General features: G+C 64.9%; 52 protein-coding genes, 2 tRNA genes, 1 pseudogene and 1 riboswitch (1 of these 56 cut by a window edge). Of the genes and pseudogenes, 25 read left to right on the forward strand and 30 right to left on the reverse strand.

The features are described 5' to 3' along the window. The 5 genes from EO99_RS0115035 to EO99_RS0115055 all read right to left on the reverse strand — a co-directional run. The coding region (locus tag EO99_RS0115035) for a dihydrodipicolinate synthase family protein (RefSeq protein ID WP_029619450.1) at positions 1–394 on the reverse strand (394 nt) is incomplete at its 3' end. After that, on the reverse strand, positions 391–1,095 hold the full coding sequence (locus EO99_RS0115040) for a ribonuclease activity regulator RraA (RefSeq protein WP_029619451.1): 705 nt from the start codon (positions 1,093–1,095) through the stop codon (positions 391–393). The genes EO99_RS0115035 and EO99_RS0115040, both read right to left, overlap by 4 nt. 130 nt (positions 1,096–1,225) lie before the next feature. Then, positions 1,226–1,417 carry a hypothetical protein gene (locus tag EO99_RS0115045; RefSeq protein ID WP_029619452.1) on the reverse strand — a complete coding sequence of 64 codons (192 nt, stop codon included), beginning with the start codon at positions 1,415–1,417 and terminating at the stop codon, positions 1,226–1,228. Between the two features lie 124 nt (positions 1,418–1,541). Further along, a tRNA-Gly gene (locus tag EO99_RS0115050) sits at positions 1,542–1,615 on the reverse strand. Between the two features lie 75 nt (positions 1,616–1,690). Next, positions 1,691–2,785 (reverse strand): 2'-deoxycytidine 5'-triphosphate deaminase, encoded by a 1,095-nt coding sequence (locus EO99_RS0115055; RefSeq protein ID WP_029619453.1) that lies wholly within the window; start codon positions 2,783–2,785, stop codon positions 1,691–1,693. Positions 2,786–2,860: 75 nt separating this feature from the next. Further along, positions 2,861–2,939, forward strand: a riboswitch (SAM riboswitch). 46 nt (positions 2,940–2,985) lie between these two features. Here EO99_RS0115055 and EO99_RS0115060 point away from each other — a divergent pair. Both EO99_RS0115060 and apaG read left to right on the forward strand, forming a co-directional pair. Beyond that, on the forward strand, positions 2,986–4,170 hold the full coding sequence (locus tag EO99_RS0115060) for an O-succinylhomoserine sulfhydrylase (protein WP_029619454.1): 1,185 nt from the start codon (positions 2,986–2,988) through the stop codon (positions 4,168–4,170). A gap of 160 nt (positions 4,171–4,330) precedes the next feature. After that, positions 4,331–4,723, forward strand: coding sequence for a Co2+/Mg2+ efflux protein ApaG (gene apaG, locus EO99_RS0115065; protein WP_029619455.1), 393 nt, complete (start codon positions 4,331–4,333; stop codon positions 4,721–4,723). Between the two features lie 31 nt (positions 4,724–4,754). On the opposite strand, the gene EO99_RS0115070 is transcribed toward apaG, so the two are convergent. The 3 genes from EO99_RS0115070 to EO99_RS0115080 form a co-directional block, all read right to left on the reverse strand. Then, on the reverse strand, positions 4,755–5,744 hold the full coding sequence (locus tag EO99_RS0115070) for an Hsp33 family molecular chaperone (protein WP_029619456.1): 990 nt from the start codon (positions 5,742–5,744) through the stop codon (positions 4,755–4,757). Positions 5,745–5,911: 167 nt separating this feature from the next. Continuing rightward, positions 5,912–6,829 carry an ornithine carbamoyltransferase gene (argF, locus tag EO99_RS0115075; RefSeq protein WP_029619457.1) on the reverse strand — a complete coding sequence of 306 codons (918 nt, stop codon included), beginning with the start codon at positions 6,827–6,829 and terminating at the stop codon, positions 5,912–5,914. Positions 6,830–6,862: 33 nt separating this feature from the next. Then, on the reverse strand, positions 6,863–8,059 hold the full coding sequence (locus EO99_RS0115080) for an aspartate aminotransferase family protein (protein ID WP_029619458.1): 1,197 nt from the start codon (positions 8,057–8,059) through the stop codon (positions 6,863–6,865). A 378-nt stretch (positions 8,060–8,437) separates the two neighbouring features. Between EO99_RS0115080 and EO99_RS0115085 the strand changes: the two genes are divergently transcribed. Further along, on the forward strand, positions 8,438–8,965 hold the full coding sequence (locus EO99_RS0115085) for a GcrA family cell cycle regulator (protein WP_029619459.1): 528 nt from the start codon (positions 8,438–8,440) through the stop codon (positions 8,963–8,965). A gap of 121 nt (positions 8,966–9,086) precedes the next feature. On the opposite strand, the gene phoR is transcribed toward EO99_RS0115085, so the two are convergent. Further along, a complete protein-coding gene (phoR, locus tag EO99_RS0115090) occupies positions 9,087–10,331 on the reverse strand; it encodes a phosphate regulon sensor histidine kinase PhoR (RefSeq protein WP_051679888.1) in 1,245 nt (414 codons plus the stop codon). Between the two features lie 142 nt (positions 10,332–10,473). Here phoR and ppk2 point away from each other — a divergent pair, with 142 nt between their 5' ends. Next, positions 10,474–11,355 (forward strand): polyphosphate kinase 2, encoded by an 882-nt coding sequence (gene ppk2, locus EO99_RS0115095; RefSeq protein ID WP_029619461.1) that lies wholly within the window; start codon positions 10,474–10,476, stop codon positions 11,353–11,355. Positions 11,356–11,362: 7 nt separating this feature from the next. On the opposite strand, the gene EO99_RS0115100 is transcribed toward ppk2, so the two are convergent. Further along, complete coding sequence (locus EO99_RS0115100; RefSeq protein ID WP_051679889.1) at positions 11,363–12,511, reverse strand: hypothetical protein; 1,149 nt, start codon at positions 12,509–12,511, stop codon at positions 11,363–11,365. Between the two features lie 246 nt (positions 12,512–12,757). On the opposite strand from EO99_RS0115100, the gene EO99_RS0115105 reads away from it, so the two are divergent. Next, a complete protein-coding gene (locus tag EO99_RS0115105; RefSeq protein WP_029619463.1) occupies positions 12,758–13,714 on the forward strand; it encodes an NAD(P)H-dependent flavin oxidoreductase in 957 nt (318 codons plus the stop codon). A gap of 117 nt (positions 13,715–13,831) precedes the next feature. Beyond that, positions 13,832–13,907: transfer RNA gene (locus EO99_RS0115110), tRNA-Thr, on the forward strand. A gap of 265 nt (positions 13,908–14,172) precedes the next feature. Here EO99_RS0115110 and EO99_RS28020 read toward each other — a convergent pair. Next, the gene (locus EO99_RS28020) at positions 14,173–14,334 is read right to left on the reverse strand and encodes a Thivi_2564 family membrane protein (RefSeq protein WP_102248574.1); all 162 of its coding nucleotides are present in this window, start codon (positions 14,332–14,334) and stop codon (positions 14,173–14,175) included. A gap of 105 nt (positions 14,335–14,439) precedes the next feature. Next, positions 14,440–16,350 (reverse strand): glycosyltransferase family 2 protein, encoded by a 1,911-nt coding sequence (locus tag EO99_RS0115120; protein ID WP_029619464.1) that lies wholly within the window; start codon positions 16,348–16,350, stop codon positions 14,440–14,442. A 49-nt stretch (positions 16,351–16,399) separates the two neighbouring features. Between EO99_RS0115120 and EO99_RS0115125 the strand changes: the two genes are divergently transcribed. Beyond that, entirely contained in the window at positions 16,400–17,278 is an 879-nt protein-coding gene (locus tag EO99_RS0115125) for a transporter substrate-binding domain-containing protein (RefSeq protein WP_029619465.1), read from the forward strand. 19 nt (positions 17,279–17,297) lie between these two features. Here EO99_RS0115125 and EO99_RS0115130 read toward each other — a convergent pair whose 3' ends face one another. The 3 genes from EO99_RS0115130 to EO99_RS0115140 all read right to left on the reverse strand — a co-directional run bounded on the left by EO99_RS0115130 (position 17,298) and on the right by EO99_RS0115140 (position 19,343). Continuing rightward, positions 17,298–17,957 (reverse strand): S24 family peptidase, encoded by a 660-nt coding sequence (locus EO99_RS0115130; protein ID WP_029619466.1) that lies wholly within the window; start codon positions 17,955–17,957, stop codon positions 17,298–17,300. Between the two features lie 205 nt (positions 17,958–18,162). Beyond that, positions 18,163–18,810: a response regulator gene (locus EO99_RS0115135; RefSeq protein WP_029619467.1), complete on the reverse strand. Its 648-nt coding sequence runs from the start codon at positions 18,808–18,810 to the stop codon at positions 18,163–18,165. Positions 18,811–18,932: 122 nt separating this feature from the next. Further along, positions 18,933–19,343, reverse strand: a complete 411-nt coding sequence (locus tag EO99_RS0115140) for a hypothetical protein (RefSeq protein ID WP_029619468.1) — start codon at positions 19,341–19,343, stop codon at positions 18,933–18,935. An 18-nt stretch (positions 19,344–19,361) separates the two neighbouring features. Here EO99_RS0115140 and EO99_RS0115145 point away from each other — a divergent pair, with 18 nt between their 5' ends. Together EO99_RS0115145 and EO99_RS0115150 are read left to right on the forward strand one after the other, a co-directional pair. Next, complete coding sequence (locus EO99_RS0115145; RefSeq protein ID WP_408002874.1) at positions 19,362–19,781, forward strand: DUF952 domain-containing protein; 420 nt, start codon at positions 19,362–19,364, stop codon at positions 19,779–19,781. Beyond that, positions 19,778–20,869, forward strand: a complete 1,092-nt coding sequence (locus tag EO99_RS0115150) for a quinone-dependent dihydroorotate dehydrogenase (RefSeq protein WP_029619470.1) — start codon at positions 19,778–19,780, stop codon at positions 20,867–20,869. Before EO99_RS0115145 ends, EO99_RS0115150 begins: the two co-directional genes overlap by 4 nt. Here EO99_RS0115150 and EO99_RS25800 read toward each other — a convergent pair. The 3 genes and pseudogenes from EO99_RS25800 to EO99_RS0115165 all read right to left on the reverse strand — a co-directional run bounded on the left by EO99_RS25800 (position 20,845) and on the right by EO99_RS0115165 (position 22,953). Continuing rightward, positions 20,845–22,196: pseudogene (locus EO99_RS25800) on the reverse strand (MATE family efflux transporter). The gene EO99_RS0115150 and the pseudogene EO99_RS25800 overlap by 25 nt on opposite strands. Next, entirely contained in the window at positions 22,196–22,684 is a 489-nt protein-coding gene (locus tag EO99_RS0115160; protein WP_029619471.1) for a CAP domain-containing protein, read from the reverse strand. The pseudogene EO99_RS25800 and the gene EO99_RS0115160 overlap by 1 nt, the downstream one beginning before the upstream one ends. Positions 22,685–22,686: 2 nt before the next feature. Continuing rightward, positions 22,687–22,953 (reverse strand): DUF6460 domain-containing protein, encoded by a 267-nt coding sequence (locus EO99_RS0115165; protein WP_029619472.1) that lies wholly within the window; start codon positions 22,951–22,953, stop codon positions 22,687–22,689. Positions 22,954–23,101: 148 nt separating this feature from the next. Here EO99_RS0115165 and EO99_RS0115170 point away from each other — a divergent pair, with 148 nt between their 5' ends. From EO99_RS0115170 to EO99_RS0115180, 3 genes are read left to right on the forward strand one after another with little or no spacing between them, the layout of a single operon-like run. Continuing rightward, positions 23,102–24,082 (forward strand): class I SAM-dependent DNA methyltransferase, encoded by a 981-nt coding sequence (locus EO99_RS0115170; RefSeq protein WP_051679890.1) that lies wholly within the window; start codon positions 23,102–23,104, stop codon positions 24,080–24,082. A 56-nt stretch (positions 24,083–24,138) separates the two neighbouring features. Next, entirely contained in the window at positions 24,139–24,789 is a 651-nt protein-coding gene (locus EO99_RS0115175) for a YitT family protein (protein WP_029619474.1), read from the forward strand. Further along, positions 24,789–25,433 carry a YitT family protein gene (locus tag EO99_RS0115180; RefSeq protein ID WP_051679891.1) on the forward strand — a complete coding sequence of 215 codons (645 nt, stop codon included), beginning with the start codon at positions 24,789–24,791 and terminating at the stop codon, positions 25,431–25,433. Before EO99_RS0115175 ends, EO99_RS0115180 begins: the two co-directional genes overlap by 1 nt. Before the next feature lie 9 nt (positions 25,434–25,442). Here EO99_RS0115180 and rpoN read toward each other — a convergent pair whose 3' ends face one another. The 4 genes from rpoN to lptC form a co-directional block, all read right to left on the reverse strand. After that, positions 25,443–26,996 carry an RNA polymerase factor sigma-54 gene (rpoN, locus tag EO99_RS0115185; protein WP_029619476.1) on the reverse strand — a complete coding sequence of 518 codons (1,554 nt, stop codon included), beginning with the start codon at positions 26,994–26,996 and terminating at the stop codon, positions 25,443–25,445. Positions 26,997–27,116: 120 nt separating this feature from the next. Then, positions 27,117–27,899 (reverse strand): LPS export ABC transporter ATP-binding protein, encoded by a 783-nt coding sequence (gene lptB / locus EO99_RS0115190; RefSeq protein ID WP_029619477.1) that lies wholly within the window; start codon positions 27,897–27,899, stop codon positions 27,117–27,119. A gap of 34 nt (positions 27,900–27,933) precedes the next feature. Continuing rightward, entirely contained in the window at positions 27,934–28,482 is a 549-nt protein-coding gene (locus EO99_RS0115195) for an LptA/OstA family protein (protein WP_029619478.1), read from the reverse strand. Between the two features lie 17 nt (positions 28,483–28,499). Continuing rightward, positions 28,500–29,168 carry an LPS export ABC transporter periplasmic protein LptC gene (gene lptC / locus EO99_RS0115200; RefSeq protein WP_029619479.1) on the reverse strand — a complete coding sequence of 223 codons (669 nt, stop codon included), beginning with the start codon at positions 29,166–29,168 and terminating at the stop codon, positions 28,500–28,502. Positions 29,169–29,364: 196 nt separating this feature from the next. Between lptC and sppA the strand changes: the two genes are divergently transcribed. The 5 genes from sppA (at position 29,365) to pdeM (ending at position 34,549) form a co-directional block, all read left to right on the forward strand. Beyond that, positions 29,365–30,318, forward strand: a complete 954-nt coding sequence (gene sppA, locus EO99_RS0115205) for a signal peptide peptidase SppA (RefSeq protein ID WP_029619480.1) — start codon at positions 29,365–29,367, stop codon at positions 30,316–30,318. Between the two features lie 26 nt (positions 30,319–30,344). Continuing rightward, positions 30,345–30,644, forward strand: coding sequence for an integration host factor subunit beta (locus tag EO99_RS0115210; RefSeq protein WP_029619481.1), 300 nt, complete (start codon positions 30,345–30,347; stop codon positions 30,642–30,644). 103 nt (positions 30,645–30,747) lie between these two features. Then, positions 30,748–31,119, forward strand: a complete 372-nt coding sequence (locus EO99_RS0115215; protein ID WP_029619482.1) for a LapA family protein — start codon at positions 30,748–30,750, stop codon at positions 31,117–31,119. A gap of 78 nt (positions 31,120–31,197) precedes the next feature. Then, positions 31,198–33,729, forward strand: coding sequence for a ligase-associated DNA damage response DEXH box helicase (locus EO99_RS0115220; RefSeq protein WP_051679892.1), 2,532 nt, complete (start codon positions 31,198–31,200; stop codon positions 33,727–33,729). Between the two features lie 88 nt (positions 33,730–33,817). Continuing rightward, positions 33,818–34,549, forward strand: coding sequence for a ligase-associated DNA damage response endonuclease PdeM (gene pdeM, locus EO99_RS0115225; protein ID WP_029619484.1), 732 nt, complete (start codon positions 33,818–33,820; stop codon positions 34,547–34,549). A gap of 3 nt (positions 34,550–34,552) precedes the next feature. On the opposite strand, the gene EO99_RS0115230 is transcribed toward pdeM, so the two are convergent. Beyond that, complete coding sequence (locus EO99_RS0115230; protein WP_029619485.1) at positions 34,553–35,284, reverse strand: anti-sigma factor; 732 nt, start codon at positions 35,282–35,284, stop codon at positions 34,553–34,555. Continuing rightward, the gene (locus EO99_RS0115235) at positions 35,281–35,826 is read right to left on the reverse strand and encodes a sigma-70 family RNA polymerase sigma factor (RefSeq protein WP_029619486.1); all 546 of its coding nucleotides are present in this window, start codon (positions 35,824–35,826) and stop codon (positions 35,281–35,283) included. The genes EO99_RS0115230 and EO99_RS0115235 overlap by 4 nt, the downstream gene beginning before the upstream one ends. Before the next feature lie 208 nt (positions 35,827–36,034). Between EO99_RS0115235 and EO99_RS0115240 the strand changes: the two genes are divergently transcribed. Further along, positions 36,035–36,823 carry a DUF4394 domain-containing protein gene (locus EO99_RS0115240; RefSeq protein WP_029619487.1) on the forward strand — a complete coding sequence of 263 codons (789 nt, stop codon included), beginning with the start codon at positions 36,035–36,037 and terminating at the stop codon, positions 36,821–36,823. Positions 36,824–36,911: 88 nt separating this feature from the next. Here EO99_RS0115240 and EO99_RS0115245 read toward each other — a convergent pair whose 3' ends face one another. The 3 genes from EO99_RS0115245 to EO99_RS0115255 all read right to left on the reverse strand — a co-directional run bounded on the left by EO99_RS0115245 (position 36,912) and on the right by EO99_RS0115255 (position 42,720). Continuing rightward, positions 36,912–37,712 carry a TIGR02186 family protein gene (locus EO99_RS0115245; RefSeq protein ID WP_029619488.1) on the reverse strand — a complete coding sequence of 267 codons (801 nt, stop codon included), beginning with the start codon at positions 37,710–37,712 and terminating at the stop codon, positions 36,912–36,914. Beyond that, on the reverse strand, positions 37,712–38,638 hold the full coding sequence (locus EO99_RS0115250) for a sulfite exporter TauE/SafE family protein (RefSeq protein WP_029619489.1): 927 nt from the start codon (positions 38,636–38,638) through the stop codon (positions 37,712–37,714). The genes EO99_RS0115245 and EO99_RS0115250 overlap by 1 nt, the downstream gene beginning before the upstream one ends. 233 nt (positions 38,639–38,871) lie before the next feature. Continuing rightward, positions 38,872–42,720, reverse strand: coding sequence for a peptidoglycan-binding protein (locus tag EO99_RS0115255; protein ID WP_029619490.1), 3,849 nt, complete (start codon positions 42,718–42,720; stop codon positions 38,872–38,874). Positions 42,721–43,104: 384 nt separating this feature from the next. On the opposite strand from EO99_RS0115255, the gene EO99_RS0115260 reads away from it, so the two are divergent. The 4 genes from EO99_RS0115260 (at position 43,105) to EO99_RS0115275 (ending at position 48,939) form a co-directional block, all read left to right on the forward strand. Beyond that, on the forward strand, positions 43,105–44,898 hold the full coding sequence (locus EO99_RS0115260; protein ID WP_029619491.1) for an acyl-CoA dehydrogenase C-terminal domain-containing protein: 1,794 nt from the start codon (positions 43,105–43,107) through the stop codon (positions 44,896–44,898). Positions 44,899–45,144: 246 nt separating this feature from the next. After that, positions 45,145–46,353 carry an acetyl-CoA C-acetyltransferase gene (locus tag EO99_RS0115265; RefSeq protein ID WP_029619492.1) on the forward strand — a complete coding sequence of 403 codons (1,209 nt, stop codon included), beginning with the start codon at positions 45,145–45,147 and terminating at the stop codon, positions 46,351–46,353. Positions 46,354–46,469: 116 nt separating this feature from the next. After that, entirely contained in the window at positions 46,470–46,688 is a 219-nt protein-coding gene (locus EO99_RS0115270) for a lysozyme inhibitor LprI family protein (protein WP_029619493.1), read from the forward strand. Positions 46,689–46,722: 34 nt separating this feature from the next. After that, positions 46,723–48,939, forward strand: coding sequence for an FAD-dependent oxidoreductase (locus tag EO99_RS0115275; protein ID WP_029619494.1), 2,217 nt, complete (start codon positions 46,723–46,725; stop codon positions 48,937–48,939). 21 nt (positions 48,940–48,960) lie between these two features. Here EO99_RS0115275 and EO99_RS0115280 read toward each other — a convergent pair whose 3' ends face one another. Together EO99_RS0115280 and EO99_RS0115285 are read right to left on the reverse strand one after the other, a co-directional pair. After that, positions 48,961–49,884, reverse strand: a complete 924-nt coding sequence (locus EO99_RS0115280) for a hypothetical protein (RefSeq protein WP_029619495.1) — start codon at positions 49,882–49,884, stop codon at positions 48,961–48,963. A 314-nt stretch (positions 49,885–50,198) separates the two neighbouring features. After that, on the reverse strand, positions 50,199–50,483 hold the full coding sequence (locus EO99_RS0115285) for a GIY-YIG nuclease family protein (RefSeq protein WP_029619496.1): 285 nt from the start codon (positions 50,481–50,483) through the stop codon (positions 50,199–50,201). Between the two features lie 951 nt (positions 50,484–51,434). Here EO99_RS0115285 and EO99_RS0115290 point away from each other — a divergent pair. Further along, a complete protein-coding gene (locus EO99_RS0115290; RefSeq protein ID WP_029619497.1) occupies positions 51,435–51,833 on the forward strand; it encodes a hypothetical protein in 399 nt (132 codons plus the stop codon). Positions 51,834–51,857: 24 nt separating this feature from the next. Here the strand turns inward: EO99_RS0115290 and EO99_RS0115295 are convergent, their stop codons facing one another. Next, entirely contained in the window at positions 51,858–52,532 is a 675-nt protein-coding gene (locus tag EO99_RS0115295; RefSeq protein ID WP_029619498.1) for a TetR/AcrR family transcriptional regulator, read from the reverse strand. 135 nt (positions 52,533–52,667) lie between these two features. On the opposite strand from EO99_RS0115295, the gene EO99_RS0115300 reads away from it, so the two are divergent. Then, positions 52,668–53,861 (forward strand): HlyD family secretion protein, encoded by a 1,194-nt coding sequence (locus EO99_RS0115300; RefSeq protein WP_029619499.1) that lies wholly within the window; start codon positions 52,668–52,670, stop codon positions 53,859–53,861. 28 nt (positions 53,862–53,889) lie between these two features. Further along, positions 53,890–55,186, forward strand: partial view of a DHA2 family efflux MFS transporter permease subunit gene (locus EO99_RS0115305; RefSeq protein ID WP_029619500.1) — the 5' portion only. 281 nt of this gene lie beyond the right edge of the window; the window shows 1,297 of its 1,578 coding nt (coding positions 1–1,297); the start codon lies at positions 53,890–53,892; its stop codon lies off the right edge, out of view.

A 55,186-nucleotide genomic window follows, 5' to 3' on the forward strand; every position in this document is an offset into this window, starting at 1 on the left:
CGTCGTCGCCGACGGCCTCGACCGCCTGGCCGAAGTAGTTGACGATCTGCTCGTCGGTCCGAAGCGACGGCGTCGGCGCGATCATCACGCCGGCGGCGCCCATGTCCATGGCGCTGCGCGCAAGCGAGCGCATCGCCGCAAGGCCCGGCGCCGAGACGCCGACGATCACCGGGATCTTCGAGCGTCCGACCACCTGCTGGATGATCGCCCGGCTCTCCTCCGGCTCGAGCTTCGGCGCTTCGCCCATGATCCCGAGGATGGTGATGCCGGTGCAGCCGCTCTCCTGATAGAAGTCCGTCAGCCGGTCGAGCGAGACCCGGTCGATCGAACCGTCCGGCAGGAAGGGCGTCGTGGCGATGGCGTAGACGCCCTTGGAGTCTGTCGTAAAGCTCATTGCGCGTCTTTCCAGGCCTGGTAGCGGGCCTTGGTCTCGGCATTCATCGGGTAGAGCCCGGGCAGCGCCACGCCACGATCGACCTCGGTCATGATCCAGGCTTCCATCCGTTCCTGCTCGGGGGCTTCCGCCAGCACCGCATCGAGCAGCTTTGCCGGGATCAGCACCGCGCCGTCCTGGTCGACCACGACGATGTCATCGGGAAAGACGGCGACGCCGCCGCAGGCGATCGGCTCCTGCCAGCCGACGAAGGTGAGACCGGCGACCGAGGGCGGCGCCGCGACGCCATTGCACCAGACGTCCATGCCGGTGCCGAGCACCCCTTCCGCGTCACGCACCACCCCGTCGGTCACCAGCGCCGCGACGCCGCGCTTGACCATGCGCGAGCAGAGGATGTCGCCGAAGATGCCGGCATCGAGCACGCCCATGGCATCGGCAACCGCCACGCAACCTTCCGGCATGGCCTCGATGGCGGCGCGGGTGGAGATCGGCGAGGCCCAGCTTTCCGGCGTCGCCAGATCCTCGCGCGCCGGCACGAAGCGCAGCGTGAAGGCAGGGCCGACGACGCGGGGCTGCCCGGGTTTCAGCGGCTTCGTGCCACGCATCCAGACGTTGCGGAGCCCCTTCTTCAGAAGCACGGTGGTCAGCGTGGCGGTGGAAACGCCCTTCAGCGTCTCGATGGTCTTCGGATCCAGCGGCATGAAATCTCCTCGCACTGCGGAAGGAGCGCTCTCCTTCACAGCCGGGATATTCTTCTGCGACCTTTCAAGCGTCAAGGAACGGAAACGGCTTTTCCGTCTCCTGCAGGGTCCGGAACCTACGGTCTCACCGTCATTCCTTGCTGGTGTCGTCCGCCGTCCGGTCGGTGTCGCCGTTCTGGAACATCCGCCGGTCGTCATCCGCCTCGCCGAGATCGAAGTTCTCGACCGGCTGGACGGGCGGATTGCCCGAAACGGCCGCCTCGTCCTCGGGGACGGGCTTTTTGCTGTCGCTGCTCGGTTTGCTGTGGGGCTGGTCGTTCATGGCATTCTCCCGATCGTGTCAAAGGACAACGATCGACCGCCGCAAATGTTCGCACCGTCACCCGGACCTGAGCAGGTAATTACAACGGCTGATACCTGTGCGGCGAGATCGGAAATGAGAAGGCTGGAGCGGGTGAAGGGAATCGAACCCTCGTCGTCAGCTTGGGAAGCTGCTGCTCTACCATTGAGCTACACCCGCGACGGCGGGCAGAGTTCACCCAGTTCGCCGCAACTGTCAAGCGTAGATCGATGACGGCGCGACGAGTGGCCTGCTTCACGCGAGGCGAAAATGCTTGGAGAGCTTCAGGCCCTGGGCCTGGTAGTTCGAGCCGAGGCCGACGCCGTAAAGCGCCTCCGGCGGGTCCTGCATGTACTCGTAGACGAGACGGCCGACGATCTGGCCGTCTTCCAGGATGAACGGCACTTCGTGGCTGCGCACCTCGAGCACGGCGCGACTTCCCCGGCCGCCCGCGGCCACATGGCCGAAGCCCGGGTCGAAGAAGCCGGCGTAGTGGACGCGGAATTCTCCCACCAGCGGATCGAAGGGCGTCATCTCGGCGGCATAGAGCGGCGGCACATGCACCGCCTCGCGCGACACGAGGATGTAGAATTCGTCCGGATCCAGCACCAGTTCGTTGCGGCCGCGGCTGAAGAGCGGTTCCCAGAAGTCGAAGACGTCGTGCTGCGCCTTCTTGTCGACATCGACGACGGCCGTATGGTGCTTGCCGCGGTAGCCGATCAACCCTTCCTTGTCCCCCGTCAGGTCGATCGACAGCGCGATGCCGCCACCACTGATGTTGGGTTCGCGCGAGGCCACCAGCGTTTCCGCCTCGTGCAGCTGCAAAAGTTCCGGCTCGCTCAGCACCGCATTGCCGGTGCGGAAGCGGATCTGCGACAGGCGCGAGCCGCGCCGCACGACGATCGGGAAGGTGCGCGGGCTGATCTCCAGGTAGAGCGGCCCGGAATAGCCGGCCGGGATCTTGTCGAACTCCTGGGCGTAATCGGTGATGACGCGCGTGAAGATGTCGAGGCGGCCGGTGGAGCTCTTCGGATTGGCCGAAGCCGACATCGTTGCCGGCAGGTCGAGGCTTTCCATCAGCGGCACGATGTAGACGCAGCCCGTTTCCAGGACCGCGCCTTCGGAAAGATCGATGACATGCAGTTTCAGCCTGTCCAGCTTGTCGGACACCAGGCTGTTGGGTCCCGGCATGAAGCTTGCCCGCACCCGGAAGGCCTTGGCGCCGAGCCGCAGGTCGAGGCTTGCCGGCTGCACCTGGTCGGCATCCAGCGCCCGTTCGGACAGGAGCCGTCCGCTTTCGAACAGCGCCGCAATGGCCCGGTCCGCCAGAATGCCCGTGGTCCTCGTCATGATCTTCTGTCCCCTGCGTGGCGCGACAAAACCAAATGGCGGCCATTGACGCAAGCAAAGACCGAGAGTAAGGCAGATTTATCCCGTGGTGATTTGGCCGGTCGGCTTGCAGCCACGTTAAACAAATGGCTAAAAAGACCGGGGTGAGACCGGTCTGCTTATGCACGGCCGGTTTTTTTGTGTTTGAAAGGTGCAAGCGCATGACCCAGAATTGGCGCCCCGCAACGCAGCTCGTCCACGGCGGCACGCTGCGGTCGCAATACGGTGAGACCTCCGAAGCGATCTACCTGACGCAGGGCTTCGTCTACGAGACGGCCGAGGCCGCCGAGGCCCGCTTCAAGGGCGAGAGCGAGGGTTTCATCTATGCGCGCTACGGCAGCCCCACCAACGACATGTTCGAGAAGCGCATGTGCATGCTGGAAGGCGCCGAGGAGGCTCGCGCCACGGCGTCCGGCATGGCAGCTGTTGCCGCTGCGATCCTCTGCCAGCTGAAGGCGGGCGACCATATCGTCGCTGCCCGCGCGCTGTTTGGATCCTGCCGCTGGGTGGTCGAGACGCTGGCGCCGAAATACGGCATCGAATGCACGCTCGTTGACGGCCGTTCGCTGGAAAACTGGGAAAAGGCGATCCGGAAGAACACCAAGGTCTTCTTCCTGGAGAGCCCGACCAATCCGACGCTGGAGGTGATCGACATCGCCGGCGTGGCGAAGCTTGCCAACCAGATCGGCGCCAGGGTCGTCGTCGACAACGTCTTTGCGACACCGCTCTTCCAGAAGCCGCTGGAGCTCGGCGCCCATATCGTCGTCTATTCGGCGACCAAGCATATTGACGGCCAGGGCCGCTGCCTCGGCGGCGTCGTGCTGTCCGACAGCGAATGGGTCGCGGAGCACCTGCAGGACTATTTCCGCCATACGGGTCCGGCCATGTCGCCGTTCAACGCCTGGACGCTCCTGAAGGGCATCGAGACGCTGCCGCTGCGGGTGCGCCAGCAGACGGAGAGTGCGGCCAAGATCGCCGATTTCCTCGCCGACCAGAAGAAGGTCGCGCGGGTGATCTATCCGGGACGGGCAGACCATCCGCAGGCCGACATCATCGCCAAGCAGATGACCGGCGGGTCGACGCTCGTCTGCCTGGAGCTGAAGGGCGGCAAGGAGGCGGCGTTCGCGCTGCAGAACGCGCTGGAGGTGGTGAAGATCTCCAACAACCTCGGCGACGCCAAGAGCCTGATCACCCATCCGGCGACCACGACGCACAAGAACCTGACGGACGAGGCCCGCGCCGAACTCGGCATTTCGGCGGGAACGCTGCGGCTCTCGGCAGGCATCGAGGACAGCCAGGATCTGCTCGAGGACTTCGCCCGCGCACTGGAGAAGGTGCCGGCCTGAGTACGGAGGATAACCGGAAGCGGTGTTAACGCTTCCGGTTATCCTTAACCTTCGAAATGTCCCGAAAACGGACGAACGGGCGCCCGTGTCGGTTTCAGTTTCCTTGACGCGCGCGGGAAGCTGTATGATACCGACTACAGTTCACTGAGAGCGCCGCGTCATGTATCGGGCCCGTACACGAGATATCGAAGTTGCCGTGGAAACCTATTACCTGGAGGAGCAATCCTGCCCGGAGGACAGCCGCTATGTCTGGGCCTACCACATCGTCATCGAAAACCATTCGGCGCTGACGGTCCGGCTGACACATCGCTACTGGCACATTACCGACCAGAGCGGTCTCGTCGACGAGGTCGAGGGACCGGGCGTCGTCGGGGAGCAGCCGAAACTGCGCCCCGGAGATACCTATGAATATTCCTCCGGCTGCCCGCTCGACACGCCCTCCGGCGTGATGTTCGGCCACTACCGGATGGAAACCGACGAAGGGGAAAGCTTCGACGTCGCGATCCCCGCCTTCTCCCTCGATTCCCCCGGCCTGCTGCGCGTTCTGAACTAGCAGGCGCTCGCCTCGGGCAGGACGGCCTGGATCAGGCTGTCTCGAACTCGTCCGCTCGATACTTGTAGGTGGTCGAGCAGAATTCGCAGGTGACGGCGACCTCGCCGTCCTCCAGGCTCTCCGTGATCTCCTCTGCGCTGAAACCATCCAGAACGCTCTTGATCTTGTCGCGCGAGCAGCTGCACTGGTCGGCGACCGCCTGCGGCTGGTAGACCCGCACGCCACGCTCGTGGAACAGCCTGAACAGCAGGCGCTCGATCGGCACCTGTGGATCGGTCAGTTCATCGGTGTCGATGGTTTCCAGCATCATCCTGGCTTCCGCCCAGGAATCATCGTCGGGCTGGTCATGTTCGCGCTCATCGCCATCGCCGCCGTGGAGATCGGGCAGGCGCATGCGGTCAGGCGCCTGCGGCAGGAACTGGGCAAGGATACCGCCGGCGCGCCAGTTGTGGCGTGGCTTGCCATCGGCATCGCGGTCTAGAAGCTCCGCCACGCCGAGGCGTACCTTCGTGGGGATCTGCTCGGACTGGCGGAAATAGACACCGGCAATCTCCTCCAGCGACGAACCGTCGAGCGGCACGATGCCCTGATAGGGATGCATGCCGCGGCCGTGGTCGATCGTGAAGGCCAGTACGCCTTCGCCCAGAAGGTCCTCCGGGGAGGTTTCACCGGAGGCAATCGCTGCTTCCAGGACCTCCTCGTCATAGCGGGCATAGGCGCGCAGGCTACCCGGCGTCGAGAAGTCCGCCACCAGCAGGTCGACAGGTCCGTCGCCCTTGGTCTGGATGGTGAACTTGCCCTCGAACTTCAGCGAGGTGCCCAGCAATGCAGTCAGAACGATAGCCTCTGCCAGCAGCCGCGCAACGGGGGCCGGATAGTCGTGCCGCGCCAGAATGGAATTCAGCAGCGGGCCAAGCTGAACGGCGCGGCCGCGCACATCCAACCCGTCGACCTGAAACGGGACGACCTTGTCGTCGCCGGCCAGATCCAGATCGGTGATTTCAACGGTGGCTTCCGCCATGGCTTGCTCCTTCGCGCCGACCAGTCCAGCTTCTACACAGGCGCAGGCTCGTGCGGAACCGCTGCGGTGCAAAAAGATGTCGGCAATGGGTGTGGGGCCGCCCGTCGGGGCGGCACTTGCGAAAGGCGACAGATGGGGTCGATTTTCGCGAAAATCAAGCCGGTTGCTCAGACGGCGCCGAAGCACCAGGCCAGGATGGACTTCTGCGCATGCAACCGGTTCTCCGCCTCGTCGAAAACCACCGACTGCGGGCCGTCGATCACCTCGTCCGTCACCTCTTCTCCACGATGCGCAGGAAGGCAGTGCATGAAGAGCGCATCCTTGCCCGCCTGCTTCATCAGCTGGGCGTTGACCTGGAACGGCTGGAAGACATTGTGACCGCGCGCCTTGTGCTCCTGGTTCATCGAGATCCAGGTGTCGGTCACGACACAGTCTGCGCCGGCAACCGCGCGCTCGGCATCATGGTAGAGCATGATCTCGCCGCCATTGTTGCGCGCCCAGTTGAGGATCCGGTCGGATGGCTCCGAGCCCAGCGGCACGGCCATGTTCATGCGGTAGCCGAACCGGGCTGCACCTTCGACGAGGGAATGCAGGACATTGTTGCCGTCGCCCGTCCAGGCGATGGTCTTGCCGGCGACCGGCCCGCGGTGTTCCTCGAAGGTCATGATGTCGGCCATGATCTGGCAGGGATGGGTGTCATCCGTCAGTGCATTGATGACCGGGACGGTAGCGTGCTCGGCCATCTCCAGCATCCGCGCATGGTCCGTGGTGCGGATCATGATCGCATCGACGTAGCGCGACAGCACCCGGGCGGTGTCGCCGATCGTCTCGGCGCGGCCGAGCTGCATTTCGGTGCCGGAGAGGAAGAGCGTTTCGCCGCCGAGCTGGCGCATGCCGACGTCGAAGGAGACGCGGGTGCGTGTCGACGGCTTTTCGAAGATCATCGCGAGCATCTTGCCCGCCAGCGGCTTGTCGGCCGTGCCGGCCTTGGTGGCCTGCTTGCGCACGCGGGCATCATCGATGATGGCCCGCAGGTCGGCGGCAGAAACGGCAGAGAGATCGAGAAAGTGCTTTGGTGAGGCCATGTTCAATCGACGAGGGCAGTAGCCCTCCACTCCTTACGCTGATTTCTTCAGGGCAGCTTCGCCGAGCGCTTCGGCTGCCCGCTCGATGCGGGCGAGGCCTTCGCGCGCCTCTTCGGCGGTGGTCACGAGCGGCGGCAGAAGGCGGATGACGTTGTCGCCGGCCGGAACGCCGAGGAGATGCTCGCCGCGCATCGCCATCAGCAGCTCGGTGTTGGGCACTTTCGTCCGGATGCCGAGCATCAGGCCTTCGCCACGGATCTCGTCGATGATGTCCGGGAACCGGTCTTTGAGGCTTTCGAGACCCTGGCGGAACACCAGCGCCACGTCGCGCACCTGCTCCAGGAAGTCGTCGGCCAGGACGACGTCCAGCACCGCATTGCCGACGGCCATGGCCAGCGGATTGCCGCCATAGGTCGTGCCATGAGTGCCGGCCTTCATGCCGCTGGCGGCCTCTTCCGTGGCAAGGCAGGCGCCCAGCGGGAAGCCGCCGCCGATGCCCTTGGCGACAGCCATGATGTCCGGCGTGATGCCGGCCCATTCATGGGCGAAGAGCTTGCCGGTCCGGCCGACGCCTGACTGCACTTCGTCGAGGATCAGCAGCAGCCCGTTTTCGTCGCACAGCTGCCGCAGCGTGCGCAGGAACTCCTTGGATACCAGACGCACCCCACCTTCGCCCTGGATCGGCTCGATCAGGATGGCTGCCGTGGCATCGGTGATTGCGCCCTTCAGGGCGTCGAGATCGTCGAAGGGCACCTGGTCGAAGCCCTCGACCTTCGGGCCAAAGCCTTCGAGATACTTCGGCTGGCCGCCGGCGGCGATGGTCGCCAGCGTGCGCCCGTGGAAGGCGCCTTCGAAGGTGATGATGTGGAAGCGCTCCGGGTGGCCGTTGACGTACTGGTAGCGCCGCGCCGTCTTGATGGCGCATTCGAGCGCCTCCGCGCCGGAATTGGTGAAGAACACCTTGTCGGCGAACGTGGCCTCAGCCAGCCGCCGCGCCAGCTGCTCCTGACCAGGAATGTCATAGAGGTTGGACAGGTGCCAGAGCTTGTCCGCCTGGTCCTTCAGCGCCGCGACGAGATGGGGATGTGCGTGACCGAGGGAGTTGACGGCGATGCCGGCCGCGAAGTCCATATAGCGCTCGCCGCTTTCCGTCGTCAGCCACACCCCTTCGCCTCGCTCGAAACGCAGCGGCGCGCGGTTGTAGGTGTCGTACAGTGCGGGATCAGCCATGGCGGCGTAACTCCTTCGTTGATCGCTGCCCTTTGGGAGCTGCAGTCCAATCAAAAATGCCGCCCTGGGGGCGGCGCGGGCACTATCTCCATTTCCCCGAAGGATGTCAACAAATCCACATTCTCACGCAGTCAGACTCATTGTGACAAATATGACTCGCCAACCCAGCAAGTTGGGGAAAACCCTGAAATCGATTCGCAGGGATTCCAGCGACTCTTGCCACGGAGTCTGCCGACCAGTAGTTTAGCAATCAACAACTAGACTGCATGCGGCGGAACTAGTCACCAAAAGCCTATATATAGTGGCTGGCGCGAAATATAACTCGCGCCAACGGTGAGGGATTCTGCATGCCATACGTTCAAAAGGCGGAGAGCGGGCATGAATTGGACAGACGAGCGCGTTGAACGGCTGAAGAGGCTCTGGGCTGAAGGCCTCAGCGCCAGCCAGATTGCTGCACAACTGGGCGGCGTCAGCCGTAACGCCGTCATCGGCAAGGTTCACCGGCTGAACCTGCCGGGCCGCGCGAAGGCCGGCGGATCTTCCGCTGCAACACGCACCGCCAAGCGGGTCGCCGCACCGGTCCGTCCGGCCAACTACCCGGCCCGCGTCGCCACCCGCACGGTCGCCCGCACCGTTGGTGCCACCGCGCTCAAGGAAGATGTCGATGGCGTGCCGCAGCTGCAGTACGTTCCCTCCACCAGCGTCGTGGTGCCGATTTCCCGCAAGCTGACGCTGACGGATCTGACCGAGCGGACCTGCAAGTGGCCGGTGGGCGACCCTCTGAAGGACGACTTCCACTTCTGCGGCGTCGATGCAGCCGATGCGTCCCCCTACTGCGGCTATCACGCCAAGCTGGCCTACCAGCCGGTCGCCGAACGCCGTAGAGCGGCGGCTGCCCGCGCCTGATCCGGCAGGCAGAAGCGCACGAACATGAAGCGGGCCTCGGCCCGCTTTTTTGTTTCGTCCCAGACGGTCGAGAAAGGGGAGGGAGCGGCGACGCGCTTGCGCGGTCCGCGTCGATCCCGCGTCAGAAGCGGACGGTGAACTGGCTGCCCTTGCCGACTTCGGAGGTTACGATGAGGCGGGCGCGGTGGCGGGTGAGGATGTGCTTCACGATGGCGAGGCCGAGGCCCGTGCCCTTCTTCGAGCGGCTATCGGCAACGCTGACGCGGTAGAAGCGCTCCGTCAGGCGCGGCACATGCTCGGATGGAATCCCCGGCCCGTGATCGACCACGGTGACCTCCACAGGGCGGGCCTCGGCCGCCTTCAGGTAGACGTCGACGCGCTCGCCCTCCTGGCCATATTTGCAGGCGTTCTCCATCAGGTTCTCGAACACCTGGACGAGCTCGTCCCGATCGCCGGTCACTTCGACCGGGACGTCGGGCAAATGCAGGTTGATCTTCACGCCAAGCTCCTCTGCGAGCGGCACAAGCGAATCCCGGACATGCGACAGCAGTGGCACCAGGTCGACCTTGCACTCCGGCGCCACATTCGCCTTCAGTTCGAGTCTCGAGAGCGACAGCAGGTCATCCACGAGCCGGCTCATGCGGGTCGACTGGTCCAGCATGATGGACAGAAAGCGTTCATGTGCCTTGGGATCGGATTTGGCCGGCCCCTGGAGGGTCTCGATGAAGCCCCGTAGCGACGCCAGCGGCGTGCGCAGCTCGTGACTGGCGTTGGCCACGAAATCGCTGCGCATCTGATCGAGCCGCCGCAGCTCCGAGATGTCGCGAAAGCAAAGGAGATAGAGCTGCCCCAGGTTTCCGCTTCGTTTCAGTTCGATCGGCGCGATGCGGACCATGTAGACCTGCTGCGATGGCAATCGCTCCGCATGCTCGATCTGGTTCGGCCTGCCGTTCGCCAGGGTTTCGCGCACCATGTCGAGAACGGCCGGCGAGCGCAGTCTTGCCGAGACATGCACGCCCATGGGCAAGGCTCCGAGCAGGCGGTCCGACGCGCGGTTCTGAAAGAGGACATTGGCCTCCTGGTCGAGGAGAAGCGATGGCGTTTCCAATGCGTCGATGGTGGCTGAGATCTCGTCCAGCAGCCTGGGGTCGCGCGTCTCGTCCTCCGCCTCGCTCGGATTGGTCTCCGGCTCCGGACGGTGGTCGCCGACCAATGTCAGGCCGACCAGGAAGAACCAGCCGAGCGCCGCCTGCCAGGCCGGAACACCGGCGAAGACCGAGAGCACGCCCACCAGCGACAACGCAAAGAGCAGCGGCCAGCTGCCGCCGAACCGCTTGTTCAACCAGGTCCCCCATTCAGATCCCATAGACGATCCACCTCCCGATCCAAATTTCGGCTCTTAGACGGCTTAGATGACAGATATACATCGACGACCAGTGGATGAAGGATAAATTGGGTGTCTTGCCCGCAGCTTCGCGAAGCAGTGCCCGATCAAAGGAGTGCCATCGATGACCAGCAACAAGCAGGACCGCACGGTCGAACTCGACATCGGCGGGCGCAAGCGCGCCTTCGACATCGACGATCCCAAGCTGCCGGACTGGGTCCACGAGGCTGCACTCGGCTCCGAGGGATATCCCTACGACGACAAGATGGACAAGGGCGACTACAAGAAGACGCTGGAGAACCTGCAGATCGAGCTGATCAAGCTGCAGTTCTGGCTGAACGCGAGCGGCAAGCGGATGATCTCGGTGTTTGAGGGTCGCGACGCGGCCGGCAAGGGCGGCACCATCTTCTCCATCCGCGCCTACCTCAATCCGCGCTCCGCGCGCATCGTCGCGCTGCCCAAGCCGACGGAGGCCGAGGCTGGCCAGTGGTATTTCCAGCGGTATGTGGAGCATTTCCCCACCTCCGGCGAAGCCGTCCTCTTCGACCGCTCCTGGTACAACCGGGGCGTCGTCGAGCCGGTCATGGGCTTCTGCACGCCCGACCAGTGCAAGAAGTTCCTGAGGGAGACGCCGCACTTCGAAGAGATGATCGTCGACGACGGCATCCACTTCTTCAAGTTCTGGCTCAACATCGGACGCGAGATGCAGTTGAAGCGCTTTCACGACCGGCGCCATGATCCGCTGAAGATCTGGAAGCTCTCGCCGATGGACGTCGCTGCTTTGACGAAGTGGGACGACTACACCAAGGCGCGCGACCGGATGCTGGAAAAGACCCACACGGCCCAGGCGCCGTGGATGGTGGTCAAGGCGAACGACAAGCGCCGCGCCCGCATCAATGTCATCCGCCACCTGCTGCTGTCGATCGACTACGAGGGACGCGACAAGGAGGTGATCGGCGACATCGACGACAGCATCATCGGCGAGGGACCCGCCTTCCTGGACTGAGGCGTCGCTACTGGCCCGGCAGGATCCGCACCGCATACAGGAGAACGGGATTGCTTTCGCCCGCAACGCTGGTGTTGATCAACAGCCGACCGGATGCTCCGGGCGCAGCCGACGCATCGAAGGTCACCCGGAAGAGGGCATCGGCCTTTTCCTGATGGGCGGAAAACCGGTGGCGGGAGCAGGTCCCCAGGCTTGCGAATTCGCAGCGCACCGAGAATTGCACCCCGGACTCCGCACCCGACTGCACCGTCAGTGCGATGGTCGAGGTCTGCCCGGCCAACTGCCCAAGAACGCTTGCGGGGATTTCGACCGCGATATCTCCCGTGGCGTCGACGGCGCCGGATGCCAGCCGCACCGCCGCACCGCTGGCTGTCGTCACAGGTTCCATCGTGGCCGGAGCGGAGGCCTGGACGGCGGCGATGTTGGTGCCGTCGAAAATGGGCAGCCAGTCCGCCGAAAACCCGACCTGCGGCCCGAGCCCCTGCTGACCGGACGACTGGTTGCGCGTCGACTGGCTGGCCGCCTCGATCGCCTGATCCAGCGACTGCTGGACCAGACCGGAGGAATAGGCCCACCAGCCGGCAGCACCGATCAGGCCGAAGAACACGAGCCAGGCGGCCAGCACGGAGAAAAACCCGCGGCGGCGGCGCGGCTTGGCAGTCCGTTCCGGCGGCGCATCGAGGATGGTGTCCTCGCGCCCGAAACGGTGTCGCCGTTTCCGCGTCTTGCCCGCGGGCATGTCCGACTGGGGCGCTGCCGCCGGCGCGCCATCCCGCTCCGCCCGCAGAGAATCAAGGCTCGAACCATCGAATGCCCGCGATCCCGGCGCCCTGTCGCGGGCGTCATCGCGCATGGCGCCGCCCAGAAGGGACGCTTCCTCGGGAGCGGCCGGCGACGGCGCCGCGCGCTGAGCCTGCGGCGCCAAAGGTTCGCGCGCTGCCGGTGGCAGGGGTGACGGCGAAGGCATGGCTGGCGCCGCTCTGCTCCGCTCCTCGCCCTCGATTTCGCGGATCTTCAGCTCCAGGCGCTGCCGCTGCGCCGCGACCATCTGCGCATCGGTAACCCCCTGCTTGACAAGACCGGACTCCAGGGCCTGCCGCGCCGACTGGTAGATGCGCGCGCGAATTTCGGGATTGGCGCGGTTGGACTTCTCCAACGCGTTCCTGATCGCTGTCTCCAAACCGCTCACTATCAGTCCCTGCTCTGTTTCGCTCCGGACGAGCCCATCGTTCACGTTTCGGTAATCTTTCCGGTCGCGAACTGCAAGCACTCCTATTCCGGCTAAACTGGGGCCAGGCTCGGCGTTGTCCTACGGGCACGTTCCGTGCCGCTCTTTTCCATGGCTGGCGCTTCTGCTAAGCTTCTTACGTGCGCGTAAACGTCAATTGAGGAGGATCACCGAATGCTGCCGCCCATCCTGAGGGAGAAACTGCGCCTGCCGGTCGTCGCATCGCCGCTGTTCATCATTTCCCATCCGGCGCTGACGCTGGCGCAGTGCAAGGCCGGCGTGATCGGTGCCTTTCCGGCCCTCAATGCGCGACCGGAAAGCCAGCTCGACGAGTGGCTGGCGATGATCACCGAGGAGCAGGCCGCCCATGATGCCGCAAACCCGGACCGACCGGCGGCACCCTTTGCCGTCAACCAGATCGTGCATCCGTCCAACAAGCGGCTCGAGCACGACCTGATGATGTGCGTCAAATACAAGGTGCCTGTGGTCATCTCCTCGCTCGGGGCCGTGCCGGAGGTCAACGCGGCGGTGCATTCCTACGGCGGCATCGTGCTGCACGACGTGATCAACAACCGGCACGCCAATTCGGCGATCCGCAAGGGCGCCGACGGGCTGATCGCGGTGGCCGCCGGTGCCGGCGGACATGCGGGCACGCTGTCGCCCTTTGCGCTCGTCCAGGAGATCCGCGAATGGTTTGACGGGCCGCTGCTGCTCGCGGGCGCCATCGGCACCGGAGACGGCATTCTCGCGGCCCAGGCCATGGGCGCCGACATGGCCTATGTCGGCACGCCGTTCATCGCCACCGAGGAGGCCCGCGCGTCGGAGGACTACAAGCAGATGATTGCGGGATCGCAGGCTGCCGACATCGTCTATTCGAACTATTTCACCGGCATCCACGGCAACTACCTGAAGGGGTCGATCGTCGCGGCCGGTATGGATCCCGACAACCTGCCGGTCGCCGATCCCTCGAAGATGGACTTCGACAAGGCGACGACCGGGACGAAGGCCTGGAAGGACATCTGGGGCGCCGGACAGGGCGTCGGTTCGGTGAAGGCGGTCGTGCCGGTATCGGAGCTGGTCGATCGCCTGGAGCGGGAATACGTCGCGGCGCGCAGCCGCATCTGCGCCTGACGGCTCCGGGTTGGCGGCAAGGGGAAAATGCGCCGCGCCGCAAATCTCGGCTTGAAATGGGCTTTCTTTGCCTGTATCAGCCGCATCACCTTGCAGCCCGACGCTGGCGCTGCATGGGCCGCTTTAGCTCAGGTGGTAGAGCACATCATTCGTAATGATGGGGTCGCAGGTTCGAGTCCTGCAAGCGGCACCATTTCCCCTCGTCGACCCGGAAACATAGGTAACACTTCGTGGGTGATAGCCTCGGGTCGAGCGCGTCGAAGACGCCCCTATCCGGAAAGTGCTGGCAAACCAGGACCTCCCTCAATCACCGGCGTCTCTCTCCCCGGCATCGGACCTCCCGCCGGAAGGCGAGAGGGGTGCGGATGTCTGCGGCATGAGCTGTCATTGATCCAGGGCGCAGCCAAAGTTGCCGATGCCCTGGAAAGCGCATCGGCGGAGTGTGGCCTGGCCGGGCCTCAGAACACCGCCAGGTAGCGAAGCAGCGAGATGATCCCGATGATGATGACGATGACCTGGGCGATCTGCTTGGCGCGGCCGTCGATGGGCAGGCGTGCAATCAGGTAGAGGACGAGGACGACAACCAGAAAAGTAATGAGCAGGCTGACAAGTACAGACATGAGGGGATCCTAATAAAAGTGGTTTAGACTCAGGGAGATAGAGCCGCCCCACCCGATGAGAAGTGCCCCACGGGTTTTTATTCGTCGCGGCTCTGCGCGCGGTCGCTACTGTGCCGGCTCGTGCGGCGTCTTCTGCCAGAAGAACGGCCGCGACCGCAACTCGAGGATCGCCCGCCAGGCGGCCAGCGAGGTCATCATCCAGTAGAGCGGAACCGCCATCCAGCGCCCTCCCACCAGCCGCTTCTCATGATCGGTCATGGAACTGATGCCGAGAGCGACGAAGGTGAGATAGCTGCCGAAGATGTTGAAGGCGTCGACGCAGAAGAGCACCAGCACGCCCGCCGGGATGCCGCTCGCCGGTACCGCCATCATCGCCAGCGCGCCCTGGGCCAGGAAGACGAAGATCAGCGGATGCAGCAGGGAGGACAGCAGCATTCCGCCGATCATCAGGTGGAAGATCAGCCAGCCGCGCAGTCCCATCTCGCCCAGCAGACGCTTCGGCCTGCGCATCAGCACCAGCCAGGTCTGGACCCACCCCTTGAACCAGCGCGTCCGCTGCCCCATCCAGATCGACAGCCGGACCGGCGCATCCTCCAGCGTCTGCCGCCGCAGCACGGCGGATCGGTAGCCGAGGCGAAAGAGCCTGAGGCCGAGATCGGCATCCTCCGTCACATTGAACGGATCCCAGCCGCCGGCCTGTCTCAGAAGCGCGGTGCGGAAGTGGTTGGACGTTCCCCCGAGCGGCATCGGCAGGCCGTAGTGGGCCAGCATCGGCAGCAGCCCGCGAAACAGGGCCGCATACTCGAGGGCAAACAAGGCGCTGATCCAGGACGATCTGCCATTGGCGATGACCAGCGGCGCCTGCAGGCAGGCCAGATCCGGGGGCAGGCTGGAAAAGCGGCCATAGGCTTCCCGCAACTGACCGGGATGCGGCCGGTCCTCAGCATCGTAGATTACCAGGTAGTCGCCGCGCACGCCCGCGAGCGCATAGCTCAGCGCCTTGGGCTTGGTGCGCGGGTGGGCAGCCGGCACTTCGATGATCTCGAAGTGGCGTGGCAGCGCCATGGCGCGAAGCGCCTCCAGAGTTTCGGCATCATCCGCTTCGCAGACGAGCTTGATGTCCAGAAGCGAGACCGGCCAGTCGAGGCGCTTCAGACAGGCGACCAGCTGGCCGGCGACGGCAGCTTCGCGGTACAGCGCGACCAGCACGGTATAGGTCGGAAGCGGACCCGGTGTCGGCGGCGGCTCGAAATGCCGCTCGTGCTTGCGGTGAATCAGCGCCAGGATCCGCAGGCCGAGCGCTGCCAGATAGAGATAGGACATCACCGGATGCAGAACCGGCAGGATCAGCGCCGGCGCGGCCAGGAGCGCGATGAGGAGGGGCGCCACGATCATACCGGCGGCAAATCCCTGTGAACCGGTGACGACCGTCCGGGCGGAAAACTGTGGCCGGTCCTCCGACAGCGTCGCGACGGTCTCGCGCACGCGCCGCGTCGCCCCGGCAGCCCAGACGGCCTTGCGGATGGCGCTCGGGGTGGTGATCGTCAGATCGCGGCCCAGCATCGGCAGGTTGATTAGCGCCGCCGCCAGCTCCGCCAGCCTTCCGGCTTCGGGAACGATCGCAACTTGCGGCGCCGTTCGCGCATGTTGGAGCCGCACCATCGCCGGACGCCGCAGTTGCGTGTCGAGATGTGTGGTATCGACCACCGTGCCGGCGTCGATCCGGTCTGCGAAGGGAAGCCGCAGGAACCGCGCCATCGCGCCGTAGTAGGCATCTTCCTGAATTCCCGGGTGATGGAGCAGTTCGGTTTCGAGCGTCGTGTTGTTCTGTCGCGCCCGCTTCGACAGCCTCTCGATCAGCGGTTTGGAAAACCCGAGCGACTGCAACGCCGCGCTTTCGTCGCCGACCGATGCCGGTCTCGACCTGTCCAGCCCGTTGGCCGTCACGGCACGCGGGCGAAGCTCGCCGGCGCCGTCAGGGGAGCCTGCTGCTTGCGGATATTCCCCCAGACGCATGACTCTGATACACCACCGTTACCAGACTGTCCCAATTCGGAACATAAAGATGCACCCTCTGCTTTCACCCCTGAAAACACGGGGGAGACTTCCCTTTTTGGTTGTCCTGGTCCTGGCTCTTGCACCCTGTTTCGCCCCCGGCGCGGCACGCGCCGACCAGCACGAATTTCCTGTCCTGTTTGACGCTAGGGAGCGGCTGCCGCGACCGGACCTCTCCAATCTCGTGCGGCTGCGCATCCTCACCACGATCGATTTTCCGCCCTTCAACTTCGCCGATCAGACCGGCCGCCTGTCCGGCTTCAATGTCGATCTTGCCCGCGAGATCTGTGCCGAGCTCGACATTCAGTCGAAGTGCCAGATCCAGGCGATGCCCTTCGAAGACCTCGAAAAGGCGCTGGCCAATGGTTCCGGGGAGGCGGTGATGGCAGGGGTTGCGATCGACGCCGTACGACGGGAAGATTTCACGTTCTCGCGTCCCTACCTGACCGTTCCGGCCCGTTTTGCGCGCCTTGTCTCCAGTCCGGCCGCCGGCGAGGGGCCGGAGGCACTGATCGGGCGGCCGGTCGGTGTGGTGAAGGACACCGCGCATGCGGCGATGCTGAAGGCTTTCTTCCCGAAGATCTTTCCCGTGACCTTCGAAAGTCACGAGGTCATGCTGGAGGCGCTGAAGGCGGGCAAGGTGGATGCCGTGTTCTCCGATGGGCTCCGGCTCCCGTTCTGGGTCGCGGGCGAGGCCGCGGAGGGATGCTGCGCGCTCTTCGGGGGGCCGTATCTCTCGGAGCATTTCCTGGGCGAAGGACTGGCCGTCATGCTGCAGGCCGACGATGTGGCGCTGGCAGCAGCCTTCGATCACGCCTTGGCCGTCCTGTCCCGCAACGGCCGCCTGCAGGACATCTACCTGCGCTACTTCCCCAACGACCTCTACTGAAGCGTGAAAGCTTATATTCCTACTGGCTTGCCCAGATGATCCGTGCCACCCATTCCACCTCGGCATGGTCCAGGCTGCGGTTCGCATGCTCCGGGTTGAGCGAGTGCAGCTCGATGGCCTTGGCCGTCTGGCGCATCAGGATCTTCGCCATCACTTCGCCATCGCGGGTCTTGACGACCACCCGATCGCCGCGCCGGACCTGTGCGCCCGGCTCCACGATCAGCACATCGCCGTCGCGGTAGAGCGGCATCATGGAATCCCCCTGCACCTCCAGCGCATAGACGCCGGATTTGCGCGCCGGGGAGGCGGGAAACTCCACCACGTCCCAGCCCTGTCCTGCGGGAAAACCGCCGTCGTCGAAGAAACCGCCGGCGCCCGCCTGGGCAAACCCCAGAAGAGGGATCGTCCCGATCTGCGGCGGGAAGGCGCCGTCCGGCAGATCCGAGCGGGAGGAGGGGATGTAGCTCAGAAACTGTTCGACACTGGCACCGGTCGCCTCGAGCACCTTGGCGATCGACTCGGTGGAGGGCCAGCGCAACCGCCCGTCGGGGCCGTGCCGCTTCGATTTGTTGAACGAGGTGGGATCGAGGCCGGCGCGGCGGGCAAGGCCCGAGGCGGTCAGCTTGTGGCGCTCCGCGAGGGCGTCGAGGGCGTGCCAGATCGTCTCGTGTGACAGCATGGCCGTAGGTTCTCCGGCTCAAGGTCCGGCAGCGTCCCGCTGGCTCCTCGCGCCCTGACATGGTCCTGATCCGACGACTTGGGCCGCCTTGCGCGCACCTGCCGTCGACCTGCCCGCAACGCGAGCCAGTTGTTGCAAATCTAGCCAAAGCAGGGCGGCCGGTAAAGAGCGGTGAGGAATAAAATCCTCTTTGCCCGGCAGCCGCTTACGCCACCAGCGGCATGTTGATCTTGCCGAGCTTGATCACCGCCTGCGTTCGGCTGTCCACGTTGAGCTTCAGGAGAATGGCGGACACATGCGCCTTGATGGTCGCTTCCGACACGCCCAGCTCATAGGCGATCTGCTTGTTGAGCAGGCCCTCGCCCAGCATGTTCAAGACGCGGCTCTGCTGCGGCGTCAGCGTGCGCAGCCGTTCCAGGAGTTCGCTGATGCCCGGCTCCTCGTCCGACATCGGCACATGCCCCTCGGGCGCCCAGATGTCGCCGTCGAGGACGGCATGGATGCCGGTCCGGATATCGTCGAGCCCGGAGGATTTCGAGATGAAGCCGGAGGCGCCGAGTTCCAGCGACCGGCGGATGGTCGCGCCGTCATCGGTGGCCGAGACCACCACGATCGGCAATCCCGAGAACTCGGCCCGCAGGGACATCAGGCCGGAAAATCCGCTGACGCCCGGCATGGCGAGGTCGAGGAGCAAGAGATCCGCGTCGCGATGGGTCTGCGCCGCCGCGCGTGCGGCGTTGAAATCCCCGGCTTCGATGATGGTGAGATCGGTGGAAAGACCTTGCACGGCTTGTTTCAGTGCGCCGCGAAACAGCGGATGGTCGTCTGCGATGATGATCGTGAGTGTCTGCATTCTAACGCTCCCTCCCAAGAGCATAGACGCAATGTCGCCTTCCCTCTTCTACGCTTCCAGAGCGCTGGAAACAATAGCCTTTCGGGTCGGATGCATCAGCACCACGGGAAGAACCGCCGGGATCAGGTCCGGCTGGGTCCCGGTTCCTGTGGCTGCCGGTCCTCGGTGAAGTCCTCGATGATCGCCATGAAGCGCCGCATGAAGCGTTCCATGATCGTCAGGCTCTGCTCGATCTCCGCTTCGTCCGGCAGGGCACGGGAGGCGGTCTCTGCAGCCATCCTGTCCTCCAGCGCCGTCACCCGCTTGGTCAGGAGATCGAGCTCCTGTTCATAGGCGGCGCGCTCGTCCGCCGCCATCCGGCAGGAGAGGGTGCCGTTGTCCTCGCGGCAGAGCGACATGGCGCCGGTCTGCCGGTCGAGACGCACCAGGTCGGTCTCGGTTCTCTCCAGCTGGAAACGCGAGGTCTCGGCATCCTGCGCCAGCGCCATGCCGGGCAGAAGTACCAGTGATAGCAGCAGCGGTCTCATCGTCATGTCGTCCTCCGTCTGTGGCTGGACAAGCGCCAGCCTTTGCGGCAAACCGCAGATCGTTCTACAGCACAGCGCCCGATCGAAAGCTGCCCCATGCCCAATATCGTCTACAAGATCGTTCCGACAACTCTGTGGCAGGCCGTACGGGAAAGAGGTGTCTTCGACGGCGCGCCGATCGATCTGCAGGATGGCTACATCCATTTCTCCACCGCCGCCCAGGCCCGCGAGACCGCAAGGCTGCATTTTGCCGGCGTCGAGGACCTGATGCTGCTCGCCGTCGATGGCGGCGCTCTGGGCGAGGCGCTGCAATTCGAGCCGTCCCGCGGTGGTGATCTCTTCCCGCATCTCTACGGCGCTCTGCCTCTCGACGCGGTGATCTGGGAACGGCCGCTGCCGCTGGGAGCCGACGGCGCGCATCGCTTCCCGGAGGAGATGGCATGATCGGCCGCCTGTCGGATCTCGCCCGCCAGGGGCTCTTCCTGCTCGATCCGGAAACGGCGCATGGCATGTCGATCGCTGCCCTGAAGAGCGGCCTTCTGCCCGCGTGCCACCTCAAAGCCGATCTACGGCTTGCCCAGACGGTGGCCGGCCTCTCCTTCCCGAACCCCCTCGGCATGGCCGCCGGCTACGACAAGAACGCCGAAGTGCCGGATGCGCTGCTGCGGCTGGGCTTCGGCTATACCGAGGTCGGCACGCTGACGCCGAAGCCGCAGGCCGGCAACCCGAAACCGCGCATCTTCCGGCTGACGGCCGACCGTGCCGTCATCAACCGCCTCGGCTTCAACAACGAAGGCCATGACGCCGCCCACGCCAGGCTTTCGGCGCGCCAGGGCGCCGGCGGCATCGTCGGCGTCAACATCGGCGCCAACAAGGACAGCGCCGACCGCGTCGCCGATTACGTCGCCGGCATCCGCCGATTCGCATCGCTTGCCAGCTATTTCACCGTCAATATTTCCTCACCCAATACGCCGGGCCTGCGCGACCTGCAGGCGCGCGACAGCCTGAAGGCGCTGCTCGAGGCGGTCCTTGACGCGCGTTCGCAGGAAGCCGCCCGCCTCGGACGGCCGCTGCCGGTCTTCCTCAAGATCGCTCCGGACCTGCCGGAAGAGGGCCTCGACGACATCGCGGCCGAAGCGCTCGCCCATGATCTGGACGGCCTGATCGTCTCCAACACGACCCTGTCGCGTAACGGCCTCACCGATCCCACGCAGGCGAAGGAGGCGGGCGGCCTGTCCGGCGCGCCGCTCTTCAAGCTCTCGACGACGGTGCTTGCGAAGATGCGTCGCCGCGTCGGCCCGGCGATGCCGATCATCGGCGTCGGCGGCGTCGGCAGCGCCGAGGATGCGCTGGAGAAGATCCGCGCCGGCGCCGATCTCGTGCAGCTCTACTCCTGCATGGTCTACGAAGGCCCCGGCCTGCCGGCCCGCATCCTGTCCGGGATGTCGCGGTTGCTCGACCGCGAGACCGTCGCCTCTGTTCGCGAGCTGCGCGACAGCCGCCTTGATCACTGGGCCGACGGAAAGCTCTGAGCGGTCTTGCGCGGCACCAGCGCCAGCAGGAACAGGCCGCGCATGAGCAGGAACAGGTTCATCGCCATCCACAGTCCGTGGTTGCCGAGCGTCGGCACCAGCACCGCAAGTGCGGCGCAATAGGCGGCAAAGGAGAGCAGCATCATGTTGCGCATCTCCCGGGACCAGGTGGCGCCGATGAAGACGCCGTCCATCTGGAAGGCGAGCGCCCCCGTCAGGCCGGTGAGGGCGGCCCAGGGCAGATAGCGTGCCGCCGCCTGCCGCACCTCCTCCGATGTCGTCAGTACCGCGATGATCGGCACGCCCGCCACCAGGAAGAAGATGCCCAGCACGCCGGCCATGGCAAATGACCAGCCGGCCGTCAGCTTCAGCGCCCGGTCGAAGGACGGCCGGAAATTGGCCCCGACCGCGCGTCCCGAAAGCTGCTCGGCGGCCCCCGCCAGTCCGTCGAGGAAGAAGGCCGAGAGCATGAAGACGTTGATCAGCACGGCATTGGCCGCCAGCGTCACCGCCCCGAAGCTGGATCCGATCCGCGTCATGATCACGAAGGCGCCGTTGAGGACGAGCGAGCGGATCAGGATGTCGGCGTTCATCTGGAAAAGCTGCTTCAGCTTGGCCGGGTCGAGGATCTCGCTTCGTGCAGGCCGGCTGCCGGCGGCAAAGCCGCGCATCACGACGACAAGCCCGACGATTGCGGCGAGGTATTCCGCGCCGACCGTGCCCCAGGCGACGCCGGCAATCCCCCAGCCGAGGCCCAGGCCGAGATAGACCGAGACAAGGATGTTCGTGCCGTTGAGCAGGATCTGCAGGGCAGGCCGAGCATCGCCCTGCCACGGCCGAAGATGAGCCCGAGCACGGCGAAATTGACGAAGGTGGCGGGGCTGGAAAGCACCCGGATGCCGAAATAGCTGCGCACCACATCCGCAACATCGGCGTCGCTCGTCATCAGGTCCGGTCCGACCGCGAGGATGACCGGCGCCAGAAGCAGCATGAGCAAGCCCAGTCCGATGGCGCTGAGCAGCGCCCGCCAGAACACCGCCTGCAGCTCACGCGGATCGTTGCGGCCGAAGGCCTGCGCCGCAAGTCCGGTGGTGGAGGTGCGAAAGAAGCTGAGGCTGCCGTAGAGGAGGTCGAAGATGATCGCGCCGATGGCCAGTCCCGCCAGCGCCTCCGGCTGGCCGAGCCGTCCCACCACCGCCGTATCGGTGAGGCCGAGCAGGGGCGTCGTCAGGAAGCCGAGCGTCATCGGCACGGCAATGGACAGCACCAGCCGGTGGGTGACCTGAAAGGGCCGTGTATCGTGAGCCGCCTCAGCCTTCGCGCTCATCAGGCGGAGAGGACCATGGCCCAGTAGGGCCGCGAGGCTGTGGAGCGGGCCATGGCCACGCCCAGCCCCCGGTAGGCGCCGAGCATATTGGTCAGGTGGCTCTGCGAACGGATCCAGGCCTCGACGGCATCCTCCACGGAGTTCTGGCCGCTGGCAATGTTTTCGGCTGCCGGCAGCGGCACGTCGCGGCGCTTCATCCGCGACTTGAAATCGTCCCCGCGCCCGATCAGATGCGTCATCTGCTCCGCCTTGGCCATCCGCACCGCCTGTTCGGCGGCTGCACTGCGTGCGGCACCCTTGGCGGCAAGCGGCGACAGTCCGCGCTCGGCCCGCACCCTGTTGACAAGCGGCAGGGCGGCCGCGGTCTCGTCTTCCGCGCCATCGATCGGCGTCAGGGCGTCGATGGTCGAGCAGCCGGCGAGAAGAAGACCAAGTCCCGACAGGATGAGGACGCCCCGACGGGAGGGCATGAGGATCGCGTCTGACATGCCTAGCGCCTGTAGCTGATCAGCCTGAGGATGATGAAGATCGGAATGACGATCGTCGCGCCGAGGATCAGATAGTCGCCGACCCGGCCAAGCGCGTTGAAGCCCTGGTACCAGAGGTCGAGAACGAAATTGCGGATGCTGTAGACGATGTCCCATGGGTCGAGACCGAAGAAGGCCATCACGAAGCCGACCACCAGCGAAACCACGATCAGTTTCACGATGGTCCGTCCAGGCGTATCGCCCAGAACCCGATTAACCCGTTCCGCCATTCTCAGATTCTCCGTTGCGCAGGCAGAGATAAGCGGCAGGCCCGTTGCCCGCAAGCCCGTTCCTCTGCGCTGAAGGCAATGCTCCTCAAATAGAACTTGTGTTTTTTTGTGGCTTCAGCCAAGAACCCGCACCCTCTCGAGACATTTCATGCTGCCAAGCCAGTTATCCTCCGGCGATGCCATTGCCGACCGTCGCGTCGATTACGCACGCATGCTCGCGGAAGCCGGCGATCTGCCGGCGGCGGCGGAGCTTGTCGAGCAGGCCCTGGAGCTTGTGCCCTCCTGGGCGGCCGGCTGGTTCCAGCTCGGCGAATATCGAGAGAAGAATGAAATGCTCGGCGGTGCCGTCGCCGCCTATCGGCAGGTGCTGAGCCTCGATGCCGAGGATGCCTTCGGCGCCCGCCTGAAGCTTGCTCTTCTGGGGGCAGCCGACGTGCCGGACCAGCCGCCGAGCCGCTACGTGGAGAGCCTGTTCGACGCCTATGCGGAACGGTTCGACGAGGCGCTCGTCGAGAAGCTGGAATACAGCGTGCCCGGCAAGCTGGCCGACATGGTGGTCGGGCTGGGGCCGTTCGAACTGGCCGTGGACCTCGGCTGCGGCACCGGCCTGTTCGGCGCGGAAATCCGTGCGGTGACGAAGCGTCTGGAAGGCTTCGATCTCTCCGCCAACATGCTCGCCAAGGCCGAGCAGAAGAAGATCTACGATCATCTGGCGCAGGCGGACCTCAGCCTGTCGGAGGCCGAGTCCGGTCTCTTCGACGAAGAACTCCCCCGGCACCGCGCCGATCTCGTGAGCGCGACAGACGTCGTGATGTATTTGGGGTCGCTCGAGACCCTGTTCCCGCTGGTGAGAGACCTTCTGGTTCCCGGTGGCCACTTCGCGTTCTCGTTCGAGGAAGCGACGGGCGACCAGGGCTTTGAGTTGCGCGAATCCCTGCGCTACGCCCATTCGGAAGCTTACGTGCGCGAACTCTTGGCGCTTCACGGCCTCGAAACCACCAGCGTGATGCGGACGGACATTCGGCTCGACCGCGGCGAACCCGTCCACGGCATATTGTTTCTGTCGCGGAAGTCTCTGCCGGAGCGCACATTGTTGCGTTTTGACGAACCCGCCGCCGTGGGCCGTTGAACGCTGCCCGGCAACGCTTTATGGCAGTTTGACCATCTTGAAGATCGAGGCATCACTTGGCGCAGCAGAAGCATGCCCATAAGCGCAGCCTGGGGTTCTACAGCGCGGATCCCTCGCAGCATACTCTGCTGGAGGACACGCAAGGCCTGGCGACCGGTGCGCTGGTCGCCGCCCTCGGCTTCTACTTCCTCAATCAGGTCGGCTTGCTGACCGGCGGCACCGCCGGCGTCGCCTTCCTGCTGCACTACGCCTTCGGCATTTCCTTCGGTCTCTTGTTTTTCCTCGTCAACCTGCCCTTCTACTACCTGTCGTTCCGGCGGCTCGGCTGGGCCTTCTCCTTCAAGACCTTCATCGCCATCGGCCTCGTCTCGCTGATCACCGAGGTGGAGCAGAAGTTCCTGCTGATCCAGTATCTGCACCCGGGCTGGGCAGCCCTGATGGGTGGCCTGCTGCTCGGCTACGGGCTCCTGGCGCTCTACAGGCACCGGGCAAGTCTGGGTGGCGTCGGCATCCTCGCCATCTACATCCAGGAGCGCTTCGGCATCCAGGCCGGCCTCATCCAGCTCGCCTTCGATCTCTGCGTCATGGTCTGCGCCTTCTTCGTCGTCTCGCCGCAGATCGTCGGCTGGTCGTTCGTCGGGGCCGTGGTTCTCAACATCTTCCTGGCGATCAACCATCGGTCCGATCGCTATATCGTGGTGCGCTGATGACGAAGGAAGGCGGAGAAAAGACACCGATCGGCTTCTGGGCCTCCACGCCGGACCGCCACTCCGTCATCGAGGACGTGCAGGGCATTGTCGCCGGCAGCATGCTGGCAGCGCTCGGGGTGACCATGCTGTCGGCCGCCGATCTCCTGATCGGTGGAACCGCGGGTCTCGGGTTCCTGCTGCGCTATTCGATGGGCCTCAGCTTCGGCCTCGTCTTCTTCCTTCTCAATCTGCCGTTCTACTGGATCGCCTATCGGCGCCTCGGTCTTGCCTTCACCGTCAAGACCTTCACGGCGGTCGCCGTCACCTCGCTGCTGACGGAGATCCTGCCGGCGCTGATCTCGTTTGAGCATGTGCATCCGGTCGCCGCAGCGCTCTTTGGCGGGCTGCTGATCGGCACGGGCATGCTGGCGCTCTTCCGTCACCGCGCATCGCTCGGCGGCTTCGGCATCCTGGCGCTCTATCTGCAGGATCGTTTCGGCTGGCGCGCCGGCTTCGTTCAGCTCGGGCTGGATCTCGTGGTGCTGGCGCTGTCGTTCCTGGTCGCGAGCCCCGTCGTCATCGCCCTGTCCGTTCTGGCGGCAGCGACCCTGAACCTGACGCTTGCCATCAACCACCGCACCGACCGCTACGTGGTCCGCTGAACAACAGGCTCAGGCCGTCGCGAACTTCGCCATCGCCCGCTTCTCCCGCCGCCGCTGGACGGAGGAGGGGATGTCCATGGCTTCCCGGTACTTGGCGACCGTCCGGCGGGCGAGATCCACGCCGCCCTTCTTGAGGCTGACGACGATGTCGTCGTCGGAAAGCACCGCCTCCGGCGTTTCCTGCGCGATCAGCGCCCGGATCCGGTGGCGCACGGCTTCCGCCGAATGGCTGTCGCCACCCTCGTCGGCAGATCCGATCGAGACCGAGAAGAAATACTTGAGCTCGAAGAGCCCGCGCGGCGTCAGCATGTACTTGTTGGACGTGACGCGGCTGACGGTCGACTCGTGCATCTTGATGGCATCGGCCACCGTCTTCAGGTTGAGCGGCCGCAGGTGGTCGACGCCGTGGGTCAGGAAGGCGTCCTGCTGGCGGGCGATTTCGGTTGCCACCTTCAGGATGGTCTTTGCCCTCTGGTCCAGGCTGCGGGTGAGCCAGTTGGCGCTCTGCATGCAGTCCGAAAGAAACGCCTGGTCATCCTTCTGCCGGCCGCAGGAGGCCGAGACCGTCCGGAAATACTCGCGATCGATGAGCACGCGGGGAAGCGTGTCGGGGTTGAGCTCGATCTTCCAGCCGCCGCCGGCTGCGGGAAAGACCAGCACATCCGGCGAGATCGTCTCGGACGCGCTGCGCTGGAAGTTGGCCCCCGGCTTCGGATTGAGTGCCCGGATTTCCGCCAGCATGTCGAGAAGGTCCTCGTCGCCCACCCCGCAATGGCGCCGCAGCATCGCGAAGTCGCGCCGGGCGAGGAGGTCGAGGTGATTGACGAGCGCTTCCATCGCCGGATCGTAGCGGTTGCGCTGCCGGAGCTGGATGGCGAGGCATTCGCGCAGCGAGCGCGCCATGACACCCGGCGGATCGAGCGACTGCAGCCCCCGGAGGATATCCTCCACCTGTTGCGGCTCACGCCCCAGCCGGGCCGCGATCTCCGGAAGTTCGCCGCAGAAATATCCGGCTTCGTCGACGCAGTCGACGAGGTGCTGGGCCACCAGCCCGTCGGCAGCGCTCTGCAGCAGGAAGGGGATCTGCTGGGACAGGTGGTCGCGCAGGCTCACATGGCCGGCCACGAAGTCGTCGAGGTCGTAGTCCTCGCCCGCCTCGGCGCCCGGCATGGATTTCCACTGGCTGAGAAGCTCCGGCGCATCCGCCTTGATCGACTGCTTGTCGTCCGGAAAGAGATTGTCGAAGCCGGAGTCGCTCTCGTTCAGATGCGCGGCGCCAATCTCCGTCTGCGTGCCGTACCACTCGCCATCCTCGTCGCCCGTGCCTGCGGGCTCGGCGGCGACGTCCTCCCGGGCACTGAAGTCCTCGGGTGCGGCACGGTCGATGGTCTCTGCCGCATCGGTGGGCGCCAGTTCGAGCAGCGGGTTCTTTTCGATCTCTTGCGAAATGAACCTGTTGAGCTCAAGATGCGTCATCTGCAGCAGCTGGATGGACTGCATCAGTTGCGGTGTCATGACCAGCGACTGGCTTTGTCTCAGAAAAAGGCCGGCGGACAAGGACATAGCGGACGCACACTCCCTACACGGTCGACTTCCCGTGGGACGAGACTTCAACTTGGCCCAAAAATTGCTTTTTTGAGAGATTTGGTCAAGCGCCTGGAGGGGCGAAGCGCATTTTATTGCTCAGAGCGTGAATTTGTCGCCGAGATAGAGCCGCCGGACGTCCGGATTGTTGACGATGTCGTTGGCGCGGCCATGGGTCAGCACTTCGCCCGCGTGGATGATGTAGGCGCGGTCGATCAGGCCCAGCGTCTCGCGGACGTTGTGGTCGGTGATCAGCACGCCGATGCCGCGCGCTGTCAGGTGCCGCACGAGATTCTGGATGTCGGAGACCGAGATCGGATCGACACCCGCGAAGGGTTCGTCGAGCAGCATGAAGGCCGGATCCGTCGCCAGCGCGCGGGCGATCTCGAGGCGCCGCCGCTCGCCGCCGGAAAGGGCGACTGCCGCAGATTTGCGCAGATGCCCGATGTGGAATTCGGCAAGCAGCTCGTCGAGCTTGCTTTCGCGCCGGTCACGGTTGCGGTCATGGACCTCCAGGACGGCGCGGATGTTCTGCTCCACCGTCAGGCCGCGAAAGATCGACGCTTCCTGCGGCAGGTAGCCGACCCCGAGGCGGGCGCGGCGGTACATGGGCATGTTGGTGACTTCGTTGCCGTTGATGGCAATCATGCCCTCGTCGACGGGCACCAGCCCGGTGATCATGTAGAAACAGGTGGTCTTGCCTGCACCGTTCGGACCGAGCAGGCCGACGGCCTCGCCACGCCGCACGACGAGCGACACGCCGTTGACGACGCGCCGCGTGTCATAGGTCTTGGACAGCCCGTGTGCCACGAGGGTGCCCTCGTAGCGCGCCTTGTCGCTGACGGAGAAAGGTTCGCGCTGGCCGGACTTCTTGCCCAGCATGTTCGACAGGGAAAACTTCACGATGCTGCCGTTGTTATTGCTGCGGACGCGATTTGGGATCGAGCAGGATTTCCACCCGACCGCCGCAGGCGTCGAGCTTGGCCTCGCCGGTGTTCATCAGGACGGTCAGCTTGCAGCCCTTGAAGACATTGTTGCCCTCGGAGAGAACCACCTGGTCGCCCGACAGCACGAAGGTCTGGCTGGCCATGTCGAACTCGCCCTTCTGGGCGGTCGCCTGCTGCTCTCCGGAGGTCAGCAGGACCTGGTCGTCGAGGAAGATCTTGTCGATGTCGGTGCTGCCCGACGTCATCGAGGCGCCTTCGCCGGTATAGAGCACCGTCATCTTGCCGGCGCGCATGGTGGTCGTTCCCTGCACCACTTTGACGTTGCCGGTGAAATAGGCCTTCTTCTCCTGCTCCTTGATCTCGAGCTGGTCGCTCTCGATCTGGATCGGCTCGTCGTTGGAAAGCGCCATCCCGCTCATCTGGCTGGTGGTGTTCTGCGCTACAGCCGGGGCTGCCAGGGCCAGGCACAGAAGGCCTGCTGAGAGCACGGAAGCTGAGATCTTTTCAATTCGACACATGATCATGGTGGTCAGCTCTAGTTGCCCTGGTTTCGGATGGCGGTCGCGTCGATGTTTACCCTGACCTGTCCGGCGAAGGTAATCGTTTTGCCCTTATCTGCTATCTTGAGAGACTGCGCAACAATAGAGGCTTGCTCGGTCGTGATTGCAACCGGATCGGCCGTGTCGAGCGTGCCGTTGACGACGTCGAGGTCTGCAGACTGGAACTTGGCGGTCGTGCCGTTGCTGAGGTTGACGTCGAAGGGCGCCGTCAGTTGCATGCGGTCGGTGCCGCGGTCGAAGATGCCGGCCGTCGCCACCACGCGCGCGATGGTGTCCTCGTTGACGGGGACCGCCGCCTTGACGTCCTCGAGCGTGATCATGTTCGGGTTGGCGATGTCCTGCAGCGCCCGCACCGCCGTCATCGAATAGCTGATGCCGTCGTCGTTGCGCCCGGCAATCGCCGGCCGCTCCATCACGATCTTGCCGTCCTCGATGCGCGCGCTCTCGATCGACAGGTCTTCCGGAAGATAGGCACGGATCACGGAGACGCCGATGAAGACCGCCGAGATCAGGCCTGCCGTGATCGGCAGCAAGATGCGAAGCCGGCGCACGCGCGCAGAGTGTCTGAGCGCCGCCTGGTAGGCGTCGCCGTCCGCTGGGCCCGCGAAGGCCTGCACCGGTGATTTCAGCAGTCTTTGCAGCATCGGCTGGGCGTGTTTCCTTGCATGTCCGCGTTTTTGTCTGCGCCACTCTCGGGCGGAAGGCGGAGTGGCTTCCGTATTTCAGCGCAATATGGTTTTTTATGCATCAACAAACAATAACGGGCCACATAAAATCGTGATAGCAGTCGCGCACGGAGGGGCATTGCCCCGTAGAGCCCGCGGCAAGCAAGGGAAACCCATGGATCAACTGGCAATTCTCGATCGCAGGCGCCTGCGCCGGAAGCTGAGCTTCTGGCGCGTTCTCGCCCTGCTGGTCATCATCGGGCTCGGCTTTGCCCTCTACCGGCTCGGCGGCGGCGAGGGCGGATCGGCCGTTCAGCACGTGGCCCATGTGAAGATCTCCGGAATGATCCAGGACGATACGGAGCTTCTCGAGCGGCTGAAGGAGATCGGCGACAGCCCCAACGCCAAGGCGCTCGTCGTCTCCATCTCCTCGCCGGGCGGCACCACCTATGGCGGCGAGCGGATCTTCAAGGCGATCCGTGCGGTGGCCGAGAAGAAGCCGGTCGTGTCCGACATCCGCACGCTGGCGGCCTCCGCCGGCTACATGATCGCCACCGCCGGCGACACCATCGTGGCGGGCGAAAGCTCGATCACCGGCTCGATCGGCGTGATCTTCCAGTACCCTCAGATCGAGGAGCTGATGGACAAGGTCGGCATCTCGCTGGAAGAGATCAAGTCGTCGCCCCTGAAGGCGGAACCCTCTCCCTTCCACCCACCCAGCGAAGAAGCGCAGCAGATGATCCGCTCGATGATCATGGACAGCTACGACTGGTTCGTCGATCTCGTGGCGGAACGGCGCAATCTGCCCCGCGACGAGGCGCTGCGGCTTGCCGACGGCTCGATCTTCACCGGCCGCCAGGCGCTCGAAGCCCGGCTGGTGGATACGCTCGGCGGCGAAACCGAAATCCGCGCCTATCTGGCGGACAAGGGCGTCAGCCAGAACCTGCCGATGGTGGAGTGGAAGGACAGCGAGGACGCCTCCTCGCTCTGGTTTGCCAGCGCCATGGCCCAGTTTTTCCGGCTGACCGGCCTGGCCGATGTGCTGGGTCCCGCGGCGCTGCGGCCGTTCGGGGGCGAGAAGTTGTTCCTTGACGGTCTGGTCTCCGTTTGGCAGGTTGGCCACGAGTGAAAATCTAGCTTTTTCAGGGGGCAAACGTGATCAAGTCGGAACTGGTCCAGATCGTGGCGGCACGAAATCCGCACCTCTACCACCGCGATGTCGAGAATATCGTCAACGCGGTTCTCGACGAGATCACCGATGCTCTGGCGGCAGGAAACCGGGTCGAGCTGCGCGGCTTCGGCGCCTTCTCCGTCAAGAACCGTCCGTCCCGTTCGGGCCGCAATCCGCGCACCGGCGAGTCTGTTTTCGTCGAGGAAAAATGGGTACCCTTCTTCAAGACGGGCAAGGAGTTGCGCGAGCGTCTCAATCCCGGTCTTGAGGACGAGGCGGATTGACGCTGACCACCTCTGATCGGCAGATGCTCTTGAAAGGCGCCGGCAGGCGCCTATTCTGCCTTGGGAGTGCAGGGCGCCACGGGCGCAGACAAGGCGGAGAGACATGACGAGGCTCAAGAAGATCGTTTATCTGGTGATACTGTTGCCGCTCGGCGTGCTGCTGGTCGTGCTTTCGGTCGCCAACCGCCAGAGCGTCACCCTGGCCCTCAATCCCTTCCGCCCGCAGGACAGCGTCCTGTCTCTGACGGCACCTTTCTTCCTGTTTCTCATGCTGGTACTGATCCTCGGCATGGCCATCGGCTCGGTCGGCACCTGGTGGACGCAGGGCAAGCATCGCAAGCAGGCGCGCGTCGAGGCCAGGGAAGCCGTGAAGTGGCACAACGAAGCAGACAAGCAGAAGACGCCGTCGACGGCCGTCACCCCCACAAGCCTGCCACCGGCCGCCCCGCAGATGAAGACGCCGGCCCTGAACTGATCCGCAGGCACGGCCGCTGACCCTCTCGGCCATTAAGCGTTGACCGGCACTTCTTTTTCGCCGGCTTCTGCTTATTTTATGCGGGTGGATCTCGTCATACCCCCATCGTCCGGCCGTGATGCCGCGCTCCTGCCCCGGCCGTTCCTGAAATGGTTCGCCGAGAAGGGCTGGCAGCCGCGTCCCCATCAGCTCGAGCTTCTTGCCCGCGCTACCGCCGGCGAGAGCATGCTGCTGATCGCGCCGACCGGCGCCGGCAAGACGCTTGCCGGCTTCCTCCCGTCGCTGACGGACCTGACCCGGCGCGGCAAGATCCCGCCCGGCTCGGCCTTTACCGGCATCCACACGCTGTACATCTCGCCGCTCAAGGCGCTCGCGGTCGATATCGAGCGCAACCTGATGAAGCCCGTCTCGGAGATGGGGCTGACGGTCACGATCGAGAACCGCACGGGCGACACGCCGCAGGCCAAGCGCCAGCGCCAGAAGCTCTCGCCGCCGGATATCCTGCTGACGACGCCGGAACAGGTGGCGCTGCTGCTCGCCAACAAGGAAGCCGAGCGCTTCTTCAAGGACCTGAAGTACGTCGTCCTCGACGAACTGCATTCGTTGGTGACCTCCAAGCGCGGCCATCTCCTGTCGCTGGGGCTCGGCCGCCTGCGCCGCCATGCGCCGCAAATGCAGACCATCGGCCTCTCGGCGACGGTCGCCCATCCGATGGACCTGCAGCGCTGGCTCGTTCCCCAGGGCGACCACCCGGCGCCGCCGGCGGGCCTCGTGCATGTCCAGGGTGGTGCCCCGCCGGACATCACCATCCTCGACACGGACAAGCGCATTCCCTGGTCGGGCCATGTCTCGACCTATGCCATTCCGGAGGTCTACGAGGAGATCAAGCGGCACAAGACGACGCTGATCTTCGTCAATACCCGTTTCCAGGCCGAACTCCTCTTCCAGGAGCTCTGGACGATCAACGACGACAACCTGCCGATCGCGCTCCATCACGGCTCGCTGGACGCCGGCCAGCGCCGCAAGGTGGAGGCCGCGATGGCCGCCAACAAGCTGCGGGCGGTCGTCGCCACCTCGACGCTCGACCTCGGACTCGACTGGGGCGACGTCGATCTCGTCGTCCACGTCGGTGCGCCGAAAGGGGCCTCGCGGCTTGCCCAGCGCATCGGCCGCTCCAACCACCGCATGGACGAGCCGTCGAAGGCGATCCTGGTTCCGGCCAACCGTTTCGAGGTGATGGAATGCCAGGCGGCGCTGGACGCCAATTATCTCGGCGCCCAGGATACGCCGCCGGTGGGCGAGGGCGCGCTCGACGTGCTCGCCCAGCATATCCTCGGCATGGCCTGCGCCGAGCCCTTCGATCCGCTGGAGCTCTACGCGGAGATCACCAGCGCCTCGCCTTATGCAGAGCTTTCCTGGGAGATGTTCGAACGCGCCGTGGATTTCGTGGCGACCGGCGGCTACGCGCTGCGCGCCTACGAGCGCTACGCCAAGATCCGGAAGACCGCGGAGGGCCGCTGGCGCGTCTCCAATCCGCAGATCGCCCAGCAATACCGCATGAACCTCGGCACCATCGTTGAGGCGACGGAGCTGAACGTTCGGCTGGTCAAGCGCAATGCCCGGGGCACCATCGGCCGCGGCGGCCTGTCGCTTGGTAAGGTCGAGGAGTATTTCCTCGAACAGCTGGTGCAGGGCGATACCTTCCTGTTTGCCGGCAAGGTGCTGCGTTTCGAGGGCATCCGCGAGAACGAATGCCTGGTGTCCAACGCCGCCTCGATGGACCCGCGCATCCCCGCCTATGCCGGCGGCAAGTTTCCGCTCTCCACCTATCTCGCCGACCAGGTGCGCGGCATGCTGGCCGATCCCGATCGCTGGCAGGCCCTGCCGGATCAGGTGCGCGACTGGCTGGCGCTGCAGAAGGACCGCTCCATGCTGCCGGCGAGGGACGAGCTGCTGATCGAGACCTTCCCGCGCGGCAAGCGCTTCTTCATGATCGCCTATTGCTTCGAGGGCAGGCTGGCGCATCAGACGCTCGGGATGCTGCTCACCCGGCGGATGGAGCGGGCAGGGGCCCGTCCTCTCGGCTTCGTCGCCACCGATTACTCGCTGGCGGTCTGGGCCTTGAATGACCTGGGCGGCATGATCGGCCAGGGCCGGCTCAGCCTTGGCGACCTGTTCGACGAGGACATGCTGGGTGACGATCTCGAGGCCTGGCTCGACGAAAGCTACATGCTGAAGCGCACCTTCCGCAATTGTGCCGTGATTTCCGGCTTGATCGAGCGCCGCCACCCCGGAAAGGAGAAGACCGGCCGCCAGGTCACCGTCTCGACGGACCTGATCTACGACGTGCTGCGCAGCCACGAGCCGGACCACATCCTGCTGGAAGCGACGCGGCGCGATGCCGCATCCGGACTTTTGGACATCGGCCGGCTTGGCGATATGCTGGCGAGAATCAAGGGGCACATCACCCACCGCGACCTCGACCGTGTCTCGCCGCTCGCCGTTCCCATCATGCTGGAGATCGGCCGGGAAACGGTGCCGGGCGAAGCCCAGGACGCAGTGCTGGCGGAGGCCGCGGAAGAGCTGATCGCGGAAGCCATGGCACCCTAGGCCTCCCGCGTCGTCTCGCCCGGGACCCCGAATACAGGCAGACACGGCAGTGCGCTTGACTGCCGAACGGAAAGACGAAACGACCTTGATGCACCGCCTCGGCCTCGCCGCCCGCACCGCAAACATGATCGGCAAGGCCGCCGGTGCGGAAGAGATCGTCGTCAACGACGTGGTCGCGATCTGCGACCCGCTCGGAAGCCTCTACCTGCCGGAGAGTGGGCTGCTGGTAGTCTCCGACCTGCATCTGGAAAAAGGGGCAGCCTTTGCCCGGCGCGGCATGATGCTGCCGCCCTATGACACCATCGCCACCCTCAACATCCTGGCCGCGGTCATCGCCCGCTACGATCCTAAGATCGTCATTTCGCTCGGCGACAATTTTCACGATCGCAGCGGCTCCGAGCACCTGCCGGCGGACCTGCGCGCGCTGCTTGCCGGCATGGCGCGCGGCCGCGACTGGATCTGGATCAACGGCAACCACGATCCCGACGGCACCGTCGACCTGCCGGGCGAATGCGCCGACGAATTCGCCCATGGCGGTCTGGCCTTCCGCCACGAGCCGAGCCTGATTTCGGGCAAGGGCGAGATCGCCGGGCACCTGCATCCCTCGGCCACCGTCCGCCGGCGCGAGAAATACGTCCGCCGTCCCTGTTTCGCGACGGACGGCGCGCGTCTGCTGATGCCGGCCTTCGGCGTCCTGGCCGGCGGTCTCGACCTCAACCACAGGGCCATGCAGGGCCTCTTCGATCGCGAGACCCTGGTCGCCCATCTGCTCGGCCGCGACCGCATCTATTCGGTCCGCTACGGCAGCCTGCTCGCCTGATCCTCAGCGCGGCAGTTTCGCAAAGCCCTTGGCCAGCACCGGTCCTGTTGGGCGCCCGGTCGGTGAGCCTCCCGCCTGCTCCAGCGTGATCTCGTAAAGCTGCGCATCCTGCGGCGTCGGCAGCGGCGGCGCCTTCAAGCGCCCGGACTGGCCCTCCTCGAGAAGGCCCAGCGACACCGGTCCCATTTCCGCGGAGGGAAGCGTCCAGACCTCGACTGCCTTGTCGTCGGGAACCGCGATGTCAGCCAGCAGGCGGATGTTGGCGGTATCATTGCCGAAATCCTCGACGACCGCCTGCACTTCGCCCGTCTCGTTGAGAAGCACCGCGATCACCATCGGCTCGGCCCTGCGGCCAAGGCTCCAGGTCAGCGCCACCGCCAGCACCAGCGTCGCCGCCATCGAGGACAGGGCGGCGGCCTTCCAGCCGAAGCCGCGGTTGTCGTTGGCGGCGGGCGTGAGTACGGCCTCGGGCGCAAGCGTCGCCCCGCCAAGCGGCACGGCAGCGGGGGTATCGGCCAACCCCGCCTCGATCTGTGTCCAGAGCCCTGGCGGCACGGCGGCGGCTTCGGCTGTCATGTCGAGCGGCAGGTAGCGGTCACGGCTTGTCGCCACCGCCTGCCGCAGGTCCGCATTGCGCTCCATCTCGGCCTCCACGGCCGCATGGTCGGCGGCATCCAGCAGGCCGAGGACATATTCGTCGGCGATCTCGGGAATGGTCGTTTCGTTGAAGATCATGCCATGCACTCCCGAAGTGCCGAAAGCCCGCGGCGGATCCAGGATTTCGTCGTGCCGAGCGGCAGCCGCAGGCGTCCGGCGATCTCGCCATGCGTATAGCCGCCGACATAGGCGAGCAGGATGCCCCGCCGCTTCATCTCGTCGAGTGTGCCCAGGCACTCGCGCAGCCGGCTGTTGCGGTCCAGCGCATGCCAGGCGGACAGGATGTGGTCCAGCTGGTCGCTCTCGCGCAGCGTCTCTAGCCTGTCGTCCTCCACCGTGTCCTCGCGCCGGCCGTCGCGCAGCATGTTGAGCGCCCGGTTGCGCACGATCGCATGGATCCAGCCGCGCGCCGATCCCCGCTCCGGGCTGTATTGATGGGCGCTGGTCCAGATGCGGATGAAGGCGTCCTGCACCACTTCCTCCGCCAGCTCCCGGCGCCGCAGGATGCGTTCGGCGACCGCGATCAGCCGCGCGGCCTCGCCATCGAAGATCCGCTTCAATCCCCCGCGGTCGCCGCGGGCGCAGGCTGCAAGCGAGGCCGCAAGCTCGTCGGATGGCATCTGTGCCAGGCTCAAGTCTGCTCTCCCAGGGGCAAATGCTGTCGTTTCCATGTCAGATATACACGCCGGCCGCCCCGATGGGATGCAGCCGCGATTATTTTTTTGCCCTCTGCATCCAAACCTGAGGTGCCAGGTGTCTTCCCTATGAGGCGGCAGGAAACAAACCGCGCTGACCTTCGCAATGGACCAATCAAACGGGAGAAACCACATGATCACGCTTCGCACAGTTCTCATCACCTCCACCGTCCTCGCGGCCACCTCGGTTGCCGCCTCCGCGGCTCCGGTTGTCGGCCTGGTCGGCGACAAGACCCTGGTGATGTTCGACACCGACGCCCCGGCGGTCTCCAGGACCATGGACGTCACCGGCGTCGACAGTCTCGTCGGCATCGATCTGCGCCCCTCCAACAACACGCTGGTCGGCGTCACGGCGGACAACACCATCGTCACCATCGACATGGAATCGGGCGCAGCCACGGAAGTCGCCAAGATGGACAAGCCGCTGACCATGGGCGACGCCCCCGTCATCGTCGATTTCAACCCGATGGCCGACCGCCTGCGCTACATGACCGGCACCACCAACCACCGCGTCCATCCGGACACCGGTGAAGTCACTGTCGACGGCAGCCTCGCCTTCGAGGATGGCGACATGCACAAGGGCGAGGAGCCGAACATCGTCGCGGCTGCCTACATCAACTCCTACGGCAAGCCGGAAAAGACCGCGATGTACGACATCGACGCCACCATCGGCGGCCTGATCCAGCAGACCAAGCCGAACGACGGCACCCTGAAGGCGATCGGCAAGCTCGGCGCCGAGGGCATGCCGGCAACCTACGCCTTCGACGTCCAGACGACCGCCGATGGCGAGAACACCGCCTGGCTCGTCACCGGCACGGCGCTCCACACCGTTGATATCGAGACCGGCAAGGCGACGAAGACGGCCGACATCACCGGCGCCAACGGCGACATCCGCGACATTGCGGTTCTCCCGGCGATGTAACGCGTGAAACGGGAAGGGCCGGTCGGTCGCAGCCGGCCCTTCCCGACGTCTGCCGATAGCTCACCTGGGGGTAAGGGGCGTCGCGCCCTCAGTCCTTGCGGAAGATCAGGCTGGCACCCCAGCCAGTGACCACGGCCATCAGCACGCAGAACATCCCGTAGAGGATCGGCTGATTGTGCGCGGCATCGGTGATCGCCTGCTCCAGGCCGGTCTTGACCACCCTCAGCGGCAGCTCCCGCTCGTAGATCAGCTCGCCACCCTTGAAGAGATAGGCATGCACCGTGTGCACCCCGTCGGGAATATTGGCGGGCAGCCGCAGCGAGGCGCGAAACAGGCTGGACGAGACGAAGCGCACGCCGCTCGTGTCGCGCTGGTACAGGCCATTGGCAAGCTTCAGTCGCCGGTAGGCCTCCCGGAACTCGCTCAGATTGACGGCGTTGCCGAGATAGCCGGTCGGCGTCAGCGCCAGGTGGTTGATGCCCACCCCGATGCTGTTGAGCGACGGCTCCTCGTCGATCGCATCGATTTCCCGGGTGCTGGCCAGCGAATAGGATTCCGGCACCTGCTCGAAGGTCATCGATTCCGTGTTCATCCAGATGCCGAGGACGCGATCCTTCTTGCGCACCGTCGCATAGTCGCGCGGACCTTCCAGCGTCACGATCACGTCGTACTGGCCGATCGCCAGGAACAGTTCGTCGGCATTGGTCAGCGCCCCGAAGACGGTGAGATCCGCGCCGCGGAAGTCCGAGGTGATGGCGATCTCGCTCGTCGACGTGCCGATCTCCAGCCCCTCCTGCACGGTCGATGCCGTGCCGAAGGGAACCTGCGCCACGGCGGGAGCGGCGGCGAAGAGAGTGGCGGCGAGCAGGAGGCGCAGACGGTAAAGCATCAGTTGGCGAAGCCTCCGACCGATACGGAAAACAGATCGTCGGGACGCACCACCAGCGCGATCGCCAGCCGGATGCCGACCGCCAGCACCAGCAGCCCCAGCAGCGCCCGCAGCTGTTCGCCGCGCAGCCGCTGGCCCACCCGCACGCCGTATTGCGCGCCGATGACGCCGGCCACCATCAGGATCGTCGCCAGGACGATGTCGACCGAATAGTTCGTCGCCGCCTGTACCATGGTCGTATAGGCGGTCACGAAGATGATCTGGAACAGCGAGGTGCCGACCACGACGTTGGTGGGAATGCGCAGCAGGTAGATCATCGCCGGCACCATGATGAAGCCGCCGCCGACGCCCATGATCGAGGTCAGCACGCCGATGGCAAAGCCCAGCGCCAGCACGGGGATTGCGCTGAGGTAGATCTTCGATTTCTTGAACCGCATCTTGAAGGGCAGGCGGTGCACCCAGATGTGCTGGCCCGGCCGCTTTGCCAGCGGTGCCACGTTGCGCGCGGTGCGCCGCAGCGCCCGCACGCTCTCGTTCAGCATCAGCGCGCCGACGGTGCTGAGCAGCAGCACGTAGAGCAGCGAGATGAACAGGTCGAGCTGGCCGAGCCGTCGCAGCCAGGAGAAGATCGAGATGCCGACGGTGGCCCCCGCAAGACCGCCGACCAGCAGCACCGTGCCGAGCTTGATGTCCAGCGTGCCGCGCCTAAAATGGGTGATGGCACCGGAGATCGAGGATGCGACCACCTGGTTGGCGCCCGTCGCCACGGCCACCACGGGCGGGATGTTGTAGAAGATCAGCAGCGGCGTGATCAGAAAGCCGCCGCCGACGCCGAACATGCCGGACAGGAAGCCGACGGCCGCACCCATGCCAAGAATGATGAAGATGTTGACCGAAAGCTCTGCGATCGGCAGGTAAACTGTCACAGCCGAACCTCAAACACGATGGGCCGCCCCGGACGAGGCGGTGTCGCCATGCGGATGGACCACTCCGCGTCAGCGTCGGGAAATCTGTTGCAGGCGACCCGAAAAGACCGGTGCAACCATGGTTTTGTCATGCGCCCGACCTCGGGGTTGAGTCAACGTGCAAACCCCGATTACACCGGCATTTTCCCGTTTTTGTGACGGTGTGCTCAACGCCGCGTTACGGCGTCGATCCGTCAGTTGTTGCGCGCCAGCAATTCCTTGACCATGGCGTCGTCGATCTTGCCGGTCGGTTCCTGGCCGAGCGAGGTCTGGAATTCCTTGATGGCGCCGATGGTCTTCTGTCCCATCTTGCCGTCTGGCGCTCCGGCGTCGAAGCCGTTCTTGTTGAGGATGGCCTGGATGTTGCGGATCGCCTTCTCCATGTCCACCGACGATGTCTTCACCGCCATTTCGCCGGCCCATTCGTCGGGAAGCTGAACGCCGTTGGCGCGCGTGTCGAGCGGCTTGGGCTTCCAGGCCTCCACGGCGGCGCGGGCAGCTTCCAGGTCCTGCTGGCGCATCGCCTTGGCCACCTCGTCGCGCTTCTGCGCCGCATCCTGGTCGCCACCCTTGGCGGCGATGGCAAACCATTTGTAGGATTCGACGAGGTTCTGCGTCGTGCCGTTGCCGCGGGCGTAGAGGATGGCGAGGTTGAACTGGCTGTCGGAGACGCCGAGCTCGGCGGCCTTCTTGAACCAGTCGGCGGCGGCGGCATAGTCCAGCTCGCCCTCGGCGCCCGAAGCGTTCAGGACCGCCAGGTTGTGCATGGCGCTGGCATTGCCGGCGGCTGCGGCCTGCTGGTAGTAGGTCATGGCCTTGTCGAGATCGCGCTCGATCCCGGTGCCCTTCTCGAAGAGATTGCCGAGCCGGTACTGGGCAGGCGGGAAGCCGCGATCGGCCGACAGTCTGTACCAGGTGGCCGCTTCGGAAAGGTCGACTGCGACGCCGCGGCCTTCCGTGTAGCGGGCACCGATCTCGAACAGTGCGACGGGATCGCCGGCTTCGGCAGCATCCGTCAGCGACTTTGGTCCGATCGAGGCGGGGACGACGATCGCCGGTGCCGTCGGCTCGGCCGCCGCAGTGCCGGCCGCTTCCGGCGCGGCTTCGGCAGGGGCGGGGGCATTAAGAGTGGATGCGACACCGGCAGCCGGGCGCGGCTCCATCATCGAGGCCTGCTGGGTGTCGCGGGCGACCGGGGTAACGGCGGCCGGCGCCGCATCCTCTGCCGCAGGGCCGCCAGCCGGCGAGATCTCCGCCGTGGTCTCGGCAGGCGTCGTGGACGCCGGGCCGGCGACGACGTCCGGAGCCTCCGCGGGCGCATCGGTTGCCTCGGCCAGATCCGCTTCGCCTTCCGGTGCTTCATCCGAAACGGGCGCCTGCGTGACGGCCGGCGGCAGCGGAGCCTCTTCGCCGCTCGTCAGCGTCTGGACGAGCGGTATCGCCATCACGGCCAGCAGCACGGCACCGACCGCCATCATGATGGGACGGCGCTGCCGCGAGAGCGCGCTGCCGATCACGCTGTTTCCCGGGTTCTTGGATCCACCGGTAGCGCTGGAGGGGTCTGTTTCCAGGGCTGCCGCCTTGGCTGCCCGGCGGGCTGCTGCGATATAGTCGGCGCGTTCGGAGACGCTGGCCTGCGTGCCGCCGCCGCCGGCTGCCGCCTGGCTGGCGCGGACGCGTTCGAGGATCTGGCGCACGTCCGGTGTGCCGGAGCCGGGTTCGAGCGGTTCATGCTCCCGCTCCGGTGGCAGCATGTCCACCGGATCGAGGGAGGGTGCCGGGTCAACGACGGTGCGTCCCGATGTCGAGGCAACGGTTTTCTGTCCCGGCCGCAGGCGCTGGGAAATCTTGGTGAAGATGCCCTGCCTTGAAGGCTCTTCCTCCGCCATGGTCGCGGGGGACCCGTCCGGGTCCACGGTCGGCTGGTCCGCTTCGACCTCGGGGGCTGCACCGTCCTTCTCCGTGCTACCCGGTGCCCGCGCATCCGGCGCCCGCACGGCTGTGTGCGAGGTGCTTCCCGCCAGAGACTGAAGCAGGTCGGCATGAAAATCGTCCACCTCCGGCGATGGACCTGCCGGTTTGAACGGATCGGTCGGCGCGGCAACGGGACCGGCGGATGCCCTCTCCCATGGTGCCGCATTCTGCTGCATGGCCGGCTGCTGCGCGACGGCCGGCGCGTAGCGGTCCTCCATCGTGTCCAGGCGGTCGGCAATCTGCACGAGCGTGCTGTGCAGCGCGTTGAGCGTGTGCTGCGAGCGCGCCTCGGTGCTGCGGGTCAGTTCCTCGAGTTGCCGAAGGTCTTCGGCAAGGGCCGTCAGCGCCGACATGTCCATGGCGGGCGCTGCAGAATTGCCGCGACGGGCGAAGCTGTCCACCACCGCCTCTGCGGCCTGCCGTGCCGCCTCGATGATGTATTCGTCGTTGGTGCTCACGTAGCTTTCGAGCGCCGTGACCCGGTTTTCGATCTCGGGCGATGCCGCCCGCGACGGGTCGCTCATCAGGCTCGAAAGATGGGAGATCTGCGCTTCGAGGCTCTTCAGCGCGGCACTGTCGCCGATCGGTCCCTGCACGGTCTCGTCCAGGCGCGCGGCGATGTCGCTCAGCCTGTCCTCGATGCGACCGATCGCGGCCTGTTCCGCGGCCGGCTGCTGCAGGCTCTGGTTATAGTCCATCTCGTCGATGCGGCGGGCGAGATAGTCGAGCCGCTCCGCCAGCGCCTCGTTGATCTGTCCGTGACCCAGGCGGTCGATCTTGTCGGAGATGTCGGCGAGATATTCGGTCAGGCCGGACTGCTCGTCCGGCCGGCTCGGCTGGGCAAGCATCTGCGACAGCTGCTCGAGCCGTTCCTCCAGCCGCAGAGCGACTTCTTCCGTCGACAGCTGCTCGATACGGCCCGACAGAGCTTCGATCCGCTCCGAAAGTCCCTCGTCGGATTCCGCACGCGGGCTCGTCGCCATGGTGTCGATCTGTTCGGACAGACCGGCGATCCGGCTTTCCAGCCTCTGGAAGGCGGTGTGGTCGGCGGCGGAGGCGGATGCGGCGCGACTGCCCGCGGCAATCGCCCGGCTGATTTCGTCCAGGCGGTCGGCAAGCAGCACGAACTGCTCGTTCAGCGCCTCGTCGTTCGGCTGCATGCGCGAACCAAGCTGCTCCATGACGGTCGCGATCGCCATCAGCTTCTGTTCCATGCCGCGGACCGCCGGGCCGTTGTTCATGGAGCCGAGCTGGTTCTTGATGTCGTCGATCCGATAGGCAAGCCCCACCAGATCCTCGCGCAGTTCCTGCGTGTCGAAGTCGACGATCCGGTCCTCGATCCCCTGCCACCGGGCGTCGAGGTGCCGGAGGCTGTCCTCTCGCGCCAGGCCTTCGAGGACGGAGCGCAGCTCGTCGTATTCGCGGCGCAACGCATCGGCCTCGGGGCCGCCACGGTGGCCGAGCGTCTCGATGCCGTCGGCCAGGCGAGCCAGGTCATGGCGCAACGCGTCGCCGATCTGCTGTTCCTGCGCGACCGAGCGGATGCTGGTCACCTCGGCGCGCAGCGCGTTCATCTCCTGCGCAACGCCGTCGGCAATATCCTGTTTCAGTTCCTGGCGCAGGCTGACCAGTGCCTCGGCGATCTCGCGCAGGGAAATGTCGTCACCGGAAGCTCTGGTGGCGCCCTGCGGCGGGACTGGGCGGTGCGGCTCGGCGGGACGCGCCTCGGGACGACGCTCCAGCCGCGGCCGCGGCATGGCGGGCGGTGCGGCGGGCTCTGCCCGGACAGCGTCTTCCCGTGCGGCGGCCAGCATGCGCTGGCGGTTGCGGATTTCCTGAAGCGGGTCGATCGAGCCCGGTGTGGGCGAGGCCGGGAACAGCGGCGGTGCGGTCGTGGTGCGATCCTCCGCGAGCTGCCTTGGCAAGGGTGCCGCTTCCGCATGCCGTGGTTCGCGGGACGCCTGCATCAGGCCCTCGATGCGCGATTCCAGTCCCTTGATCGTCCGGTTCAGCGCATCAAGGGACGATCTGTCGCCGGGTCGGGGAGATGTCGATCGTGAACCGTTCATAATTGCTGCTCGTTCCAACGTTACGCGTGGCGGTAGGCCGTGGTTTCCGGCCGTGGCGGAATGTATGTGCCCTGGCCAGCCACCGGGACATGCGGTGGAACGAGGGTCCTCCGGTGGCCGAACATCGACCGGACGGGACACCTCGCTTCAATGTCGAGTATTTCCTCCGACGTGGTAAATAAGCCGTTAACCAGGGGAGACTTTTTTAACCATTCAAGTAGCTTTGCGGGGCGCTTGCGCTGGAAAGCGGGCCGTGATCGCCGTTGCGGATGTGGCAAAAAATCCTGCCGCGAATGTTTGACGTTTACGCAAACGTCAATTATTTATGGCAGCCATGATGGGCGGACTTGGAGGTCCGCGCGAGGATATGGAGGACGCTCGACCATGCCTGTTTACAAGGCTCCGGTAACCGATACCCTTTTCGTGCTGAACGACGTGCTTGGTCTGGAGCGCTACGGCAACCTGCCGGGCTTCGCCGATGCCTCTCCCGACATGGTCGAAGCCATTCTCGGCGAAGCCGCGAAAGTGGCCGAGGAAGCGCTCTTCCCGCTCAATCTCTCCGGCGACCAGGAAGGCTGCACCCGCCACGACGACGGCTCCGTCACGGTGCCCAAGGGCTTCAAGGAAGCCTATGACCAGTATTGCCAGGGTGGCTGGATCGGTCTGGCCGTACCGGAGGAATTCGGCGGCCAGGGCCTGCCCTATACGCTGCACGCCGCCGTCGGCGAATACATGTCGTCGGCCAACATGTCGCTGATGATGTATCCGGGCCTGACCCAGGGCGCGATCGCCGCGATCCTTGTCCACGGTTCCGACGAGCAGAAGCAGACCTACCTGCCGAAGATGGTCGAGGGCACCTGGTCCGGTACCATGAACCTGACCGAACCCCATTGCGGCACCGATCTCGGCCTGCTGCGCACCAAGGCCGTCCCGAACGGCGACGGCACCTACAAGCTGTCCGGCCAGAAGATCTTCATCTCCGCCGGCGAACACGGCATGACCGACAACATCATCCACCTGGTGCTCGCCCGCATCGAGGGCGCGCCGGAAGGCACCAAGGGCATCTCGCTCTTTATCGTGCCGAAGTTCATGGTCCAGGAAGATGGATCGGTCGGCGAGCGCAACGCCGTCACCTGCGGCGCCATCGAGCACAAGATGGGCATCCACGGCAATTCCACCTGCGTCATGAACTACGACGAGGCGGTGGGCTATCTGATCGGCGCCGAGAACAAGGGCCTCTCGGCCATGTTCGTGATGATGAACGAGGCCCGCCTCGGCGTCGGCCTTCAGGGCCTCTCGATCGCCGAGACCGCCTACCAGAACGCCGTCGCCTATGCCCGTGAACGCATCCAGGGCCGTTCGCTCTCCGGCCCCAAGGCGCCGGAAAAGAAGGCCGATCCGATCATCGTCCATCCCGACATCCGCCGCACGCTGATGACCATCAAGGCCTTCAACGAGGCCGGCCGCGCCTTCATGCTGTGGACGGCGCTGAAGTCCGACATCGCCCACCGCTCGCCCGACGAGAAGGAGCGCCAGGAAGCCGACGACCTGCTCGGCCTCGCCACCCCGATCCTCAAGGGCGTCCTCACCGACAAGGGCTTCGACCACGCGGTCATGGCCCAGCAGGTCTACGGCGGCCACGGCTACATCGAGGAATGGGGCATGAGCCAGTATGTCCGCGATGCCCGCATCGCGATGATCTACGAGGGCGCCAACGGCATTCAGGCGCTCGATCTCGTCGGCCGCAAGCTGGCGCTGAACGGCGGTCGCGCCGTCATGGCCATGTTCAAGGAGATCGGCGACTTCTGCGAGGAAAACCGCGCCGACGAGGCCATGAGCCTCTACACCAAGGGGCTGAAGAAGGGCCTGAACGACCTGCAGGCCTCCACCATGTGGTTCATGCAGAACGCCATGGCCAAGCCCGACAACGCCGGCGCCGGCTCCACCGACTACATGCACCTCTTCGGTGTGGTGACACTCGGCTACATGTGGGCGAAGATGGCGAAGGCCGCCCAGGCGGGTCTTGCCGCCGGCGACGCCCGCGAGGAGTATCTGAAGACCAAGCTCGTCACCGCGAAGTTCTACATGGAGCGCATCATGCCGGAAACGGCGCTCCGCAAGGCCCGCATCGAAACCGGCGCCGACACCATGATGGAACTGGCAGCCGAAGCGTTCTAAACAACTCCCTCCCCCTTGTGGGGAGGGTCGGGGAGGGGACTTCGCCAAGCCCATGAACCCTTCCCGCCTGCGCTCCGGCCATCTCCCCCACAAGGGGGGAGAGAACAAGTCGCAGCCGCCTGCCTCCTCTGAGCGTCGGCGGCGCGGCCGGGTTAAGCCCTCCCCCTTGTGGGGAGGGTTTGGGAGGGGTCTTCCTCTCCCGTTTGATAGTAAGGCAACACGGATTGCCACCAGGGAGATGACACCATGACCGAAGTCTTCATTTACGATCACGTGCGCACGCCGCGCGGCCGCGGCAAGAAGGATGGATCGCTGCACGAGGTGCCCTCCGTCCGCCTGGCGGCCAAGACGCTGGAAGCCATCCGCGACAGGAACGGCCTCGACACCTCGACCGTCGACGACATCATCATGGGCTGCGTCGATCCGGTCATGGATGCCGGCGCCGTCATCCCCAAGGCCGCCGCCTTCGAGGCCGGCTATTCCTTCGCAGCACCCGGCATGCAGATCTCCCGCTTCTGCGCGTCCGGCCTCGACGCCGTCAACTTCGGCGCCGGCAAGATCGCCGCCGGCTCCGACGACATCGTCATCGCCGGCGGTGTGGAGAGCATGTCGCGCGTCGGCATGGGCATGTCCGGCGGCGCCTGGTACATGGACCCTTCGGTCAACTTCCCCGCCTATTTCATGCCGCAGGGCGTCTCCGCCGACCTGATCGCCACGAAATACGGCTTCTCCCGCGACGACGTCGACGCCTATGCGGTGGAAAGCCAGAAGCGCGCCGCCAGTGCCTGGGAGAAGGGCTACTTCAAGCACTCCGTCATCCCGGTGAAGGACCAGAACGGCCTCGTGATCCTCGACCGCGACGAGCACATGCGCCCGACCACCGACATGCAGTCGCTCGCCTCCCTCAACCCCTCCTTCCAGATGCCGGGCGAGATGGGCGGCTTCGAGGCCGTCGGCATCCAGGCGCATCCGGAAGTCGAGAAGATCACCTATGTCCACCACGCCGGCAATTCGTCCGGCATCGTCGATGGTGCCGCAGCCGTCCTGATCGGCTCGAAGGCCGGCGGCGAAACCATGGGTATGAAGCCGCGTGCAAGAATCCGCCACTTCACCAACATCGGCTCCGACCCGGCGCTGATGCTGACCGGCCCGGTCGACGTCACGGAAAAGCTCCTGAAGCGCTCCGGCATGTCGATCGCCGACATCGACCTCTTCGAGCTGAACGAGGCCTTCGCCGCGGTCGTCCTGCGCTACATGCAGGCCTTCGACATCAGCCACGACAGGATCAACGTTAACGGCGGAGCCATTGCCATGGGCCATCCGCTCGGCGCCACCGGCGCCATGATCCTCGGCACGGTGCTCGACGAGCTGGAACGCCGCGATCTCAACACCGCGCTCGTGACCCTCTGCATCGGCGCCGGCATGGGCACGGCAACGATCATCGAGAGGGTTTGAGGCAGTCTTAACCCTCCCCCTTGTGGGGAGGGGCTTCACCCGGCCGGATCGCGCCAGTCCTGGAGCGGCCGACGGTCGCGTCAAGCCCGAGGATGACGGAAGAGAGAGCAAGCCTGATGACACCGAAGCCTGAGGTCTACGAGCAGCAAAAGAACGAGATCGAGCAGCAATATGCGCAGCACAATCTCGATCGCGACATGGCTGATGCCTATCGCTCGAGCCTCGCAGAAGACCCGCGGGAGCATGCGCGAAAGCTGAAGGCTGAAAATCGCGGCTTGTTCGTGTTTCTCCTTCTGGTCTTTGCTGCCTTCGGTCTGTTCGTCTGGCTTCGGTAAACATTTGAGAATTTTAGGGAAGAGGTACCCCAACATGAGCACCTACACGAACTTCACCGTCGAAACCGACGCAGACGGCATCGCGCTCGTCACCTGGGACATGCCCGGCAAATCCATGAACGTCTTCACCCTCGAGGTGATGGCCGAGATCGAACAGATCCTGGCGGCGACCGTCGCCGACGCGGCCGTCAAGGGCGTCGTCTTCACCTCCGGCAAGTCGTCCTTCTCCGGCGGCGCCGATCTCACCATGATCAAGTCGATGTTCTCCATGCTCGCCGAGGAAAAGGCGAAGGACCCGCAGGCCGCCGTCCAGAAGCTGTTTGATGCCGCCGGCCAGATGTCGCAACTCTTCCGCCGCATCGAGACGAACGGCAAGCCCTGGGTCTCGGCGATCAACGGCACCTGCATGGGCGGCGCTTTTGAACTGTCGCTCGCCTGCCACGGTCGCGTCGCCGCCAATGCCAAGGCGGTGAAGATCGCGCTGCCCGAGGTCAAGGTCGGCATCTTCCCCGGCGCCGGCGGCACCCAGCGCGTGCCGCGGCTCGCCAACGCCCAGGACGCCCTGCAGATGATGACGACGGGCTCTTCGCTGACGGCGCAGCGCGCCAAGGCCATGGGTCTCGTCCACCAGGTGGTCGAGCCGGGTGAACTGATCACCGCCGCCAAGCAGATGATCAAGGATGGCCTGAAGCCCGTCGCACCCTGGGACGAGAAGGGCTTCAAGGTGCCCGGCGGCGGCGTCTGGACGCCCGCGGCCGCCCAGCTCTTCCCGGCCGCGCCCGCCATCCTGCGCCGCGAGACCGCCGGCAATTACCCGGGCGCCCTCGCCATCCTCAAATGCGTCTACGAGGGCCTCCAGCTGCCCTTCGACACCGCCCTGAAGGTCGAGCAGCGCTACTTCACGCAGATCCTGCAGACCACCGAGGCCTTCTCGATGATCCGCTCGCTGTTTGTCTCCATGCAGGAGCTTGGCAAGGGCGCCCGCCGCCCGGCCGGCGTGCCGAAGACCGAGATCAAGAAGGTCGGCGTTGTCGGCGCCGGCTTCATGGGCGCCTCGATCGCCTATGTCACGGCTGCTGCCGGCATCCCCGTCGTCCTGATCGACCGCGACCAGGAGGCCGCCGACAAGGGCAAGGCGCATTCGGAAAAACTGGTGGCCGATCAGGTCGGCAAGGGCCGCATGACGAAGGAAGACGGCGAAAAGCTCCTCGCCCTCGTCACCCCGACGCCGGACTATTCGACGCTTGCCGATGTCGATCTCGTCGTCGAGGCCGTCTTCGAGGACCGCGCCGTCAAGAAGGCCGTCATCGAGCAGGTGGAAGCGGTGATCTCGGAAGATACCATCTTCGCCTCCAACACCTCCACCCTGCCGATCACCGGTCTCGCCGGCAATTCCAAGCGCCCCGAGCAGTTCATCGGCGTCCACTTCTTCTCTCCGGTCGAGAAGATGATGCTGACCGAGGTCATCCTCGGCGAACAGACCGGTGACAAGGCGCTCGCCATGGCGCTGGATTTTGTCGCGAAGATCAAGAAGACGCCGATTGTCGTCAACGACACGCGCGGCTTCTTCGTCAACCGCTGCGTCTTCCGCTACATCAACGAGGCCTACGACATGCTGATCGAGGGCGTGCCGCCGGCGATGATCGAGAATGCCGCCAAGATGGCCGGCATGCCGGTCGGCCCGCTGTCGCTCAACGACGAGGTCGCCGTCGATCTCTCCCAGAAGATCATGAAGGCTTCCATCGCCGATCTCGGCCCCAATGCCGTCAAGCCCGAGCACATGGATCTGATCGACAAGATGGTCGACGTGCTCGACCGCCGCGGCCGCAAGAACGGCCAGGGCTTCTACGACTACCCGGCCAAGCCCGCCAAGAAGTCGCTCTGGCCGGGCCTCAAGGACCTCTACCCGCAGAAGCCGGCTTCCGAAGTGGACGTGAACACCCTGAAAGAACGCCTCCTCGTCACCATCGCGCTGGAAGCGGCCCGCACCATGGAAGAGGGCATCGTCACCGACCCGCGCGAAGCCGACGTCGGCTCCATCCTCGGCTTCGGCTTCGCCCCCTACACCGGCGGCACGCTCTCCTACATCGACGGCATGGGCGTGAAGACGTTCGTGGCGCTGTGCGAGCGGTTAGCGGAGGCTTACGGCGAGCACTTCAAGCCGACGCCGCTGCTCATGGAGATGGCGGCGAACGGGGAGACGTTTTACGGGCGGTTTGATCCGTATGGAGCGGTGGAGAGGGCGGCTTAGGCCGCCTTCTTCTCTATTTGCCTAGTCATCAGTCGAACTAGGCCTCATCAGCAAGTGAGACTCTAGAAGAAAGCCGAGCATTTCCGATATTAATATCGAGAAGCGCTCAAGGGCTATGTGGTTTGACAACTCTGGATTCGTAAAAAGGGGCCTCCAGCGGCCATTGGCGTTCCGTGGTAACGGCCCCATCGCGAACCACAGCCAAAAAAGGTGTATCAGGATGGCTCTGAATGTCCCGGCAGAAGAAGCCGTCGGCGTGGGAAATATTGGGTAGCTATCATACCCATCGTCCTCGATACCGAAGGCTGCTGCGAACCCCGCAGTGATTGTCGGGTGAAGAAGCATCGATCCGGCTAGTTCGGCATCCTCACGAAGAAAATCGACCACTTGGCTGCCCGGCGCCTCGATAACGGACGACACGAATTCCGATACACGTCTCTTAATCTTGTTCTTGCTGACATGGCGGTGCCAAAACTCATTGGCTTCGTCAGGTTCAACAGCTGCTACGAACTGCGCTGTTAGTTGCTCATCATGGATGCAACAGATCAGCACATCCACGTGCTCCAGATACGCTCGTGTAAGTGCTCTGGCCTGCAGATCAAACCCTGCTTCTATCAGTTCAATGATTGCCCACAAGTCGTTGGCCAGCCGCGACAAGAACGAGATTGCCGCAAGCTTTTCGGCGGTTGGCTCAATCTCTTCTTCGGCTAAGGGAAGATCTTGCAGGAGGGCAACTGCTAGTAATGAGAGCCACGTGGCTGCGATATTTGTACATCGATGGAGGACGTAGAACTCCGGATCGGTATCCAGAATGTGCTGAAGCTTCTTCCGCCGGCGATCTTGACCTTGCGCATTAAGAGTTTCGGTGTCTTCGGATGCCGATGCGAAGCTTCGATATCGCTTCTCAATGGTGGAGTCGAATAGATGCCTGATCTCGAGTTTCATATGTTTAACGTTCTCGGGTTTGTATCCTCGGGTCAAGCCCGAGGATGACGAAAGTGGAGGAGCTGTCATGGGTGCCGTAAGAGAGGTTGTGCGATGTTTCAGCAGGGCAGTGGCCCGGCAATCAGCTAAGGCCCCTTCCCGTGCTTGTTGCCGCAAAAGACGCATGTCTCACCTCTGGCAGTCTGGCTCTTCCCTCACTGTGGACCCTTGCTCCGCCCTCACTTGTGGCATCCTCGCTCCCGCTCTCTTTCGTCATCCTCGGGCTTGACCCGAGGATCCAACCCCAAGCCCACGGCGCCCTAATCCCGGCCCCCTCACCACAACTCCAGATACAGATCCCGCCAATCCGGATTCCGCTCCTCGATCAGCGCGATCTTCCACTTGCGGTACCACTGCTTCATCGTCTTCTCCCGCTGGATGGCGTCGCGGATGTCCCAGTGCTCCTCGTACCAGACGAGCTGCGTCAGGCCGTATCTGGAGGTGAAGCCGGGCGTCAGGCCTTCGCGATGTTCGTAGATGCGCCGGGCGATGTCGGAAGTCACGCCGATGTAGAGCGTGCCGTGCTTGTGGTTGGTGACGATGTAGACGTATCCCGTCATGGCGAGCAGGATGATCGGCCGGACGCGGTCTCGTCAAGCGACGTGCTTGGCGGTGGATCCTCGGGTCAAGCCCGAGGATGACGAAAGGGGAGGGGTGCCACGGGTGCCTCAAGAAAGGTGGTGCCATGGTTCAGCACCGTTGTGGCCCGCCCAGTCAGCCGAGGCCTTCCCGTTCTTGTTGTCGCAAAAGCCGCATGTGCCCAATTGGGGCAGCCTTGCTCTGCCTCGCTTGTGTCACACTTACTATTTCTCACTTGTGTCACCCTCACTCCCCCTCTCTTTCGTCATCCTCGGGCTTGACCCGAGGATCCAAACCCAAGCCCTCGGCGCGCATCCCTTCCCTCGGCCAAGCCTGACGCCTAAGCCCTCGAAGGGCGAGAGCGGGCCGCACCGCAAGCCGGATCCTTCGAGGGCCGTGCTTCGCCCGTCAACCTCAGAATGACGCCCCCCTGCAGCACCCGTCACTCCCCAAAACCGCACCCCCACCCACCAAATATCAACCACTTACCCCCACCCGCATCCCCACCCTCAGCCACCACCCCATAATCATCCCGCTTCCGTCGCCGGAGTGTTTCGCGAGACGTTCGCGGGCAGGCGGGGGCCGGCGCCTGGTCTTGAACCGTAACGTGCGGGGAGGGGGCAGGAGGTGAAGGCCATGGAGCGGGTGCCGTGAGGCGCGCGCTTCTATCAAGTCTCCCCCGGGCAGCCATGCCCGGTTCGGTTTAGCCGTGCAAGCGCGAGGGGCGCACCTGGCGTGCAGCGAGACGAGGCGGTCACCTGTAGGGGCTGGACACCCCGAAAGAACGCCGAAGGCCACGCGAATGCGGAGCCACAGACTAAACTCAAAGTGAGGTTCCGCATTCGTGTGGGCTCTCCGATGGATCAGACAGCAACACGGGGGCCGTAACGGCCTGCGTGATCGAAAACCCGTGCCCTGAAGGAGGTCACGCCATGGCAAGAAGCGCAGAGGAATGTCGCCGCATCATCGAAGAGGAAGACAGGCAACCTTATATGCCCGGCTACACCTGGGGAGAGTTCAGCAGACTCGCGCCGCGCCAGAAGTCGCGCGAATTTCAGAAGCTCACCCAGCGCGTCACCAGTTTCATGGGCTGCTGGAAGACCTGCGATCTCTCCGCCTGCCGCAGAGCCCGGGCCTGCCGGGGCTTCCTGACGGAAGCGCAATACAAGGCAGGCTATCATGATGCCTTCCCGCCCTGCATCGGTCCGCGCGGTGAGCGCCATCAGGAAGCCTTGAACAACTGGCGCCCCGCCTTCGGCCTGCCGCCGGAAGAGGACGATGGTCCGAAATACGACGGGCGCCCGTCGGATCATGGTGAGGAGGTGACGTGATGGCAGCCCGAGCAGCGCCGCCGCTCAGCCCTTCGCCCCGTAGGCGGCCATGAACACCCGCACGGCGCCGGAGATGGCGCGCTCCAGTTCCGCGTCGCAGGGCACGTCGTCGAGGTCGCCGAACAGGCGGAACTTGAAGAAGCTGCCGGTCGCCATCTCGATGAACTGGCGTGCGGCGAGATCGGTGTCGTCGATTTGAAGCGTGCCGAGCGCGATGTGGCGGCGCAGAAACTCCTCCAGCACGTGGCGGACATTGCCGGGCGTCGTGTGGAAGAAGCGCCGCGACAGGTTCGGCATCCGCTGCACGACGCCGATCACCGTGCGCATGGCGTCGACCACCTGCGGCGAGGTGATGTGGCGGGCAAAGCTCACGCCGAAGGTGGAGAGCATCTCCTCCACCGGCCCGCTGCCGGCCAGGATGTCGCGCATGTCGCTGGCGATGCGGTCGCGCTCGCGGTCGACCATGGCGACGAAGAGGTCTTCCTTGCTGGCGAAATAGACGTAGATCGTCCCCTTCGACACGCCGGCCTCGCGGGTGATGTCGTTCATGCTGGCGGCGTCGAAGCCGACGGTCATGAACACCCGCTTGGCGCCGGCGATGATCTGCTCGCGCTTGGCCGGATCCTCGCCGGCAGCAAAGCGCCCGCCGGCGGCAGCGGCGGGTGGGGTGGTCTCAAGCGTCTGTGTCTGTTTCGTCATGTCTTCTTTACCTTTTCGAACCGAGCGGTTCGATTGGCCTTGATATGTCGGTGAAGAGGCTCTATGTCAAGCTCACCGAACCGATGGGTTCGATGACTTTGCATGCCGTTTTTCATCTGCCAGATGGTGCCTCCCATGACCGCTTCCCATTCCGCCAGCGCCCTGCGCGACGTTTCCCGCTCCGATTCGACCGTCGGCTCTCCCGCGCCGACCGGGGAAGCCGCCGCGTCGCCGCCACCGGTCGAGGCGAAGGCGCCTCCTGCAAGGCGCAAGCGGCCGAACCTCGTCCTGCCGGTGATCGCGCTGGCGCTGCTGGGCGCCGCCGGCTGGTACGGCCACGACTGGTGGACCGATGGCCGCTTCCTCGTGTCCACCGACGACGCCTATATCCAGGGCGATATCGCCATCATCTCTCCCAAGGTGTCCGGCTACGTCGAAAAGGTCAATGTCGTCGAGAACCAGCAGGTCCACGCCGGCGATCCGCTGGTGACGCTCGACGCCGGCGACTATCAGCTGGCCGTCACCCGCGCCGAAACCGCCATCGAGGCCTCCCGTCTCGCCGTCACCCGCATCGATGCGCAAATCATCGGTGGCGAGGCGGCATTGAAGCAGGCCGAGGCCCAGCAGGGCGCCCTGGAGGCTGCCCTTCGCGGGGCCGAGATCAACCAGAAGCGGGCGAGCGAACTGGTCGACAAGTCCGTCGGCACCGCCGCGGATCTCGACAATGCCCAGGTCGCGCTGGAGCAGGCCCGCGCCAACCTCGTCGCCGGCCAGGCGGCTGTTTCGTCGGCGCAGGCCAACATCGGCCTCCTGCAGGCGCAGCGCCGCGAGGCGGTCAACACCGTCCACGCCCAGGAGCTCGCCCGCGACCAGGCCAGCCGCGACCTGAGCTTCACGGTGCTGAAGGCGCCCTATGACGGCATCGTCGGCAATCTCGCCGTGCAGACCGGCGACCTCGTCTCCGCCGGCAAGCGGCTGGCAGCCCTCGTGCCGCTGACGCAGCTCTACATCGAGGCGAACTTCAAGGAGACCCAGATCGGCGAACTGCAGCCCGGCTCGAAGGTGCGCGTCCATGTGGATGCCTTCGAGGCGCATGACATCGAGGGCACGGTTCAGTCGATCGCGCCTGCCTCCGGCTCCGTCTTCTCCATGCTGCCCGCCGAAAACGCCACCGGCAATTTCACCAAGGTGATCCAGCGCGTTCCCGTACGCATCTCCCTGCCGGCGGACGTGCTCGCCGACAAGCACCTGCGGGCGGGCCTCAGCGTCGTCGTCGACGTCGACACCCGCACCGCGCCCTCCGGCGACGCCGTGGCTGCGGCGAAGTAGCGGGTCGCGCGGCGCAAGGAGAACGGTCATGGCAGCAACGGCCACACTGGCGGGACCCATTCCCGCCGATCCGCCCATGGACAGGCGCAAGCTCATCGCCTTCTTCGCGATGGTCTTCGGCATGTTCATGTCGATCCTCGACATCCAGATCGTCTCCGCGTCGCTCGCCGAAATCCAGGCGGGCCTCGGCGCCGGCTCGGAAGAGGTCGCCTGGGTGCAGACCTCCTATCTGATCGCCGAAGTCATCATGATCCCGCTGTCGGGCACGCTCGCGCGCATTCTCTCGACGCGGGTGCTCTTCACCATCTGCGCCGGCGGCTTCACGCTCGCCAGCATGCTCTGCGCCACTGCCACGAACATCGACCAGATGATCGTCTACCGCGCCATCCAGGGCTTCATCGGCGGTGGCATGATCCCCTCCGTCTTCGCCGCCGCCTTCACCATCTTCCCGCCGTCGAAGCGCTCGATCGTCTCGCCGATGATCGGTCTCGTCGCGACGCTGGCGCCCACCATCGGCCCGACCATCGGCGGCTATCTCAGCCACGCCTTCTCCTGGCACTGGCTCTTCCTCGTCAACATCGTGCCCGGCATCATCGTCACCGCCGTCGCCTGGAGCATGATCGATTTCGACAAGCCGGAAATGAGCCTCTGGAAGAAGTTCGACTGGTGGGGCTTGCTGTCGATGGGCCTCTTCCTCGGCTCGCTGGAATACGTGCTGGAAGAGGGTAACAACAAGGACTGGTTCAGCGACAGCCACATCGTCATCGGCACGCTGGTCATGGTCGGCGGCGCCGTGGTCTTCTTCTGGCGCGCCTTCAAGGTCGATTTCCCGGTGGTCGACCTGAAGGCCTTCGCCAACCGCAACTTCGCCTTCGGCTCGCTCTTCTCCTTCGTCATGGGCATCGGCCTCTATGGCCTCACCTATCTCTACCCGCTCTACCTGGGGCGCATCCGCGGCTATGATTCCCTGATGATCGGCGAGACCATGTTTGTCTCGGGCCTGGCCATGTTCCTCACCGCACCGGTCGCCGGCATGTTGTCGTCACGGCTCGATCCGCGGGTCATGATGGGCATCGGCTTTGTCGGCTTTGCGCTCGGCACCTGGATGATGACGGGGCTGACGGCCGATTGGGACTTCTACGAACTGCTGATCCCGCAGGTCCTGCGCGGCTGCTCGCTGATGCTCTGCATGGTGCCGATCAACAACATTGCGCTTGGCACCCTGCCGCCCGCCCGCATCCGCAATGCCTCCGGCCTCTTCAACCTGACCCGCAACCTCGGCGGCGCCGTCGGCCTGGCGGTCATCAACACGGTCCTGACGCAGC

The sequence above is a fragment of the Pseudorhizobium marinum genome (assembly GCF_000705355.1).
GTDB classification, from domain to species: domain Bacteria; phylum Pseudomonadota; class Alphaproteobacteria; order Rhizobiales; family Rhizobiaceae; genus Neorhizobium; species Neorhizobium pelagicum.

Bases quoted from the DNA above. Each gene is read 5' to 3' on its own strand.
- EO99_RS0115040 (WP_029619451.1), bottom strand. From the start codon at position 1,095: ATGCCGCTGGATCCGAAGACCATCGAGACGCTGAAGGGCGTTTCCACC.
- EO99_RS0115045 (WP_029619452.1), bottom strand. From the start codon at position 1,417: ATGAACGACCAGCCCCACAGCAAACCGAGCAGCGACAGCAAAAAGCCC.
- EO99_RS0115055 (WP_029619453.1), bottom strand. From the start codon at position 2,785: ATGACGAGGACCACGGGCATTCTGGCGGACCGGGCCATTGCGGCGCTG.
- EO99_RS0115060 (WP_029619454.1), top strand. From the start codon at position 2,986: ATGACCCAGAATTGGCGCCCCGCAACGCAGCTCGTCCACGGCGGCACG.
- apaG (WP_029619455.1), top strand. From the start codon at position 4,331: ATGTATCGGGCCCGTACACGAGATATCGAAGTTGCCGTGGAAACCTAT.
- EO99_RS0115070 (WP_029619456.1), bottom strand. From the start codon at position 5,744: ATGGCGGAAGCCACCGTTGAAATCACCGATCTGGATCTGGCCGGCGAC.
- argF (WP_029619457.1), bottom strand. From the start codon at position 6,829: ATGGCCTCACCAAAGCACTTTCTCGATCTCTCTGCCGTTTCTGCCGCC.
- EO99_RS0115080 (WP_029619458.1), bottom strand. From the start codon at position 8,059: ATGGCTGATCCCGCACTGTACGACACCTACAACCGCGCGCCGCTGCGT.
- EO99_RS0115085 (WP_029619459.1), top strand. From the start codon at position 8,438: ATGAATTGGACAGACGAGCGCGTTGAACGGCTGAAGAGGCTCTGGGCT.
- phoR (WP_051679888.1), bottom strand. From the start codon at position 10,331: ATGGGATCTGAATGGGGGACCTGGTTGAACAAGCGGTTCGGCGGCAGC.
- ppk2 (WP_029619461.1), top strand. From the start codon at position 10,474: ATGACCAGCAACAAGCAGGACCGCACGGTCGAACTCGACATCGGCGGG.
- EO99_RS0115105 (WP_029619463.1), top strand. From the start codon at position 12,758: ATGCTGCCGCCCATCCTGAGGGAGAAACTGCGCCTGCCGGTCGTCGCA.
- EO99_RS28020 (WP_102248574.1), bottom strand. From the start codon at position 14,334: ATGTCTGTACTTGTCAGCCTGCTCATTACTTTTCTGGTTGTCGTCCTC.
- EO99_RS0115120 (WP_029619464.1), bottom strand. From the start codon at position 16,350: ATGCGTCTGGGGGAATATCCGCAAGCAGCAGGCTCCCCTGACGGCGCC.
- EO99_RS0115125 (WP_029619465.1), top strand. From the start codon at position 16,400: ATGCACCCTCTGCTTTCACCCCTGAAAACACGGGGGAGACTTCCCTTT.
- EO99_RS0115130 (WP_029619466.1), bottom strand. From the start codon at position 17,957: ATGCTGTCACACGAGACGATCTGGCACGCCCTCGACGCCCTCGCGGAG.
- EO99_RS0115135 (WP_029619467.1), bottom strand. From the start codon at position 18,810: ATGCAGACACTCACGATCATCATCGCAGACGACCATCCGCTGTTTCGC.
- EO99_RS0115140 (WP_029619468.1), bottom strand. From the start codon at position 19,343: ATGACGATGAGACCGCTGCTGCTATCACTGGTACTTCTGCCCGGCATG.
- EO99_RS0115150 (WP_029619470.1), top strand. From the start codon at position 19,778: ATGATCGGCCGCCTGTCGGATCTCGCCCGCCAGGGGCTCTTCCTGCTC.
- EO99_RS0115160 (WP_029619471.1), bottom strand. From the start codon at position 22,684: ATGTCAGACGCGATCCTCATGCCCTCCCGTCGGGGCGTCCTCATCCTG.
- EO99_RS0115165 (WP_029619472.1), bottom strand. From the start codon at position 22,953: ATGGCGGAACGGGTTAATCGGGTTCTGGGCGATACGCCTGGACGGACC.
- EO99_RS0115170 (WP_051679890.1), top strand. From the start codon at position 23,102: ATGCTGCCAAGCCAGTTATCCTCCGGCGATGCCATTGCCGACCGTCGC.
- EO99_RS0115180 (WP_051679891.1), top strand. From the start codon at position 24,789: ATGACGAAGGAAGGCGGAGAAAAGACACCGATCGGCTTCTGGGCCTCC.
- rpoN (WP_029619476.1), bottom strand. From the start codon at position 26,996: ATGTCCTTGTCCGCCGGCCTTTTTCTGAGACAAAGCCAGTCGCTGGTC.
- lptB (WP_029619477.1), bottom strand. From the start codon at position 27,899: ATGCTGGGCAAGAAGTCCGGCCAGCGCGAACCTTTCTCCGTCAGCGAC.
- EO99_RS0115195 (WP_029619478.1), bottom strand. From the start codon at position 28,482: ATGTGTCGAATTGAAAAGATCTCAGCTTCCGTGCTCTCAGCAGGCCTT.
- lptC (WP_029619479.1), bottom strand. From the start codon at position 29,168: ATGCTGCAAAGACTGCTGAAATCACCGGTGCAGGCCTTCGCGGGCCCA.
- sppA (WP_029619480.1), top strand. From the start codon at position 29,365: ATGGATCAACTGGCAATTCTCGATCGCAGGCGCCTGCGCCGGAAGCTG.
- EO99_RS0115215 (WP_029619482.1), top strand. From the start codon at position 30,748: ATGACGAGGCTCAAGAAGATCGTTTATCTGGTGATACTGTTGCCGCTC.
- EO99_RS0115220 (WP_051679892.1), top strand. From the start codon at position 31,198: ATGCGGGTGGATCTCGTCATACCCCCATCGTCCGGCCGTGATGCCGCG.
- pdeM (WP_029619484.1), top strand. From the start codon at position 33,818: ATGCACCGCCTCGGCCTCGCCGCCCGCACCGCAAACATGATCGGCAAG.
- EO99_RS0115230 (WP_029619485.1), bottom strand. From the start codon at position 35,284: ATGATCTTCAACGAAACGACCATTCCCGAGATCGCCGACGAATATGTC.
- EO99_RS0115235 (WP_029619486.1), bottom strand. From the start codon at position 35,826: ATGCCATCCGACGAGCTTGCGGCCTCGCTTGCAGCCTGCGCCCGCGGC.
- EO99_RS0115240 (WP_029619487.1), top strand. From the start codon at position 36,035: ATGATCACGCTTCGCACAGTTCTCATCACCTCCACCGTCCTCGCGGCC.
- EO99_RS0115245 (WP_029619488.1), bottom strand. From the start codon at position 37,712: ATGCTTTACCGTCTGCGCCTCCTGCTCGCCGCCACTCTCTTCGCCGCC.
- EO99_RS0115255 (WP_029619490.1), bottom strand. From the start codon at position 42,720: ATGAACGGTTCACGATCGACATCTCCCCGACCCGGCGACAGATCGTCC.
- EO99_RS0115260 (WP_029619491.1), top strand. From the start codon at position 43,105: ATGCCTGTTTACAAGGCTCCGGTAACCGATACCCTTTTCGTGCTGAAC.
- EO99_RS0115265 (WP_029619492.1), top strand. From the start codon at position 45,145: ATGACCGAAGTCTTCATTTACGATCACGTGCGCACGCCGCGCGGCCGC.
- EO99_RS0115270 (WP_029619493.1), top strand. From the start codon at position 46,470: ATGACACCGAAGCCTGAGGTCTACGAGCAGCAAAAGAACGAGATCGAG.
- EO99_RS0115275 (WP_029619494.1), top strand. From the start codon at position 46,723: ATGAGCACCTACACGAACTTCACCGTCGAAACCGACGCAGACGGCATC.
- EO99_RS0115280 (WP_029619495.1), bottom strand. From the start codon at position 49,884: ATGAAACTCGAGATCAGGCATCTATTCGACTCCACCATTGAGAAGCGA.
- EO99_RS0115285 (WP_029619496.1), bottom strand. From the start codon at position 50,483: ATGACGGGATACGTCTACATCGTCACCAACCACAAGCACGGCACGCTC.
- EO99_RS0115290 (WP_029619497.1), top strand. From the start codon at position 51,435: ATGGCAAGAAGCGCAGAGGAATGTCGCCGCATCATCGAAGAGGAAGAC.
- EO99_RS0115295 (WP_029619498.1), bottom strand. From the start codon at position 52,532: ATGACGAAACAGACACAGACGCTTGAGACCACCCCACCCGCCGCTGCC.
- EO99_RS0115300 (WP_029619499.1), top strand. From the start codon at position 52,668: ATGACCGCTTCCCATTCCGCCAGCGCCCTGCGCGACGTTTCCCGCTCC.